Below are 55803 nucleotides of genomic sequence, written 5' to 3' on the forward strand. Positions count from 1 at the left end.
AGATCGATGCGGTGACCGGATTGACCGCAACGGAGACGGCAACCAGTGTCGGCGCCGCGCGTCCAAGCGCAAATCCCCACAGGAAGAAAATCAAGGCGCCGCAGATTATGGCCAGATAACCGGCCGCGATCCACTGTGGGGTGCCAAGCGTGGCAAGCCGTGCGAACCCTCCGCTCGACGCCACCAGGGCCGACAGGCAGACCGCACCCACGCCCATGCCAAACGCCACGAACGGGATCGGCGCTGTGCGAGAAAGAAAGGGTCGCGACCAGACATTGTAGAGCGCCATGCAGCATGCGGCGGCGACCATGAGCAGGTCTCCACGCCATGCACCCGGGGGAGCGGTCGCCAGGCTGGTGCCGAGTGAGATGGTCACCCCGGCCATGGCGATCAGGTGGTCGATCACCTCGCACAGCGCCTGCGGCTATCGGCCCTGGGTTCATAGGGATTCGCCAGCCTTCAAGGTCGCCGAGAGCGCTCAGGCCGAGCTTCGCAGCATGAGTTCGGCGTTGAGCAGGATGCGCCCGCTGGCTGGTTTGGCCGAGGATTCTTCATCCAGCCTCTCCAGCAGAAGTTCGATGGCCAGGCGGCCGATCTCATTGTAGTTTTGCGCAACGGTCGTGATCGGCGGGCAGGCGTAGCGCGACAGCGGATGGTCGTCGTGTCCCGCGACCCGCAAATCGCAGTCCGGGCCGTGGCCCACCTTCAGGCCCAGATGATAGGCGGCCGCGATGACGCCGAAGGCGACACGGTCATTGGCGCAAAGCACTGTCTTGGTGGCAAAGCCCTCCGCCTTCAGGATGCGAAGCGCTTCGTCGTAGCCGAACTTCTCGAAATCCCATGACCGCGCATCAGTGACGGGCACGATTTCAGGTATCATCTTGAACTGCTGCATGGCCTCGACATAGGCGTCCTGTCTGGCCGAGGCGTTGTTGTTGACCAACGGCATGGCGAAGTAGCAGGGCGGCTCGCCGGACCGGCAGAGATAGTCGACGATCAGCCTGAAACTCTGCCTGTTGTCGGTGCCAACGAACGAGGAGGTCTCGTCAAGCGGCGAGTCGACATAGATCAGCGGGATGCTTGATCCGAGTTCCGCGAGTATCCGGTGATGGGATTGCACGCCGAGCGGCGCGATGATGGCACCGGCAATGTTCATCGACCTGAATGTCTGGATCGCCTGGTCCTCCATCTCGGCGTGCCCGTCGGAGGACAGCACAAATGCCAGGAAACCGGCTTCATTGGCGATCGTTTCGATGCGGCGCGTCAGCGCCATGTAGAACGGATCCGTCGAATTCGGAATGATGACGCCGAGAATGTTGCTGCGGCGGCGGTTGAGATTGACGGCGAACATGCTCGGCCGGAAGCCGGACTTCTTTTGCGCGGCCTCGATCACGGTTCGAGTGTTTTTCCGCACCGAGCCGGGATCGTTGAAATATTTGGAAACGGTGGTGCGAGACAGGCCGACAAAGGCTGAGAAGTCCTCCATCGTCCTTATCGTCTTTACCATCCGTGGGCTCCTTCTTCGAACTGCTGTCGTCACTGTCTACTTGAGTCACCTTTTCGCGGAAAGGAGGAGGGATGTGCTTTCCAAATGAGGAATCTGCCTGTGGCCCCGGGCGCGGCTGCACTCTTTGAAATTACGACTCCGCTGAAAACTGTACTTTCATCGTCGCCGGGTCGCCGCTGCTTTTGCCGAAGAACGGCAGCAGTTCGGAAAGCGGCAGCTGGTGGCTGACAAGCCGTGCCATCGTGCCGTCGTCGCGTTTGAGGATGTCGAGCGCCTGGGGGATGTTGCGGTTCAGCGAATGCGACCCCGCCAGTCTGATCTGCCGGCGGAAAATCTCGAACGGGGCGACCGAGATCCTGGCATCGGGCGCGCAGACGCCGAAGACCAGTGCCGTGCCGCCATCGGCGGTGAAGCCGATCATGCCTTCGACCACCTTGGCGACACCGGTGGCATCGGCGACGAAATCGAAGCCGCGTGCCCTTGCGGCGAGTCCCCGCGATCCGGACACCAGCGGTTCCAGCCCGAGAGCCTCGGCGAAGACAAGCCGCTGTTCGCTGATGTCGGCGACCGCCACGCTTCCCACCCCTTTGGCCTTGAGTGACAGCGCCATAAGCAGGCCGATCGGCCCGGCGCCGAAGACCAGCGCATTGCCAGGTACGGTCATGCCGGCCTCGACGCCTGCGGCACCCAGGCCGTTCAGCACGCAGGCGAGCGGTTCGGCAAGTGCCGCCGTATCGAAGGCGAGGTCGCCGATGCCGTGCAGATGATCGACGGCCACGAGGCTGAACTCGGCGAAGCCGCCATTCTCGGTCACGCCATAGGCTTTCAGGGAGGCGCAAAGATTGGTCAGGCCCTTCCGGCAGGCGGGGCAATGGCCGCAGGGTATGTTGGGATCGATGGCGACCCGGTCGCCGGGCTTGACCGTCGCGACATCGTCGGCGACCGCCTCGACGGTGCCGGCATATTCATGACCGGGAACCAGCGGAAACGCGCCCACGCCGTAGCGGCCATGCAGCACCTCGATGTCGGTGTGGCAAAGCCCGGCCGCGCGGACCCGCACCAAGGCGTGGCCGGCTTTGATGCTGGGCATTTCAAGGTCCGCCATGCCGGCGACGCCGGCCGCGGCAAATCGTATGGCCTTCATGTCAGTCTCCTTGACCTTACGCAACGAGCTTCAGCTCATCCAGTTGCCGCCGTCGACATTATAGGTCTGCGCCAGGATGTAGTCGCTGTCGGACGAGGCGAGGAACACGGCGAGCCCTGCAATATCCTCAGGGGTCGCGAAACGGCCGATCGGGACGGACTTTGCCACCGCCGCCTTCTTCTCGCCCGGCTTCAGGCCTTCCCAGCGGGCAAAGTGGGCGTCGACGACATCCCAGTGCTCGCCGTCGACGACGCCGGGCGCGATGGCGTTGACGTTGATGCCGTGCTTGACGAGCGCCAGCGCCGCAGACTGCGTCGCCGAGATGATCGCTGCCTTGGAGGCGCAGTATAGCAGCACCAGCGCCTCGCCGCGGCGGCCGGCCTGGCTGGCCATATTGATGATCTTGCCGCCGCGCCGCGTTTGATCATCAGATTGGCCACCGCCTTCATCATGAACAGCGGTCCCTTGAGATTGATGTCGAAGACCCTGTCGTAGCTTGCTTCGGTGATATCGGTGATCGGCGCCATGTCGAAGATGGCCGCATTGTTGACGAGGATGTCGATTCCGCCGGACGCTTGGTCGACCTCCGCCGCCACCCTTTCGATCGCATCGAGGTCGGTGATATCGAGCTTGACGGCGCTGGCCGCCGGACCGATCGCGGTGGCCGCCCGCGTGGCGCGCTCGATGTCGATATCGGCGATCACAACCTTGGCGCCTTCGCGCGCATAGGCTTGCGCGAAGCCGAGGCCAATGCCGCGCGCGCCACCGGTGATCAGGGCCGTCTTGCTCTTCAGTTTCATATCCAGTTCCAGCCTTTCCTGACTGTTCGAAAACGGTGTCGTTGCGGCCAGCCGGCGTCCGGCGCATGGCTGGCGCTTTTCGCAATTCCGGGCGCAAGCCGTCAGGCTCTTTTGCCCTGATTGCCGCGAGGAACGCACGGACCTGCCGATTGCTCACGCAATTCCTATGGGAAAACCGCCAGGCGCTTTTCCGGGAATTGCTTCAGCGGATCCGTGCATCCTCCCGGCCCGCTGCAACGGGAGGTATGACAGGCCGGGATCGCCAGGGGCGGCGCACGTTCCGCCCCTGGTTGTTTGGGTTCGAGCCCGCTTATTTGATGTAGCCCGCCTCCGTCATCGTCCGCTCCACCTCGGTCTGGGCACCGTTGAGCACGTCGTCGACCGACTTCTGGCCGGTCACCGCGGCGGCAATCGCCTGACCGACCTCGGTGCCGATGCCCTGGAATTCAGGGATGGCGACGAACTGGATGCCGGTATAGGGAACCGGATCCTTGGTCTGCTTGGTCGGATCGGCGGATTCGATCGCGGCAAGCACCGTCGTGGCGAAGGGCGCGGCCTTCTGGTAGTCCGGGCTGGCATAGGTGGACTTGCGGGTTCCCGGAGGTGCCGCGACCCAGCCTTCGGTCTCACCGACGCGCTGGACATAGGCCTTCGACGTTGCCCACTTGACGAAGGATTTTGCTGCATCCGCCTTCTTCGTCGAGGCCGGGATGGCGAGGCTCCATGCCCAGCCCCAGGCCGAACCGTTCGGCGTGACCGCCACCGGCGCCTTGGCGAAGGCGACCTTGTCGGCGACCTTGCTCTGCTTCGGATCATAGACGCGACCCGCCGCGGACGTGGCATCGATCCACATGGCACAGTGGCCGGAGGAGAACAATGTCTGGTTCTCGTTGAAGCCGTTGGAGCTTATTCCCGGAGGACCATCCTTCTTCATCGTATCGACATACCAGCCGATCGCCTTCTTCCACGCGTCGGAATTGATTTGCGGCTTCCAGTCCATGTCGAACCAGCGGCCGCCGAACGTGTTCACCAGCGTGCCGACAAAGGCCATGTTCTCGCCCCAGCCCGGCTTGCCGCGCAGGCACAGGCCGTATTGTTCCTTCGACTTGTCTGTGAGCTTGTCGGCGAATTCCGTGATCTGGTCATAGGTGGGCTGCTCCGGCATCTTCAGGCCGGCGGCGTCGAACAGATCCTTGCGGTAGAGCGTGAAGGAGCTTTCGGCGTAGAAGGGGACGGCATAGAGCTTGCCGTCGACGGTCAGGCCGCTGCGCACCGGAGCGATCAGGTCGTCATAGTCGTAATCGTCGCCGAGATCGTTGAGCGATGTCAGCCAGCCGCTCTTGCCCCAGATCGGGGTCTCATAGCCACCGATGGTCAGTACGTCGAACTGGCCGCCCTTGGTGGCAATGTCGGTGGTGACCCGCTCGCGCAGGACGTTTTCCTCCAGCACTACCCAGTTGACCTTGTTGCCGGTCGCCTTCTCCCATTCCGGTGACAGCTTCTGCATGATGATCATGTCGCCATTGTTGACCGTCGCAACCGTGATCTCCTCGGACAGGGCGGCGCTGGCCGCCAGTGCCGAAGCGGCGGCCGACAGGCCAAGAATTCCGATACGCTTACCTCTCAGCATTTCGTCTCCTCCTTTACGAATGCGCATGTGTAAGTGAACATGCGTATACATTTTATTGCGCTACAGGAAAGCCAAGTCAAGCGTACCGTCGCCTGATTCTGGCGTCATGCCTTCGCCCTACGCTTGATGGTTCGCCATCCGGGACAACGAAGAAAGCCGCATGCGCAGTAAAATAAGTGGACGTACGTGCAGTTTCTGTTGACTTCAACCTTGCCGCAATTTACGTCGGCTGCGGACAGGCGCTATCGTGCAGTCGGCGCGCCGTGACCGGCGCGCGGCTGGGGGAGAAGGAATTGCAGGGAATGAACCGCCGAAGGGAGATCGCCTCCGAATCCACGGGGCCGACGATAGTCGCCGGCGAAATCCTGGTCGAGATCATGGCGACGGAGCGGGGTCTGGGCTTCCTCGAGCCGCTGACGCTGATGGGCCCCTATCCGAGCGGGGCACCGGCCATCTTCATCGATCAGGTCGCAAGGCTCGGCGGCGGCGCCGGCCTCATCGGCTGCGTCGGCCGCGACGATTTTGGAACCATCAACCTGGAAAGGCTCCGGCGCGACGGCGTCGACGTCTCGGCCGTGGTCGTCAGCGACCGCTACCCAACGGGAAGCGCGTTCGTGCGCTACAGGCCGGACGGCGGCCGGGACTTCGTCTACAACATCGCCGAATCCGCCGCCGGGCAGATCCGGCTTACCGCCGAGGCGCGCCAACTGGCGGACAAGGCAGGCCATCTGCATGTCATGGGGTCGACCCTGTCCGTATCCGGGCTGAAGGAGATCGTCGCCTATACCGCGAAGGCCGTGCGTGCCCGCGGCGGCTCGACCTCCTTCGATCCGAATGTGCGCAAGGAACTGATCGACGGCGCCGACGGCGCGCAATTCTCCGAGCTGGTCGACGATGCGGATCTGCTGCTGCCTTCCGGCGACGAGCTGCTTGCCGCCGCCGGCGTCGATGACGAACGCCAGGCGGTGACGGCGCTGATCGCCCGGGGCGTCGGCGAGATTGTGCTGAAACGCGGCGCTGCCGGTTCTACCCGTTTCGGCGCCGATGGCAGCAGGATCGACTGTGCCGGCTTCCTGGTGGAAGAAGTCGACCCTACCGGGGCCGGCGACTGTTTCGGCGCGACCTACCTGACCTGCCGGCGCAAGGGGATGGAGCCTGCCAAGGCGCTGTTTTATGCCAATGCCGCCGGCGCCCGCAACGTCACGCGGCGTGGGCCCATGGAGGGCCTTGCCGGCTTCGACGTGCTTGACGATTTCATTGCCGGGACCCAGAGGGCGACATGATGGCCAATCCGCTCGCAGCTCTCGCCACCGCGCACAGAAACGGATCGCCCTACGGCATCACCTCGATCTGCTCGGCCCATCCGCTGGTGATCCAGACGGCGATCAGGCGTGCCGTCGCCGACAAGGAAGCCTCGCTGCTGATCGAGGCAACCTGCAACCAGGTCAACCAGTTCGGTGGCTACACCGGGATGACCCCGGACCTGTTCGTCGCCTTCGTGCTGGAGATCGCCAACAGGGAAGGTCTCAACCCCCAGCGCATCATCTTTGGCGGCGACCATCTCGGACCGAACCCGTGGCGCACGGAGCTGGCCGCACAAGCGATGAACAAGGCCGAGGCCATGGTCACCGCTTATGTCTGGGCCGGTTTCAGCAAGATCCATCTCGACGCGTCGATGGGCTGCGCCGGCGAGCCGGCAGCCCTGGATGACGAGACCATCGCGACCCGGGCGGCGCGACTGGCCAAGGCGGCAGAAAAGGCGGCGCGCGCGGCCGGTGGCGCATTGCCGGTCTACATTATCGGCACCGAGGTTCCCGCCCCGGGCGGCGTCGATCACGCGATCAGCGAGCTCAAGCCCACCGAGGCGGCGGCGGCGCGCCGTACCATCGAGGTTCATCGCGAGATCTTTGCCCGCGAGGGTCTGGCGGAAGCGTTTGGTCGCGTAATTGCCGTTGTCGTGCAGCCCGGCGTCGAGTTCGGCAGCCAGAACGTCGTCGCCTACAGGCCCGAGGCATCGAAGCCGCTGACCGGTTTGCTCGACGAGGAACCGTCGCTCGTCTACGAGGCGCATTCCACCGACTACCAGAGCCGCGCGGCGCTGACTGCGCTTGTCGGCAACGGCTTTCCGATCCTTAAAGTGGGTCCAGGCCTGACATTCGCCTTGCGCGAGGCGCTTTACGGGCTTGATCTGATCGCCAGCGAAATGATCGCGGACTATGGCGACAGGTCGCTTGCCCGCACGATGGAACGCGTGATGCTGGCAGCGCCCGGCCATTGGCACAGCCACTATCATGGCAATGAAACCAACCTCCATCTGCAGCGGCATTACAGCTACAGCGACCGCATTCGCTACTACTGGAACAACCCCGCTGCCGGCGTTGCCGTCGGCCGCCTGCAAGAGGCGCTCAACGGCGTCAGCATTCCCGAAACGCTGATGCGGCAGTTCCTGCCGATGGTACCGGCCGCGCTCGGGCCGGCGGGAGATCCAAACGCCATTCTTCACGACGCGATCGGCCAGGTGCTGGCCGATTACGACGCGGCTTGCCGCGGGCGCACCGCCTGAGCCCTTTTGCCCCTTTCTCCCGTCATTTGACGAGCGAGGCGCATTCACCCTTCTGCTACCCGCGCCAGTATCTTGTCTGCCGGCGCGGCGGGTTTGTCGGCGGCCGGCCGCCGGCCAAGCGATCCTGCGGTCAGCAGGCTGAGGATGATGAACGGTATGCCGATGCCAAAGGCCGAGCGGATGCCCCAATGGTCGGAGACGAAGCCAAGCAGCGGCGGGCCGAGCAGGAAGGCGACGAAGGAGATCTGCGACAGCGCCGCGACATTGATCGCCGCCGGCCGGTCCGTCCGCTGGGCGGCGGCCGAGATCGCCAGCGGGAAGAGGGCGCTGGTGCCGATCCCCAGAAGAGCAAAGCCCAGCATGGAGAAGAACGGCGCGGGCGAGAAAAAGACAATCAGCACGCCGCCCGCCATCATCACCAGCAGCACCCGCGCCACGCCGCTCGGCGAATGGCGGTCGACGAAACTGTCGGCGAAGAAGCGCGTGGTTGCCTGAGAGAAGGCGAACAGCGCCACGGTGAAGCCGGCGACGAAAGGACCTGAGTCGAACACCGTGCGCATATAGATCGCCGACCAGTCGATGCTGGCGCCTTCCATCAGCATCGCCGAGAGCGTCACCGCGACGAGGACGAGGATCGGCAATGTCGGCCGCGCCAGCACGGGTGCCTTCTCGCCGGTGCCCGCAAAACGGCTTGGTGCCGGCTGGTAGCCGCCGAGGAACAGCGCCATCGAGATCGCGACGATCGGCACGATCAGCGCCAGATGCAGTTGTGGCGATATGCCGAGATGCGCGAGTGCGGCGCCGAACAGGCCGGCGCCGAAAAAGCCCATGCTCCAGAACGAATGCGCGCGGTTCATGATGCGGCGCTTGACCAGGAATTCGGTCCGGTCGGCCTCGACATTGAGCATGATCTCGACGCTGCCGATCATCAGGCCGACCGGGAAGAGCATCAGGAACAGCGCCAGCGGACCCGGCGCATGCACCGCGATGGCATAGGCAAGCGCCACCAGTGGGACCAGGGCAAGCAGCGCGCGGCGGAAGCCGACGCGCTCGAGCAGCGGCGTCGCCAGCGTCAGCGCCGTCAAGGTGCCGATCGGCGTTCCGATCAGACTGAGGCCGAGCGTGCCGTCCTCGATGCCCATGGCCTGCTTGATGTCGGGAAGCCGCGGAAAAATGTTGCCCATGGCGAAGGAATAGATCGCGAACCCGGCATAGACGCGGTGTTGTGGGGCAAGGTTGAGGCCAAAGCGCATCGCGGTGCTTTCAAGGAGGAGAGGCGAGCTTGTCCAGCAGCCCGATTGGTCACTCCTTGCACAAACGTGCAGAACATGCAAGAACGTGCAAATAGAAATAGGAACAGGCAATGCTGACCGATCAACGGCACCAGCTTATCCGCGACCGCCTCGCGGCGGAGGGGAGAGTGCTCGCCGGCGAACTGGCGAGCCGCTTCGGCGTTTCGGAAGACACGGTGCGCCGCGACCTCAGGGAACTGGCGAAAGCCGGGCACTGCCGCCGGGTCTATGGTGGCGCGGTTGCGGCGGCGCCCTTTGCCGCGCCCCCATCGGTCTGCGCGGCGGCCATGCGGTCGAGGAGAAGGCGCGGCTGGCAGGCACAGCCGTGGCGTTGCTCTCCAGGGGGCAGACCCTGTTCATCGACGGCGGCAGCACCAACGTTGCCATCGCCAAGGCCATTCCGCGCGACCTTGAACTGACCATTGCCACCAATTCGCTCGGTGTTGCCTCGGCGCTGTCCGACCATCCCCTGGTCGAGCTGACGATGCTCGGCGGCAGGTTCGTCCGCGACCTCGGAACCTGCGTCGGCGCCGACACGCTGGCCGCCATTGCGCAGCTTGGCGCCGATCTGTTTTTCCTCGGCTCCTGCGGACTGGATGCCTCACGTGGTGTGACGGCATTCGATTCGGCCGAGGCCGAAGTGAAGCGGGCTATGGCCAAGAACAGCGCCGGCATCGTCATCGCCGTCACCAACGACAAGCTCGCCACCGCAGCACCCTATCGCGTCGCCGGGGCCGATGCGATCCGCCATCTGGTGGTCGAAAAGACCGCGCCGGCCGCGATCCTCGCCGATTTCGAACGCCAGGGCGCTGAAATCCACTTCGCTTGAACACTTGGCGGCATGCCGGGCATCGGGATCGCCCGCTTGCCTTGACAAAGCCGGTCTCTCATGCGCTTTTCGCGCAAATTTTGGGCCGGGCTTGATGCTTTGGCCTGTCACCCAGCATCCCGGACTTTACCAATGACAATGCACCGTTACCGCAGCCATACCTGTGCCCAGTTGAGAAAGAGCGATGTCGGCTCTTCCGTTCGCCTGTCGGGCTGGGTGCACCGCGTGCGCGACCATGGCGGCCTGCTCTTCATCGATCTGCGCGACCATTACGGCCTGACCCAGATCGTCGCCGATCCCGATTCGCCTGCCTTCAAGGTCGCCGAGACCGTGCGCGGCGAATGGGTCATCCGCGTCGACGGCGAGGTCAAGGCGCGCTTGCCCGAGACCACGAACGCCAACTTGCCGACCGGCGAGATCGAGATTTTCGCCCGCGAGATCGAGGTGCTGTCGGCGGCCAAGGAACTGCCGCTGCCGGTATTCGGCGAGCCGGATTATCCCGAGGATATCAGGCTGAAGTACCGCTTCCTCGACCTGCGCCGCGACACGCTGCACAAAAACATTGTGGCGCGCACCAAGATCATCGCCGAGATGCGCAGGCGCATGACCGATGTCGGCTTCACCGAATTCTCGACGCCGATCCTGACGGCTTCGTCGCCGGAAGGCGCACGCGACTTCCTGGTCCCGTCGCGCATCCATCCCGGCACTTTCTACGCGCTGCCGCAGGCGCCGCAGCAGTACAAGCAGCTGATCATGGTTTCGGGCTTCGACCGCTATTTCCAGATCGCGCCCTGCTTCCGCGACGAGGATCCGCGCGCCGACCGTCTGCCCGGCGAATTCTACCAGCTCGACCTCGAAATGAGCTTCGTCGAGCAGGACGACGTGCTCAACACGATGGAGCCTGTCATCCGCGGGGTCTTCGAGGCCTTCGCCAACGGCAAGCCGGTGACGCAGAAATTCCAGCGCATTCCGTATGATGTCGCCATGCGCAAATACGGCTCCGACAAGCCGGACCTGCGCAACCCGATCGAGATGCAGGCCGTCTCCGACCATTTTCGCGATTCCGGCTTCAAGGTGTTCGCCAACATCCTGGCCAACGACCCGAAGGCCGAAGTGTGGGGCATTCCGGCCAAGACCGGCGGCAGCCGTGCCTTCTGCGACCGCATGAATTCCTGGGCGCAAGGCGAGGGCCAGCCGGGGTTGGGCTACATCTTCTGGCGCAAGGAAGGCGAAAAACTCGAAGGCGCCGGCCCGCTCGCCAAGAACATCGGCGAGGAGCGCACCGAGGCGATCCGCCAGCAGCTCGGCCTTGCCGATGGCGACGCCGCCTTCTTCGTCGCCGGCGACCCGAAGAAATTCGTCTCCTTCGCAGGTGCGGCGCGCACCCGCGCCGGCGAGGAATTGAACCTCGTCGACCGCGAACGTTTCGAATTGTGCTGGATCGTCGACTTCCCGTTCTTCGAATGGAACGAGGAAGAGAAGAAGATCGACTTCGCCCACAACCCGTTCTCGATGCCGCAGGGCGGCATTGATGCGCTGAACGGCGAGGATCTGCTTGGCATCAAGGCGTTCCAGTACGACATGGTCTGCAACGGTTTCGAGATCGCCTCAGGCGGCATCCGCAACCACCTGCCCGAAACCATGGTCAAGGCGTTCGAGACGGTCGGGCTGGACCGCGCGACGGTGGAAGAGCGTTTCGGCGGCCTCTATCGCGCCTTCCAGTATGGCGCGCCGCCGCATGGGGGCATGGCGGCCGGCGTCGACCGCGTCGTCATGCTCTTGGTTGGCGCCAAGAACCTGCGCGAGATCACCATGTTCCCGATGAACCAGCAGGCCTATGACTTGCTGATGAACGCGCCGTCGGAAGCGAGCCCGCAGCAGCTTCGCGAACTGGCGCTGCGCGTTGCGCCGACTAAGAAGGACGGCTGATCGCGTGTTTCGGCGGTACTTTAAAAAACCGGCAGAACCGGTTCTTTCGACTCGATAATCCCACAAAAAAGCCCGGCATCGCTGCCGGGCTTTTTCTTGGTCTTGAGGCCGCTTCGATCAGTCCTCGTTCGCCTTGACGCTGACGCCGAGCGTCTTCGGCAAGTCGAGCGGGTTGGACATGGCGCCCGCCATGATCAACGCGAACGGTACCGCTGCCGGCGGCTCGGCCGAGATTTCGAGGCTCTTCGGATCGTCGAGATATTTGCTGACCGCCGCCGTCACCTGCGCCGTCAGCTCCGGATTGTTGAGCTGCGCCATGCCGAACGGCACGATCGCCTTGGCCTGGTTGGCGATGTCCTTGGCCGACATGCCTTGCTGCTTGCCGACATAGTCCAGCACCTTGCCGGTCAGCGAATCGTCGTCGAAGCGGATCGAGGCGCTGTTGAAGGAAAGCTGCTGCAGCAGGCCGAGCATGGCCATGCCTTGCGCCGAATTGTCCGCGCCTTCCGGCTGCGCGGCCATCTTCTTCTGCATTTCCTGCAGCGACTTGACGAAGTCCATTGTGTAGCCGCCGAGGTCGAAGGTCATGCCGAGCGTGCCGGCATTCTCGACCGAGATGTCGTATTTCGACAGCTCCATCTTGCCGTCCGAAGGCTGCCAGTTGCCGGCTATCTCGAAATTGCCCGCGATGTTCTGGTAGCCGAGCGCGTCGATGACTTCCTTCGACTTGGGATCGTCGACCAGCGTCAGGTCGGCATTGAACTTTTCGGTGGTGCCGGTGAATTCCATCGCCTTGCCGTCCGCGGGCGGTGTGATCTTGATGGCAAGCCCGTCCATCGAGAATGCGGTCTTGTCGGCAACCTTGACCGTCATGTTCGAGAGTTCGGCGGACTTGTAGATCATCAGCGCACCGAGTGGGCCGGTAGCGCCGTCGGCCGGAACAGTCATGTCGTGGATGACGAAGGGGCTGAGATTGAGGGTGACGCCGTCCTTGCTGTGTTCGAAGGCCGACGTCGACACGGTGCCGATGTCAAAGCCGCCATTGGCGGCGGTCACACCCTCGAGCTTGACGTCGCCGATGGTGAGGGCTTCCTTTTCCGCCGCCGGCTTGATGGCAACGCCCTGCAGCACCATGCTGGTGTTGTCGCCGGTGACGCCGGTCCAGGAGATGTCGACGCCCTGGGCGGCCAGCGCCGCCTTAAGCCGGTCGGCGACCGCGGCGTCCTGGGCAAGGGCCGCATTCAGCGGCAGTGTGAACAAGAAGGTCGAAAGAGCGAATTTCCGGAGAGTTGAGCGTTTGATTGTCATCGCAAGGTCCCTGAGAGTGTCCTGAAATTGTTTTTCAATTCTTCGCGCCATCACCATTCCGTGACGAACTGGACGGGAAAAAGGCGTGTCCCGGCACAATGGTCAAAAATCGCGGCGAAAGGCAAACCCGATCCGAATGCTATTGCAGAATGCAGTGAATTTGGCATGAAGGTCGGGCCGTAGAGCGTTACCGTGCTTCGCAATAGATGTGGCATGTAACAGACTGATGTTGGCCGGCAAGCTCGACCTTGCTGTTTCCTGTTGCAGAACAGCGCACAAGTCGTCCGGTCCGGCGTGCGCCTCTTGCCGCGAATCACCCGCTCGGCTAGTCCCAGCCCATGGGAAAAGGCTTTTGCCGCCTCAAGATGGCGGTGGCGATCACATTGAACCGGTCGATCTGAAGAAGGCGCTGGAAGAGCGCTATCTCGCATATGCGCTGTCGACCATCATGCACCGGGCGCTGCCCGACGTTCGCGACGGGCTGAAGCCGGTCCACCGCCGCATCATGCACGCCATGCGCCTGCTGCGCCTCAACCCTGATCAGGGTTTCGCCAAATGCGCCCGCATCGTCGGCGAGGTGATGGGCAAGTTCCATCCGCATGGCGACCAGTCGATCTATGACGCGCTGGTACGGTTGGCGCAGGATTTTTCGATGCGCTATCCCCTGGTCGACGGGCAGGGCAATTTCGGCAACATCGACGGCGATAACGCCGCCGCCATGCGCTACACAGAAGCGCGCATGACCGACGTGGCGACCGAACTGCTCGCCGGCATCACCGAGGACGCCGTCGACTACCGGCCGACCTACAATGAAGAGGACGAGGAGCCGGTCGTGCTCCCCGGCGCCTTCCCAAACCTGCTGGCCAACGGCTCGTCCGGCATCGCGGTCGGCATGGCGACGTCGATCCCGCCGCACAATGCGGCTGAACTCTGCGACGCCGCATTGCACCTGATCGAACACCGGGATGCGCCGGTGGCCAAGCTGATGGATTTCGTCCAGGGCCCGGATTTCCCGACCGGCGGCATCATCGTAGACAGCCGTGCCTCCATCCTCGAAGCCTATGAGACCGGGCGCGGTGGTTTCCGCGTGCGCTCGAAGTGGAGCCAGGAAGACCAGGGCAGGGGCACCTGGAGCATCGTCGTCACCGAAATCCCCTATGGCGTGCAGAAGGCGCGGCTGATCGAGAAGATCGCCGAGCTGTTGATGGCGCGTAAGCTGCCGCTGCTCGAGGACATCAGGGACGAAAGCGCCGAGGACATCCGCGTCGTGCTGGTGCCGAAAAGCCGTTCCGTCGATCCGGGCATCCTGATGGAATCGCTGTTCAAGCTCACCGAGCTTGAAAGCCGCTTTCCACTCAACATGAACGTGCTGTCGCGCGGCAAGGTGCCCAACGTGCTGTCGCTGAAGGGCGTGCTGCAGGAATGGCTCGACCACCGCCGCGACGTTCTGATCCGCCGCTCGAAACATCGCCTGGGCGAGATCGAAAGACGGCTGGAGATCCTTGCCGGCTATCTGATCGCCTATCTCAACATCGACGAGGTGATCAAGATCATCCGCGAGGAGGATGAGCCCAAGCAGGTGATGATGGCCCGCTGGTCGCTCACCGACACCCAGGCCGAAGCCATTCTCAACATGCGCCTGCGCGCTTTGCGCAAGCTGGAAGAATTCGAGATCCGCAAGGAATTCGACGGCCTCACCACCGAGAAGAAGCAGATCGAGGCGCTGCTGGCGTCGGATGCCAAGCAATGGTCGACGATCAAGTGGGAAGTCACCAGCATCCGCGACAAATTCGGACCGGAGACCGAGCTCGGCAAGCGCCGCACCCAGTTCGCCGATGCGCCCGAACACGATTTGACCGACATCGCCCACGCCATGATTGAGCGCGAGCCGGTCACCGTGGTGGTTTCGGAAAAAGGCTGGCTGCGGGCGATGAAGGGCCATCTGGCCGATCTCTCGACGCTGACCTTCAAGGAAGGCGACAGCCTGAAACTCGCCTTCCATGCCCAGACCACCGACAAGGTGCTGGTCTTCACCACCGGCGGCAAGTTCTACACCATCGGCGCCGACCGGCTGCCCGGCGGGCGCGGCCATGGCGAGCCGATCCGCATCATCGTCGACATGGACAACGACCAGGACATCGTCACCGCTTTCGTCCACGATCCGAAGCGCAAGCTGCTGCTGGCCTCATATGACGCCAACGGCTTCATCGTGCCGGAGGAGGAAGTGGTCGCCAACACCCGCAAGGGCAAGCAGGTGATGAACGTCAAGGCGCCGGACGAGGCCAAGCGCTGCGTACCGGTCACCGGCGATCACCTCGCCATCGTCGGCGAGAACCGCAAGATGCTGGTGTTCGCGCTCTCCGAAATTCCGGAGATGGGCCGTGGCAAGGGCGTGCGGCTGCAGAAATACAAGGATGGCGGCCTGCTCGATCTCAAGCCGTTCACCTTGGAAACCGGCCTGTCCTGGCAGGATTCGGCCGACCGCACCTTTACGAGATCGCGCGAGGAACTCGCCGAATGGATCGGCGCCCGGGCCTCGGCAGGGCGTATGGTGCCAAAGGGCTTCCCCAGGACGGGCAAGTTTGGTTAGCTGGTGCCTCTTTCTTCTCCCCTTGTGGGAGAAGGTGGCCGAGCGAAGCTCGGTCGGATGAGGGGTGTTCCAGGGAACGCCAACGCCTCACTCCGCTGGAACACCCCTCAACCGTCTCGGCGCCATCGCGCCGATCCACCTTCTCCCACAAGGGGCCTGTTGCGTAATTCGCTGGTTGTGATTCTCTGAGAGGGAGTTCGGAGGAATCGCGATGGCGGTGAAGCAGACTGGACAGTTGAGCTTGGCGGAGGCCTTTCTGGGCCACAAGCTGACGGGGGGTTCTTCGCCACTCGACCGTCTGTCGGGTCTGGTGAAGTGGTACCGGTTCGAGAAGCTGCTTAATGCGCTGCGCGATGGTGGACCGGGTCGAGCTGCCTGGCCGCCGCTGGTGTTGTTCAAGGCACTGTTGCTGCAATCGCTCTACGGACTGTCGGATCGCGAGTTAGAGGAAGCGCTGGGCGATCGGCTGTCGTTCCGGCGCTTTGCTGGGCTGGGGCTGGACGATACAATCCCCGACCACACGGTGCTGTCGCGTTTTCGCAATCTGCTTGTCAGCGAAGGGCTGATGGAGAAGCTGTTTGGCGAACTGGACCGGCAGTTGGAGAAGGCCGGCGTGATCCTGAAGCGCGGTACGATGCTGGATGCCACGCTGATTGATGCGGTCTCGACGCCGCCGACACCCGAGCGGCCGTCGCAGGATACGGACGCCCGCGTCACAGCACGCAAGGGCAAGAGCGGCCTTACCTTCGGCTACAAGGCTCATGTCGGGGTGGATGAAGGCTCTGGCCTGATCCGCACGGTGATCACGACACCGGCCAACGTCAACGACACGGTCGTGGCTGATCACTTGATCTGCGGTGATGAGAAGACGGTATGGGCAGACGCAGCCTATGACACCCATGCCCGCCGTGCTCGGCTCAGGGCGGCCGGCAAGAAGGTGCGCATTGCACGGCGCCCCAACAAGCATCATGCGCTGCCGCCGCGGCTCAAGCACTACAATCGCCTGATCGCCAGACGGCGAGCAGCGGTGGAGACCACCTTCGCCACGCTCAAGAACCGCATGAAGCTGACCACGATCCGCTACATCGGGTTGGCCAAGGCTGCTGGTCAGGTGACAATGGCGGCCATCGCTTTCAACATGCGCCGATGGGCCGCCATCACGGGATAGGTGCGTCCACAATCCGGCCAGCCAAGGCCGAACCGCCACCTCAAACATCGAAACCAGACCTCAACCCCTAAGAACCAGCAATAGCCCGCTGATCCTGTTCCCCCGCCGTTCCTCCCAGTAACTGCGCAACAGGCCCACAAGGGGAGAAGGAAGAGATGCTGCCCAACTCATTTGGACTATCGTCACGATTGCTGCACTATATCAGTGCATACATGGGACGGGTGTTTGAGAGAGACGGGCGTTTGAAGGAATCCAGGATCCAGAAACCGGAACGGCAGCAGCGCCTGTTCGGCCTGTCGACGCCACTGAGTTCGGCCGTCATTCCGCCGCTGTCGGCGGCGCGCTGGCTGCTGGTGCTGATCGTCGCCGCCGGTGTCTATTTCTTCCACGGCTTCCTGTTCCCGGTGCTGGCCGCACTCGTCATCGCTTTCGCCAGCTGGCCGCTTTACCAGCGGCTGCTGTCCGGCGTCGGCGGCAACCGCACCATCGCCGCCACTCTGGCCATCCTGTTCATCCTCGCCTTCCTGGTGATACCGATCGCGCTTGCCGGCACCTACGCCATCAACGAGGTGCGCGAGTGGGTCGGCTGGGCGATCGAGACCAATCGGCACGGGGCTGTGACGCCGCACTGGATCGCGACCATGCCTGTCGTAGGCGACTGGCTGAACGAACAATGGACGACCAATTTTGGTCATCCCGGCGGCATTGGTGAACTGATCCAGCTGGTCAGCGGCGCCAATATCGGTAGCATATATCGCGGCGCGCTCGCCGCCGGCGGCAGTGCGTTTGGGCTGCTCCTGACGCTGCTGTTCATGATGATCGCCCTGTTCTTCGCCTATCGTGACGGCGAGCATTTCGCCGGCCAGGTCGACCGCCTCGGCGAGCGTATCCTGCCGACGCGGTGGGAGCGGATTTCGCGCGTCGTGCCGGCGACGATTTCCTCGACGGTGACCGGCATGACGGTCATCGCCATCGGCGAGGGGCTGGTGCTGGGCATTGCCTACTGGCTGGCCGGCGTGCCGTCGCCGGTGACGCTCGGTGCCCTGACCGGCGTCATGGCGCTCATCCCCGGCGGAGCACCTTTGTCCTTCACTCTTGTCTCGATCTACCTCGCGGCCAGCGGCTCGCCCATGGCCGGTCTGGTGCTGTTCCTGTGGGGCGCGGTCGAGCTGTTCATCGTCGACAAGACGCTGCGCCCGAAACTCGTCGGCGGACCGATAAAACTGCCCTTCCTACCGACCTTTTTCGGCCTGATCGGCGGCGTCAAGACGATGGGGTTCCTCGGCCTGTTCATCGGCCCGGTGCTGATGGCTCTGCTGGTCGCCATCTGGCGCGAGTGGCTACGCGAGGTGGAACTGGTCGACGAGATCGCCGCCGACTCGGCGGCCGAAATCGAGGCTCGTCCGCAGATCGAGATCCTGCCGGAATCTGGCGTGGCGAAGAAGGCCAGCGCCTGATCCCGGAACGCAACTTGCGCAGATATCGATACGCCTTAGACGGGATGATGCACCGCGAGATCGGGTCGGCGCTTGCGGCCATCATGCAACTGCCAGAGCGAATGGGCGACCAGCGTGACGATCAGGATCCCGCCGCCGATCAGGCTGTTGCGGGTTGGTGCCTCGGCAAAGATCATCCACACCCAGACCGGCGCCAGCACGGTTTCGAGCAGGTAGAACATCGCCACTTCCGGCCCTGGAATGTATTTCGGCCCGGCGGCCAGGCAGAAGAACGAGATCGGCATGATGACGGCGCCGTTGAAGATGATCCACCACGGTGCGTTCACATGAAAGCCTTCGCCTGACACCATGAAGGCGGCGAGCGCCATCGGCAGAAGGACGCCGACGAGCGAGGTGAAGCCCATATCCTTGCCGCTGGCGCGCGAGATGGTGATGGCCACGGCGACGAAGAAGGCCGAGCACAGCGCCATGAAATCGCCGAACAGCTTGCCGGTGCCGACCGACCCGCCGACGATGACCAGCACGCCGATGATCATGATCGACATGGCGATGATCGTCACCAACTGCGGCCTCTCCTTCAGGAATAGCCAGGACAGCAGGCCCGCGAACACGGTGTTGAAGGCCAGGATGAACACCAGATCGGCGGTCGAGGTGTGATAGACGGCGGTGACGAAGGTGATCCCGGTCAGCCCATAGCAGATCGCCACGATCAGGCCGGACCAGCCGGGGATGAGTGGCGGGGCGTTGCGGCTCAGCGCCCGCCAGATCGACCAGATGACCATTGCGGCGACGAATGTGGTGCTGGTGCGCAGCAGCATGATGGTCCACGCGCCACCGTCGGCGAGGCGGATTAAAGGTATGTCGACTGTCAGCGTCAGTCCGCCGATGGCGGTTATCAAAAGACCCTTCTGATGATCATGGTGAGAGGACATGCAGGAACTTTCGCAATGAAATGCAGGCCGACGGCTGACCGGTGCAATGGCGCACACTCTCCAGCCTACCGGCTGAAAGACCAGCATCTCCTGCCTTGAAACTGTTTAAGCGCGGATCGTGGAAAAACTCAGCGTGAAACCGCTTCGTTGGTGTAGCGCTCCCAGCCCTTGGGGCCGAGATGCTCCTGCGGCATGAAGCGCATCTTATAATTCATCTTGCGCGAGCCGTTGACCCAGTAGCCGAGGTAGACATGGGGCAGGCCCATCGCTCTGGCGCGGGCGATATGATCGAGGATCATGAACGTGCCGAGCGAACGCTCCTCGAATTCGGGATTGAAATAGGAATAGACCATCGACAGGCCGTCGGCCATTTTGTCGGTGAGCGCCACCGCGATGAGTTCGCCCTGGCCCTTGCCGGTGATGAAAGTGTCAGGCCCGCGCCGCCTGTATTCGATCACCTTGGTGTCGACATGGGTATCCTCGACCATCATGGCATAGTCGAGCACCGTCATGTCAGACATGCCGCCACGGCGGTGGCGGGCATCGAGATAGCTGCGGAACAGCGAGTATTGTTCGGTCGAGGGCTCGGCATTGTGCATGGCGCCGACGAGGTCGGAATTGTGCTGCAGCACGCGCTTCATGTTGCGGCTGGCGGTGAATTCCTGGGCGAGGATGCGCACGGAGACGCAGGCGCGGCAGGTCTCGCAGGCCGGCCTGTAGGCGATGTTCTGCGAGCGCCGGAAGCCACCTTGCGTCAAGAGATCGTTCATCTCCGACGCCTTGTCGCCGACCAGATGCGTAAACACCTTGCGCTCGAACTGACCGTCGAGATAGGGGCACGGCGACGGCGCGGTCAGGAAGAACTGCGGCGACTGGGTCGGATGCTGCGTCATCTAAGTCTTGGAAACACTCCTTTCGAGTCGCTCTACCTTTGGCGCGGAAAGCGAAAAATTCAACAGGATTGTGAAGGTACGCGCAATCGGATGCCTTCACATTTGCGCCGACGAGGCGGAAGCGCTCCCGAAAACTGCCTTTAACGGCCGCTGCGGCTGACTACCGTGCCGAGCAGAAGGTCGTGCAGCGTGCGCTTGCGGTCGGAGAACAAGGTCACCAGCAGGACCAGCGGCGACAGGATGACGTTGCCGGCCCAGAACAGCACGGAATGGACGACCGCGGTCAGGCCGTCGATCGGCCGGCCGTCGAGACGGTCGAGGCGGATGCCCATCACCTTCATGCCCGTGGTCGCCTGGTCGGCGCTGCCCAGCGTGTTCCAGATGTAGAGGATGGCGACGGCCGGCACCAGGATGCCGAACAGCATCCAGCCGAGACCGAGCGTCAAAAGCCCGAGGAAAAACACCAATATGGCGAACGGAATGGTGAGCAGCGCGACGATGATGTAGTCGAGCACGAAGGCCAGGATGCGCCTTGTGCGCACGCCTTCGTAGGCCCTGACATCGTCGAGCCTTGTGTTGATGATTTCGCCGTCGAGAACGCGCGCGTTCATGTCATTTCCTCGTAACAGGGCCCGACATAGGGTGCGGGCCGCTCGATGATGAAATGGTGAAGGCCTGTGTCGGAATCAAGGTCGGCGCTTTCCGGAGCGCAGGGATCGAGCGACGCAAGACACGATCCGAATCGGTTGAATTTGCCGCGCGGATGGCATTAGCTTGTTGCGGCGCAACAAAAGCACTCTGAAGCAGAGGCGAGGGGACGGGGAAATATGGACTACGACATGCTGGTCATCGGCAGCGGCCCCTCGGGCCGCCGCGCCGCGGTGCAGTCGGCCAAGCTCGGCAAATCGGTGCTGGTGGTCGACCGCGGCCGGCGTCTCGGCGGCGTCTCCGTGCACACCGGCACCATCCCCTCGAAGACGCTGCGCGAGACGGTGCTCAACCTTTCCGGCTGGCGCGAGCGCGGTTTTTATGGACGCGGCTACAGGGTCAAGCAGGATATTTCCGTCGGCGACCTGATCGAGCGCCTGCACAAGACGCTCGATCATGAGGTCGAGGTGCTGCAGCACCAGTTCATGCGCAACACCGTCAAGAGCGCCCGCGCGGCGGTAAAATTTCTCGGCCCCAACAAGGTCAGCCTGACATCGGACAATGGCGACTACAGCGAGGTCGGCTTCGCCAATGCACTGATTGCGGTCGGCACCAGGCCACACCGGCCGCGCGACGTGCCTTTCGACAAGACCCGCGTCTTCGACAGTGACGAGATGCTGGAGCTCGACCGCCTGCCGCGCACGCTGACGGTGATTGGCGGCGGCGTCATCGGCGTCGAATACGCGACGATCTTTTCCGCGCTCGACGTGCCGGTGACGCTGGTCGAGCCGCGCAACTCCATCCTTGATTTCGTCGACCGCGAGATCGTCGACGATTTCATCCACCAGATGCGTGATCGCGGCATGACGATAAGACTGGGCAGCGCGGTGAAGGAAATCCGCTCCAAACCCGAAGCCGCCGAGGTGGAGCTGGCCGACGGCCGCACCATTCGCTCGGAGGTCGTGCTCTACGCCGCCGGCCGCACCGGCAATGTCGGCAGCCTGGGTCTCGACGTGGTCGGCATCGAGGCGGACTCCCGAGGCCGCATCAAGGTCGATCCGCAGACGTTTCAGACCAGCGTGCCCAACATCTACGCCGCCGGCGACGTCATCGGCTTTCCGAGCCTGGCTTCAACCTCGATGGAGCAGGGCAGGGTGGCCGCCTGCCATGCTTTCGGCGTGACCCTGCCGCCACCGCCGGAAACATTCCCCTATGGCATCTATGCGGTGCCGGAAATCTCGACCGTCGGCCAGTCCGAGGAGCAGGTGCGCCAGAGTGGCGGCGCCTACGAGGTCGGTGTCGCGCGCTTCCGCGAGACCTCGCGCGGCCACATCATGGGCGTCGACACCGGCTTCCTGAAACTGTTGTTTTCGATCGAAACGCGGCGACTGCTCGGTGCGCACATCGTCGGCGAGGGCGCCACCGAGCTCATTCATATCGGTCAGGCCGTCATCAACCTTGGCGGCACGGTCGACTTCTTCGTCAACAACACCTTCAACTATCCGACGCTGGCGGAAGCCTACAAGATCGCCGGGCTCGATGCATGGAACCGGATGGGGCGAGGGTAAGCCTTAGCTGTCCATCTGGGCGAGCAGCGCCAGCATAACGTCGGCTGATGGCATCGGCAGCACCGCCTCGATTTCCGCCGGTCTCACCCCGGCTATGGCGTCGGCATCACCCGCAACGGTGCCGAGCGGTCCGCGGAACCCGTGCTTGGACCAGGCAAGCTCTTGTAGCTTCGGGCTGGTCAGCGCCTCCAGCAGCCGGTCGACCGCGGGATCGACGACGATCAGAGGATGCGCCGAGTAGACAGTCGGCCGGGGGTAGAGGATTTCGGGCTTGGCGCCCATGCCCGCCTGCACCCTTTGCCAGCGCGCCGGGTCGGCGAGCGCCCATTCGACCAGCTGGTTTTCATAGCCGACCACCATCGGCTCGGCGCCAAGGCCGCCAGCGATGTACTGATCGAACAGTTTTCCCGACGACGACGATTTCAGGCCCATGCTGCGGAAGATCGCCTTGGCCTGGTCGCCGTGCTGCGCCAGCAGCTCCTGCGTTGCCACGTCGCCGCTCATTAGGCTGAGCACCAGGCCGGCGAACATGAAGCCGGAGTTGGAACGGTTGGGATCGGTGGAGACGATGCGGGCCCGGCCATAAAGCTCGCCGATGCCGAGATCCGACCAGTTCTTGCCGGCCAGAATGGCGTCAAGCAAGGCCTTGAGGTCGAGCTGATTGTAGCCGCCCTTGGCGGCGACCGTGACCAGTCCGCTCTTCTTCAGCCCTTCGACCACCGGCCCCCAAGTGTAGACGACGATCGGCGAGTTGAGCACCACCTGGTCGTTGCGGATCGCCACGCCGCTCTTGCGGGCGAGATCGACCATGATCGAAGAGGATGGCCACAGAAATTGCGGTTTCTGCGACAGAAGTGCTGCTTCCCGCACCATCTCGACGGAACCTGCAACACGCGCGTCGAGCTCCAGCCCGTAGCCGCCCAGCGCATGGACGACATCCGGATCGGCCAGGAACGCCTGCTTCTCGCCGCCGATGAAGCCGAACAGATGCGCCTTGTTGCCGAGATAGCCGCGGAATTCGGGGCGATCCTTGAGTGTCAGATAGCCGCCGGTGCCGGCGGCGGCCGCACCCAGCAGACCCAGTCCAAAAGCGCGGCGCGAAATGGCCATCAGCGACCAATATCCTCTTTCAGCGACTCCTGAATGAGTCGCAGGTCTACGTCGAGCGTGCCGAGTTCGGAGTCGGCGAGGCTGTCTGCATAATGCCTGAAAGCATCCTGAAGCTTGGTGATGACCGCGCCGATATTGGCGAGCCGCGCCTGGCTTGGCGCGCGCCGGCTGGCCAGCGCCGCATAGCCTTCCGAGACCTCGGCCGCCTGCGGCACATAATAGGTCAGGAACCGCCGCACGGCGGGCGCGCTTTCAGGCTTGGCCTCGACCCTGGTGATCACGTCGGCGGCGATGTCGGACAGGTTCTTCACTTTTGCCGCCATGTCCTTGTCGGAAATGGTCCGGGCGGTTGCGGCCAGGCGGTCCGCCGCCGGCTGGGCTTGCGCCAGCAGTTCGCGCGCAAACGCAACCCGGCTGCCACTGAGCGAATTGAGGTCGAGGCCTTCGAACAGCTGGCGTGGCGCCAGCACGAACACCAGCCCGGCAAAGACAAGTGCTGCGATGATCGCAGATACCAGGAACGGAAAATGGGTGAGCAGGCTCAGCCCGACCAGCAACGCCGCCGAGACAAGGCCCGCCGCGATCCAGTTCCAGTCGTTGCCGAACAAGCCACGCATCCTAGCCGCGCATCTCAGTTGTAGCCGCGAGCGGCGCGGAAGGCGCCCGCCAGATCGCCGCTGCCATCGAATACGCGCGCCGAAGTCGCCTTGGCAAGGCTGTCGAGCTGGCTCTTGTCGGCATCGCCGAAGGTGATGCCGAACACCGGCACGCGCACCGGCGCGTTGCGCCATTGCTGGAGGAAGAAGTCGGCACTGCCATCCGTCCGTCCATCGGTCATGATGATGATCGCCGGCAGGTATTTCGACAGATCCGGCGTCGCGGTGATCTGCTGCAGCGCCTGCTGGGCGCAGGCATACATGTCTGTGCCGCCGCCGGCGTGCTGGTCGGCTACGGCAGCCAGCAACTGGGCTTGCCCTGCCGCGTCGCCGGTTGCCGCGAAACTGGCACGCACGACGCCGTCGAACGGCAACACGAAGATGTGGTCGGATGGCGTCCACTGCACCAGCACCTCGCTGGCCTTTTCCGGTGTGAACAGGAACTGCGCGGCGGCCTGCAACTGCTTCTCGCCCTTGTCTTCCATCGAGCCGGAGAAGTCGAAGCATAGCGCCGTCAGCGAAGGCTTGCGCAGCGCCTCCTGATAGAGGTCGAGCGCTTTGCGGATCACCGCCGGCTCCGGCATGCGGATCGATGTCACCAGTTTGCCCGGGTCGAAATTCCAGTCGGGTTCGGCCGCGGCCTGGATTGCCGAGCCGCCAAGCGGCAGCCGCCGACCGGTGTCGGCGATGCGCTTGCGCACCGCATCCGACTGCAGATAGGCGAGCAGGTCGGTGAAGAATTTTTCGACCTCCGGGCCGCGCCCATGGTCGATGAAGCCGAGCGGCGAATCGCCGACCGCGACGCCGTCGGCCGGGTAGATGGCATAAAGCGGTTCCTTGCCTATCTGCTTTAGCTTGTCGTTGGTCTCCTTCAGCGTCGCCTCGTAGTTCCACATCGCGTCGTAGACGGTGCCCTTGCTTGCGCTGTCGACATAGAGATCGGCGAGCCAGCCCGACGAACCGGATGAACGCTCGACCCCTTGCAGCAGGGCGCTCACCGTTTCACGCACATTCGGATTGTCGAGATCGCCGGGCTCGATCACCTCCTTGCCGCCAAGCGCGCTGGACAGCATGGCGAGATAGGCACTGGCGCCGGAATTGGACTGCGTCGCCGAGGTCATCAGGAATTTGAGCTTGCCGTCCTTCACAGCGGCCAGGATGTCCTTCATGAAGACCGGCTTGCCGATCCAGCCGAGCTCCGCGGCCTTGGATTTGCGCACGCCCAGAATGACCGGCATCTGCGCGATCGAGGTCAGGTTGCGCACCTTGCGGCCGGAATCGAACAGATCCACCCAAACGCTCGAGGCCGGCCAGACAGCATCCTGGTCAAGTCCGGCGGGCCGTTGCAAGCCAAGGCCGATGTCGAGCGAGCCTTCATAGGCGAAGGTGCAGGTGGCGCCTTGTTTGGCACAGAATTCCTGCACGATCGGCTCCAGCACCGTGTTTTCGGATCCGGAGACGATCGAGAACTTGACGTTGCTCGAATTGCAGGCGGCTAAAAGCACCGCGAAGGCCAGCAGCAGAACGGACGTCAGCGTCTTCGGCATGGCGGTTCCGATCAGCCTTGAGTCAACGCTTTCTTCAGATCGAGCGTCATCTGGTCCATCTGTTTCTCAGCGTCGGCCCGCTTCTGGCGGCCTTCCTGCTGGACCTTCAGCACGCCTTGCACCGTGTCGATGAGGTCGCGGTTGGCCTGCGCCAGCGTCTCGACATCGACGATGCCGCGCTGCGCCTGCTCCTCGATCGAGATCGCCTGGTCCTTCATCATCTTGGAGGTCTGGCGGATCATCTCGTTGGTGGCGTCCGTCACGGTCTTTTGCAGTTCGAGCGCCGATTTCTGGTTGGTCAGGCCAAGCAGGATGACCATTTTCTGTTTCCAGGCCGGCACGGTCAGCGCCGAGGTGGCCTGGAGGTTTTCGATCAGGGTCTCGTCGCCGGACTGGACGATGCGGATCTGCGGCAATTGCTGGATGCCGAGCTGGCGCGCCTGCACCAGATAGAAGACACGCTTTTCCAGCCTGTCGAGCGCCTGCACCGCGTCCTGATAGGTTTGCGCTTCCAGCGTACCACCAACATCGCCGCCTCCGGCATCGGCGGCAGCCTTCAATTTCGGCAATTCGTTGGCGCGGTAGTCGTCGACGAATTTCTTGCCCGCCTGCACATAGGCATCGAGCTTGAGGATGGAGTCTTTCGTCTGCTCGTGCAGGTCGTCGAGCACCGCGATGTCGCGCCGCAGCGTGTCCTTGTGCCGGTCGAGCTCGAGGCCGATGCGGTCGATCTGGCCGGCCACGTCCTCGTATTTCTCCTTGAAGCGTTCGAGCCGCGCCTTGAACGAGGAAAACAGATTGCTCAAAAACCCCTGATCCTTCAGCGAAGCCGGGTCGAGGTTCTTGGCCTTCATGATGATGTCGGTCAGCAGGTCGCCGGTGTCGCCAAGGTCACGGTTGCGCAACTGGGACAGGATCTTGTCGGCATAGTCGCTGACAGCCTGCTGGGCGCGGTCGCCAAACACCGAAATCGCGGCGCGGTCGCGCACGTCGATGTTGTTTTCAATCGTGGCGATCTCGGCCGGATTGGCCGCAATGACAGGCAATTGTGAAGTGTCGTCGAGCAAAGTGACGCTGTTCTTGTCGGCCATGCAGACCTCCCCTCAGTAGACAGCATCTCGATAGACCGGATGTAACAGACATATGTCGCCGCTGTGGACAATGGAAGCCACAGCCCATTTCCTTGGTGAATAGTTGCTTTTGTCACACTTATTCTGCTGCTTCCTGCCGCGAAACAGCCTGCCCGACGCTCACAAGCGGCTCTGCCTATGCCATGGCAGCCGATCCCGCCAGCCATTGCCTGACGATGGCGGCGTCCGGATTGCCGATTTCGTGACCCGAGGGAATGATCCGGGCGTCGATCTCGGCGCCGTGCTGGTTGAGCAGCGTCACCAGCGCCGGCGCGAAGGGTCCGTAGGTCTCGTCGGCGGCTCCGGCGATGATCAGCGTCCGGGTTCCCGCAAGGTCTGTCGCCGGTACCTGGTCGAGCACCGGCATTGGCCTCAGCAGCGCCGCCCTGCGGACGATGCCCGGATGAAGCAGCATCAGGCTGGAAACCAGATTGGCGCCGTTCGAATAGCCAAGGAATGTCGCGCGATCGAGATCGAGCCCATGGCGTTTGGCGGCCTCGCTTGCGAACGAGGCGAAAGCCGCCGTTTCGGCGAGGATGCTCTCCTGTTCGAAGCGCGTCGGGGTAATCCGCTCGAACCAGCGGAAACCGTCCTCCTGGGGAATGCGGCCACGCGCCGCGACCATCATGGCATCAGGCGCGATCCGTCTGGCCAGCGGGACCAGAGTGGTCTCGTCGACACCAGATCCATGCAGCAGGAACAGGCATTCACGGCTGTTGCCGCCTGCGTCGTGGATGCGATAGGGAAAGGCCAGATCCATGAGCAGTGGGCCGTTTTCAACGCTGTCGCCAGTCATCCCGCATCCTCTTGATTATATGAGGTTCCGCTCAATTTGCCGGCTTCAAAACGCAATATTTTCATGCTCCGCGAAAGTTGATCGAACCATGCGCATTCCAGCCCGTTTCTGCGCCGATACACTCCGCGTGGGAGGAATCGAAGCGGTGCGTCGGGGGTCGCATTGCTGGACATGAACAACCAGCTTTGAGGCCTTTTGTCGATGACTACCCCTGCTTTGTCGGATCGCAACTTGCGTATCCCGGATCGCAATTTGCGTATCCCCGAACGCGACACGCGTATCTCAGATCGCGATACGCGTATCTCGGATCGCGACACGCGTATCGATGTGCTGCGCGCGCTAGCGCTGCTCACCATTTTCGTCGACCATGTGCCGGGCACGGCTTTTGAGGCCTTCACCTACAAGAATTTCGGCTTCTCGGATGCGGCCGAGGCATTCGTGCTGATTTCCGGCATCTCGGTTGCACTCGCTTATGGAACGAAGTTCCGGCCGGGTGGCCGGCTTCTGGCGACATTGAAGATGTGGCGGCGGGCAGGCATGCTCTACATCGCCCATATCGTCACGACGATGGCGGTGATCGCCCTGTTCTGCGCCGTGGCGGTGTTCACCAGGCGGCCGGAACTGCTGAAACTGATCAACATCGAGCCGTTGATGAAGAACACGCCGGAAGTGCTGGTCGGCATCGTCACGCTCGGCCATCAGCTTGGCTACAACAACATCCTGCCGGTCTATGCCGCGCTGCTTTTGATGGCGCCGGTCTTCGTCCTGTTCATCAGCTACCGGCCCGTCGCGGCGCTGGTCGCGTCCGCTGCGCTGTGGCTTGTCGCCGGCATCTGGCAGATAGCCCCGCCCAACTATCCCGAGCCCGGCTTCTGGTTCCTGAACCCTCTGTCCTGGCAGTTCCTGTTCAACATCGGCTTGGCCGCCATGCTGCATGTCAGGCGCGGCGGCGCCATTCCGGTCAATCGCTGGCTGGTCGGCGCCGCCGCGGCCTATGTGGCGACGGCGCTGGTCTGGGTGCACAGCCCGCTGTGGGGACAGATAACCTGGTTCAAGCTGCCGGTGGTGATCGGCGGCTTCGACAAGACCTTCCTGTCCCTGCCGCGGCTGCTGCATATCCTGGCGGTGAGCTACCTCATCGTCGCCTTGCCGGCGCTGTCGAACCTCTTCCGCACCAGCCCTGACCATCCGTTGGCGATACTCGGTAAGCGCTCACTGCCGGTCTTCATCGCCGGCACGGTGATCGCCATGGTCGCGCAGGTGATGAAACTGATCAATCCGGGCGGGCTTGCCTACGACACCTTGCTGCTATCAGCCGGCATCGCCATGCAGTTCGCGCTGGCCTTCTATCTTGAGTGGCTGTCGACCATCGGCGGCTCGGGCAAGGTCCGCACGGCGCAAAAGGATGTCGCGCCGGTCCGTGCGTCTTTCGGCATCTCCGCCATGGCAAGGGTCAATCGCTGAGAGGCGTGGTTTCAGCCGCGCGGCGAAGCCGACGAGGCGCGCACGATCAATTCGACTGGCAGTTGCTGGCGATTTGTCGCGCCGTCGTTTTCCAGGATCGCCTTGACGGCGAGACGGCCCATCTTGGCAATCGGCTGGGCGATAGTGGTCAAAGGTGGCTCGGATACCGCGGCTTCCGGAACGCCATCGAACCCGACGACAGAGACATCGTTGGGGACGTTCAGCTTGCGCGCGCTCAGCCATTCGAGCGCCGCCAGCGCCATTCTGTCCGACATCGCCAGGATCGCCGTCGGGGGGTGGGCAGAGCCGAAGATGATCTCGAGTCCCGCCTTTGTGCTGGCCGCATCATTGGCGGTTGCGTAGACGGGCACACTGGATGTGTTGATGCCGACCCGCGAAAGCTCCTTGAAATAGCCGGTGAGGCGGTCGCGTGTTCCCGCATACACGGCGGTCTGAACCTGCTCGGGCGAAACAAGGCCGGTTCTCCCGTCGACAAAGGGCAACGCCAGCACGGCAAAGCGGCGGTGTCCAAGATCGGTGAGATGGCGCGCCGCCATGGCGGCACCGGCGACATTGTCGATGCCGATCGCCGCGACCGCCCCATCCTCGGAGTCCAGGTCGAGCGCCACAAAGGGCAATTTGCGCTCACGTGCCAGTTCCACCAGACGCGACCCGCCTTCGATGCAGAAAACGATAAAGCCGTCGACCAGGGCGCTCTGGATGTTCCAGGCGAGCTGTTCGTTGTTGGCGGCCGAAACCAGTGAGATGCCGGCTCCCGTTGCATCGCAGGCCTGCGAGATGCTCGCCATCATGACGCGCGCGAAGGGATCGTCGAAGAAGTAGGAGAGGGGCTCGGCCGTGGCGACGCCAATGGCGTTGACCTTGCCGGCCCGCAACAGGCGACCCTTGGGATCCGGCCCGCCATAGCCCATCGCCTCGGCCGCGGCCTTCACCCGTTCGCGGACTTCCTCGCGCACGATCTCCGGGCGGCTGAAGACATTGGACGCGGTGCCGTGCGAAACTCCTGCCGCCTTGGCGATGTCGGCCAGCCGGACGGGTCTTCGATTGCCTGCGGTGAGTGACGCCATTGTGCGTGCCTCCTGACATGCATTTAGCACGTTCCGGATTTGCATCTAGCACTTTCGTTGGATCGATTCAAATTTTGCTTGACCGGAAATGCTTGGAGGTCTACGTTTGAATCGATCCAAAGCGGCAGACTTGTTCTGCGAAACGGCCCTGGGGAGGTGCGCCATGCATCCCGTCGATTATCTGTTCGAAGACATCTATCGCAACGACTGGAGCATCGGGTCGGGTACCGACAGGTCCAGGCGCCGGGGCAGGACCGGCCCATGGATTCGCGACCTTCGCTTCCTTGTGAAGCGTAAGCGGAGCTGATCGGCGCGTTTCTTTTGCGCCTGCCGATTGGATCGATTCAATGGAGAAAACCATGCATCCCATCAAACATTTGTTCGAGGACATCTATCGCAACTACTGGGGCATCGCGCCGGCCGCCGAGCGGCCGAAGATGCGGCGCCTGACGAAGCCGGCCGCGCGCAATCGCGATCTCTGGGTCCGCACCGAACGTCCCCGGGATTGATCCTACTTGGCCTCAGGAGCGCGGGCGTAGCAGGGCAGAAATGGCTATCCCCAGCCAGCCGGCGATGAGCAGTGTGCCTCCGATCGGCGCCGACATCGGAAACAGTCTCGATCCGAGGAAATCGCGAGCGAGAAGATCGCCCGCGAAAAGCAGGAGCCCGATAAGCAGGACGACGCTCGCGATCCGCAGGCAGCGATTCGCGCCGATGAGGCCGACGGCGAGGAAGACCGGCGCATGCATCAGGAGGAACGACGCGGCCGTGCCGGTGAAGGCACCGCCGCGATGCGCGGCGGCAGCCGACAGCGCCACGCCCGCCGCACCGACAAGACCGCCGGCAAATACAAGGATACGGCTGGGGTCGGCGGAATTCATGTCGGCTGGTTCCCTCTTGCAACGATCTGGAGCCGCTCAGGACTCACTGGCTTCCAGCGCCATATGCCGTGTGCGTCGCGACTGGACAATCCAGTTGTAGACGGCGCCGCCGGCCATCAGGGCCGATGTGCCGAGAAACACCGCCCGCATGCCGAAGTGGCCGCCGACGAAGCCGCCGGTCAATGGTCCCGCAACCTGCCCGACATATTGCGCCGAGATTGCCAGGCCAAGCACATTGCCGCCGACGCCGTCCGGGATGTTGTGGCGGATGACACTGGTGATGCAGGGCAGCAGGCCGCCGAGCGCCAGGCCCATCAGGAAGCGCAACCCGATCAGTTGCCAGCCATTGGTGACGAAGGCTTGCGGAATGAGCAGCAGGGCAGAGACGGCCAACGCCCCGACGACGACGTTCCAGTGACCGACGCGGTCAGCAAGCTTGCCGAGCCATGACGCCGACAGGATGGTGCCCAGCGCCGCTGCCGACATCACCACGCCGGCGACCATCGTCACCCGGCTCGGATCCTCGATGAGCTGCTGCACATAGACTGTGATGATCGGCTCGATCGACATGGTAGCGAAGGCGAGCAGCATGCCGGTTGCCAGCATGGCCACGACCGGGCGCTTGTCGGGGATCTGCGACCAGCCGCTTTTCGGCTTTGCCGTCGACGCGGCTTTGGCCGGCTTCAGGCGCGTGGTCTCCTTGATCAGGAAGGTCGTTGCCAGGAAAGCCAGGAAGATGACGCCGCCGGACAACAGGAAGGTGGCGCGAATGCCGATCACCGGCGGCAGCGCGCCGCCGAGCAGGGGCCCGACCAGCGAACCGGCCGTGATCCCCGCCGACAGGACGCCCAGCGCCCAGCCAGAGCGGTCCTTCGGCGTCTGCATGGCCACCAGTATGGTCGATCCCGAGGAATAGCCGCCGGCAAAGCCGATCAGCAGGCGCAGCAGCACCAGTTGCCAGACCGTCTCGACCATGCCCGTCAGCGACATGCAGATCGCCATGCCGAAGCTGGCGCGCACCAGCATCACCTTGCGGCCGTAGCGGTCACCCAGCCGCCCCCATAACGGCGCGACCAGGGCCGCCGCGAAGAAGGTGGCGCCATAGGCGATGCCGGACCATTGTACGATCGCCGCATGGCCCTGAGCGCCGAGCTGTTCGACATAGAGCGGCAGGAAAGGCAACAGCAGGGTCATGGCGATGAGCGTGCTGAACGAGCCGGCGAAACAGACGGCGAGATTGCGCCGCCAGTGGATGTTGTAGCCGCTTTGTTGCGTGTCTTCCTGTGCCATGTCCTGCCTGCCCGATATCCGCGCTTGTTGCGGATACCATTTTGGGATACCAAACTGGTATCCGTCATCAACTCCAACCCGGCTGCTGTCAATGCGGCTTCGGAACAAGGAAGCGCGATGTCGCAGATGCAGAATGTCGAACGGCAGTTGCGCGAGATGATTCTTGGGCTGGAGATCGGTCCAGGCGAGAAACTGACCGAGCGCTGGATCGAAGGCCGCTTCGGCGCCTCGCGCACACCGGTCAGGGCAGCTCTGCTGCGGCTGGAGACCGAGGGGCTGGTGGGCAGGGACGGCCGCGGCTGGACGGTGTCGCCCATCAACCTCGCCGAGCTCGAGCAGATCGCGGTCTATCGCGAAGCGGTCGAGGTCGCGGCGCTGCGGCTGACATGCACGCACGCCGACGGCAATGCCATCGATGTCATCGAGGCGATGCTCGATTCCTGCGACGAAAGCACTGCGCGGGAGGAATGGCATCGTGTCGGCATGGATTTTCACATCGAACTGGCGCGCCTGTCGGGCAATGAATTCCTGTTCAGGGCTGTGCGCGATGCCATGACGCGCCTGTCGCGCGCCCGCTGGCTGGAGGTGCGTGACGAGGCGGCCCTTGGCCGCGCCTGGGCCGAACATCGCGCCATTCTGGCGGCCACGCGCCTTGGCGATGCCGATGAAGCGGCGCGCCGGCTTTCAGCCCACATCGTCGGCAGCCGCGATCGGCTGGTGACGTCGCTCGCCAACGACCGACGCGGTCTTCGCGCCAGGGGCTTTGCCGTCGTGGCCGCTTAACGCAGGTGCAAGGGCAGGGCGCTCGGCGGGCAAAAGAGGCGGCGTCTGACGCGAAGCACACTTTCGGCCTCGCTTCGCGGATGCCGATGGCGTAAGAGCGGCGATGGAAAACAACCGATTTGAAACACCCGTGACCGTCAAGTCCGTCACGGCAGGAAGCACCCAGCTCCTGCGCACGGCCCGTGAGGCTTCCGATTACCTGCTCAACAGCTGGCCCGGCAAGCGCAGCCCCAAGCATCGCGCAGCGCTGCAGGCCTGCCACGACGCGCTGGCCGGCGACAAGCCGGCGATGAACGCCCGCCGCGCCTTCATCGCCGCGGCGCGTGAAGTGGACGTTTTTGTCAGCGACAAGGCGCCCGCCTGACGCAGGGCGACAACCTGGATTGAGGCAAGGCCCGCATATGCGGGCCTTTTGCCGTCATTCCGCGGTTTCGGTCTCGACCTCGCCCTCGGGCTTTGAACGTTCGCGCTGGGCAACCTTGGCCGCCAGCTTCTCGGCCTTCTTCGCCGCCTTCTGCCGGTCGCGTTCCTTGCGTTCCTGATCGTAGTTTGGTGCTCGCGCCATATCGGCTCCTTTTGTCCTGCCTTGCGGCTCTGACCCTGCCTAGGAGCATTAGCCGTCAAACACAACAGCTGAAGCGACAGTGCGGGCGCTGCCTCAGAAATCCGAAGGGGCTTGCCAGATCGGCGCCACAATGATGTAGGAAACGCCGGGCGCCAGCGTGTTGAGAGCTGCCTGTTTGTTTTGATCAAGTGAATCATGGCCTCAATCGCGCGAACGTCGGCAAAGGTTTTCTACTATGCGCGAAACGCCGCGCGCGACATCTTTCCACAAGCCCTGTTCCGCCGCAGGCTGGCCGTTCGCCTGGAAAAGGCGAGGCTTTGCGATGAGGCTGCGCGCCGACGGTTGAACTACTACAACAAGCTGCAGGATGGTTTCGCGCCCAGCGCCAATGCCATGCGCATCAGCAAGCTGCCCTTCACGCCGACCATGTACTATTACGACCTGAAGGAATTCGCCCGCTACTTCGACCCCGGATTGCTCATCGACATCGAATTCGGCGACGTCAGGAATGTGCCGAAAGTGCCGACGATCGTAAAGGACCGGCCGATCCGTGATGATGACAAGAACGCGGTCATCATGAAGCTCGACAAGTTTCGTCACTTCCAGATGCCGGCCGACGCTATCTCGTTCGGTGACAAGCTGCCGGCCGTGGTCTGGCGCGGCGATCTCAACAATCCGATCAGGACACGGTTTCTGCAAGCGGTGCGCGATCTGCCGTTCTGCGATGCCGGCTCGCACAAGCCCAACGCGCCGGCCGAATACGCCAAGCCCTTTCTCAGCATCGGCCAGCACCAGCGCTACCGCTACATCGTCTCGCTCGAAGGCAATGACGTGGCGACCAACCTCAAATGGATCTTGAACTCGAAGTCGCTCTGCCTGATGCCGCCACCGACATACGAGACATGGTTCGCGGAGCGGCAGCTCGAGGCCAATGTCCATTATGTGCCGCTTGATCTGAATTTCGCTGATCTCGGCGAGAAGGTGCGCTATTTCGAACGGCATCCGGCGCAGGCCGAGCGCATCGTCGCCGCGGCCAACGCCTATTGCCGGAAATTTTCCAATGAGCGAGACGAGCAGGCGATCTCCCTGCTCGTGCTCTACAAATATTTCGTGCTCAGCGGCCAGATCGAACCCGATCCCGAACTCTGGCGCTTCATCGAGGGCTAGCGCGCCTCCGCCTGATGGTCAGATGACGCTGCGGTCGAGAACCATGTCGGCGGGGCCGAAGCGATCCTTTGCCGTCAATTGCTGGTGCCAATAGGGGTAGAGCACGGGCGGGCGGCTGACCGCGTCGAGGCGCTGGCGTTCTTCCGGGCTGAGCTCCAGACTTGCGGCCGCGAGATTGTCCTTGAGCTGGGCGTCGTTGCGGGCGCCGATCACCAGCGAGGAGACGGCGGGGCGGCCAAGCAGCCAGGCAAGCGCCACCTGTGCTGCCGACACGCCGCGGGCCTTGCCGATCTCGACCAGCACATCGACGATCCGCCAGAGCCGGTCCTCGTCGCGGATCGGCGGTTCCGACCAGCCAGCGAGCTGCCGCGCGGTCGGGCTGTCGCGGTGGTATTTGCCGGACAGCAAGCCGCCGGCGAGCGGGCTCCAGACCAGCACGCCCAACCCCTGGTCGACCGAGATCGGCAGCAGTTCATATTCGGCCTCGCGGGCCTCCAGCGTGTAGTGGATCTGCTGGGTGACGAAGCGCTGCTGGTGGCGGCTGTCGCTGATGGCGAGCCCCTTCATCACCTGCCAGCCGGACCAGTTGGAGCAGCCGATATGGCGCACCTTGCCCTGGCTGACCAAAGTGTCGAGCGCGGCGATGGTTTCCTCGACCGGGGTAAGGCCGTCCCACTGGTGGACGAAATAGATGTCGATGACGTCGGTCTTCAGCCGCTTCAGGCTCTTCTCGCACTCACGGATCAGATGGTGGCGCGACAGGCCTTCGTCGTTAGGCCCGCTGCCGATCCGCATGCGTGCCTTGGACGCGATCAGCACGTCGTTCTTGCGCTTGCCGCCGAGCGCCTCGCCGATGATCTCCTCCGACAAGCCGTTCGAATAGACATTGGCGGTGTCGATGAGGTTGATGCCGGCGTCGATGCACATGTCGATCATGCGCTTGGCTTCGGCAAGATCGCTGTTGCCGACCGCGGCGAACGGGCCTGCGCCGCCGAAGGTCATGGTGCCCAAAGTCAGTGTCGAAACCTTCAGGCCGGAACGGCCAAGGGTGCGGTATTCCATGTTAGTCCTCGCGATTGTGTTGAATGGGGGCGCCGCCGAAGGGCCGCCCGGAATGCGACCCGGGATTTGTAGGACAATTTGGCCGCCTTGTCGCCATGCCAGGACGGCGGATCAATCATACCTCGCGGGATTTGTGGCGACGGCGATCGCGCTTGGGCTGCAATAAAACCGTCACTGCCGGCCTATATTGAATTCGGCTAAGGTGTTTCCATTCCAGGCCGCAGGCCAGCAGTTTGGGGTGCCGGACATGAACCGACAGGCTTGCAAGCGGAGCGACCGATATGACCGAGCTAAGACAGAATTCTCCCGCCAAGGACTGGCTCGAAGCCGAGCTCGCCGACACGCTCGACGAAGATTATGAGCTTGAACTGTCGGAGCCGGCGCTGTCGATGGAGATCGCCAAGATCTACAAGAACGCGCATCCGCCTTCGATCGACCGCATGCAATATTTTCGCGACCTGATCACCTTGCAATCCGAGCTGATCAAGCTGCAGTCCTGGGTCGCCTACCACAAGAAGAAGCTGGTGGTGATTTTTGAGGGCCGCGACTCTGCCGGCAAAGGTGGCGTCATCAAGCGCATCACCCAGCGGCTCAATCCGCGCATCGCCCGTGTCGTGGCGCTGCCGGCGCCGACCGAGCGCGAGAAGTCGCAATGGTATTTCCAGCGCTATGTGCCGCATCTGCCGGCAGGTGGCGAGATCGTGCTGTTCGACCGCTCTTGGTACAACCGCTCCGGCGTCGAGCGGGTGATGGGATTTGCCGATGGCGGGCAGGTCGAGGAATTTTTCCGCGACGTGCCCGAGTTCGAGCGCATGCTGGTGCGCTCGGGCATCACCGTGGTCAAATACTGGTTCTCGATCACCGATGAGGAACAGCAGATGCGCTTCCTGATGCGCATCCACGATCCGATGAAGCAGTGGAAGCTGTCGCCGATGGATTTGCAGTCGCGCGTGCGCTGGGAGCAGTACACCAAGGCCAAGGAAGAGACCTTCGCCCGCACCAACATTCCCGAGGCGCCCTGGTTCATCGTTGAAGGCAACGACAAGAAGCGCGCGCGGCTGAACTGCATCGATCATCTGCTCAAGCAGATGCCGTATGAAGAGGTGCCGCACGAGGAGATCACGCTGCCGGAACGCGTCTTCAACCCCGAATACGAGCGCCAGACGCTGCCACGCGAGCTTTACGTGCCGGAGAAGTATTGAGCATTTTTTTCGTTCTCCCCGTTCACGGGGAGGTGAGGAGTGGTCTGCGCTGCAGACGAAAAGCCAACTGCTTGGCTTTTCGAACGACGAACGCCGAAGGGCGGATGAGGAGCAGCGCCAGCGTCGAAAGTTGAGCTTGGCCATTCTTCAACAGTATGCGATCGCTGGCGTCGTCGGCAGCGCAAACCTTCCAAACGTCAGCGCCGCCCCTCATTGCCCTGCCGGGCATTTCTCCCCGTATAGTGACGGGGAGAAAGAGCTCTCGCTACGCCCGCTTGATCAGCACATGCGTGGCAAGCGCCGTCGCCACCTGCTCGGTGCATTGATAGCCAAGCTTCAGCATATCCAGGCCGGCAAACAGGTGCTCGCCCTTGCCAAGCAACACCGGCGAGATTGCCAGATGCATCTCGTCGATCAACCTCTCTTGCAGATACTGCCGGATGGTGGCGACGCCGCCGCCAACCCGCACATCCTTGCCATCAGCCGCCGCCTTCGCCTGCTTGAGCGCCGAATGGATGCCGTTGGTCACAAAATAAAACTTCGTGCCGCCTTCCATCGTGATCGGTGCCCGCTCGTGCTGCGTCAGCACGAAGACCGGCACATGGTACGGCGGGTTGTCGCCCCACCAGCCTTTCCAGCTGTCGTCAGGCCAGTCGCCGCGGATCGGCCCGAACATGTTGCGGCCAAGGATCCAGGCGCCGACATTTTCGAAGCTGCGCGCCGCGAACGCCTCGTTGATATCGGTGGTGCCGCCATCTTGTCCGAGCACCATCTCACGGAAGGTGCGGGTGCCGACAAACCACTTGTGCAAGGATTGCCCACCAACGCCGAGCGGATTTTGCAGATCCTGATCGGGACCGGCGCCATAGCCGTCGAGCGACAGGGTGAAAGCGTTGACGCGAAGTTTGGACATGGAGCCTCCTAACCAATTATGTCTGCAGCCGGTTTCTTGTAGCAAACCGATTGCAATTCGCAAGCGGTATTCCTCACAATGCAGACACGTCCTGACAACGTCGCCAAGTGACGTCCGAACTGTTCCGTGTTGATGCGCTGGGGTGGCCGCCGAAGCAGACGCAATATGAGGCTATTCGCCGGTGCGTTCCATGAAGCGGATGTGGTTGCTGAACGGGTCGATGACCTCGACCGTCAGCCGTCCATCCTCCTGTTCCAGACCAGGCTTCATGTAGCGGTAGTCCTTGGCCGCAAGCTGTTTGTGAAAGTCGCGGATACCTTTCATGTACACAACCATGTTGCCGCCCGGCGTCGCGTCGCCGGCATGTTCGGACAGGTGCAGCACAAGGTTGCCGCGCGACACCTGCGTGTAAAGCGGGAAGTTCTCGCCGTAGCGGTGCTCCCAGTCCACGGCGAAGCCGAGGTAGCCGAGATAGAATTCGTGCGCCTTGGCGACGTCGAAGATGCGTACGATCGGCGCCGTCCGCTCGAAAATGATCGTTTCCTGCCGGGCCGGCAGCGCTTCGATTTTCGCCGACAGGATGTTCCAGGTCGCCAGTCCGAACTGGCGCGCGACGATCTCCAGGGCCTCGCTGTGGCTGATCGTCAGGTCGCGGGCGGCAAGCGCCTCCCGCATGGCTTTCGCCATGGTCTTGGCATTACGATAGGCAAGCATGTCCGCTTCCTCGGGTCACGGCGAAGTCTTCGTCAGTGCCCGCATTGCCGACGCCTTCGCCCGACGGTGAAACGGGTCAGGAAGCACCCTCTGGAGGCGTTCGCCATACCTCTTGGCGAGGTGCGGGCTGCCGGTCGCCTCCGACCGTGCCGCCATCATAGCCGGGTCACGCTGATCTTGTCAGCGCAAAAAATCGGTTGGATTTGCGGAATGTGGCACGCTCTCGGTCGCAGGGCCACGTGCCAAGGGGCGAAAAACTATTCCATCGACAGGATGAGATTGCGCACAACCGGATAGATTTCGCGCTCCCAGCGTTTGCCGTTGAAGACGCCATAATGGCCCACATTGGCTTGCAGGTGATGGCGTTTGAGATGCGGACGCAGTGACCGGCACAATTCATGCGCGGCCGAAGTCTGTCCGAGTGCGCAGATATCGTCGCGCCCGCCTTCGACGGTGAGCAGCGCGGTGTTGCGGATCGCGCCCGGATCGACCAGGCTGCCACGGAAAGTGTAGGTCCCGGTGGCGATCTCCGCCTTCTGGAACACGCGGTCTATGGTCTCGATATAGAATTCCTCGGTGAGGTCGAGCACCGCCAGATACTCGTCATAGAAAGTCTTGATCTTCTCGGCCTCGGCGGTCTCGCCGGCGGCCAGATGGTCGTGCAGTTTACGGTGCGCTTTCGTGTGCCGGTCCACGTTCATACCCATGAACGCGGCAAGCTGGAGAAAGCCTGGATAGACCCGGCGCCCACCGCCGGCATGGCGCCAGGGCACACGCGAGATGACGGAATTCTGGAACCAGGACAGCGACTTGCTGACGGCGAATTCGTTGACCTTGGTAGGACTTTCGCGCGGATCGATCGGACCCGCCATCAGCGTCATCGAGCGCGGCGTCGCCGGATGCCCGTCCTCGGACATGATGGCAACGGCGGCAAGCGCCTGGACGCAGGGCTGGCAAACCGCCAGGATGTGTGCGCCCGGGCCGATCGCCTGCAGGAAGCGAATGATGTAGTCGACATAGTCGTCCACACCGAAGCGGCCGGCGACAAGCGGCACGTCGCGGGCATTGGCCCAGTCTGTGATATAGACTTCGTGGTCGGCCAGAAGTGTCGTCACCGTGCCGCGCAGCAGCGTCGAGAAATGGCCCGACAACGGCGCAATCACCATCACCCGCGGCTGGCGCGTATCCATATCCTTGGCGAAGCGCAAAAGCTTGCCGAATGGCAGGTCGAGCGCCGTTTCGACGCTGACAGGCACATCGCGATTGCCGACCCTGACGGATTTGATGTCGAAATCCGGCCGTGCATGGGTGAGCTTAAGCCGGGCGATCATCTCCAGCCCGGCGGCCAGGCGTTGTTTCAAGCCGTCGCCCGAGACCATGCCGCCCATCTTCGAGCGCATCAGATCGGCGAAAAAGCGCGTCGGGGCGATAATGTCGTCCTGAAGCTGGTAGGCCTGGTACAGCATCGAATACGTCCCATTCCCAGCGGCCATGTGGCAGTGCAAAAAAATCTAGTGCAAAATTTTGTGCATTGCGAGAGGATTGTTGCCGGCAAAGGGCTCGGAGGGTCGACGGCATGACAAAGGTGGCCAGGATTAAGGCGCCCGTGGCTAAGGCGGCCAAGGCCATGTTGACGATCTCGTCGAAGAACTATTCGTCCTGGTCGCTGCGCGGCTGGCTGCTCTGCCGCATGGCCGGGCTGGAGTTCGAGGAAAAGCGCGTCGACATCGATGATGCCGGGCAGCGGCAGGAGTTGCTGCTGCTGTCGCCATCGGTTCTGGTACCGCGTCTGACCCATGACGGGGTGACGGTGTGGGACACGCTGGCAATCGCTGAATACCTGGCCGAGACCATGCCGGGAGCGGGGCTCCTGCCGGCCGACCGCGTCGCGCGCGCCCATTGCCGCGCCGTGTCTGGCGAGATGCATTCGGGTTTTCACAATTTGCGCTCGGCGCTACCGATGAGCCTGAAGGCCAGGCACAAGAGCTTCAAGATATTTTCGGGCGCGCGCCCGGATGTGGAGCGGATCAAGACGATCTGGTCCGAATGCCTCCAGGCCTATGGCGGTCCCTGGCTGTTCGGCGCGTCGCCGACCGTGGCCGACGCGATGTATGCGCCGGTCTGCACCCGTTTTCGCACCTACGCGGTTGAGCTCGAACCACCGCTCGCCGGCTATTGCGATGCGATCCTCGCCTGGCCGCTGATGCAGGAGTGGACGCAAGACGCACTGGCCGAGCCCGAGGATATCATCGAACTCGACGTGGAGTTTTGAAACGATAGGAGTAGAAGGGCGCTGCTACCCCTTCAGCATCCGCGCCACTTCCGGCGCGAAATAGGTCAGAATGCCGTCGCAGCCGGCGCGCTTGAAGGCGAGCAGCGATTCCAGCATCGCCTTTTCGCCATCGATCCAGCCATTGGCGCCCGCCGCCTTGATCATCGAATATTCGCCCGACACCTGGTAGGCGAAGGTCGGCATCTGGAATTCGTCCTTGAGCCGACGGATAATATCGAGATAGGGCAGGCCGGGCTTCACCATCAGCATGTCGGCGCCTTCGGCGATGTCCTGCTCGGCCTCGCGCACCGCCTCGTCCGAATTGGCGTGGTCGAGGTAATAGGTCTTCTTGTCGCCCTTGAGCAGGCCGGCGGTGCCGACCGCCTCGCGATAAGGGCCGTAGAAGGCCGAGGCGAACTTCGTTGCATAGGACATGATCGCCACGTCCTGAAAGCCGTTGGCGTCGAGCGCGTCGCGGATGGCGCCGATGCGGCCGTCCATCATGTCGGATGGCGCGATGATGTCGGCGCCCGCCGCTGCCTGAATGACGGCCGCCGCCGCGACCTGTTCGACCGTTTCGTCGTTGACGATGATGCCGTCGCGCAGGATGCCGTCATGGCTGTGGCTGGTGAACGGGTCGAGCGCCGCGTCGGTGATGATGCCGATCCCGGGCACCGCGTCCTTGATCGCGCGGGTGGCGCGGTTGATGATGTTTTCCGGGTCGAGGATGTGCGAGCCGGTCTGGTCGCGCAAGCCGAGGTCGACATTGGGGAAGGTGGCCAGTGCCGGAATGCCGAGCTTTGCCGCGCGTTCGGCCTCCTTGACGGCAAGGTCGACCGACAGGCGGAAGACGCCGGGCATGGCGGCGATCGGCTCGCGCACTTGCCTGCCCTCGACGACGAAGATCGGCCAGATCAAATCGTCGACCGTAAGCCGGTTCTCCTGCACCAGGCGGCGCGACCAGTCGGCCTTGCGCATGCGGCGCAGGCGGCGGCTGCCGGTAATGTCGTCGACGCTGCGCGCGCCGGCTGGCTTTGTCGGGGTGAATTTGTTCATTGCCAAAACTCTCGTTTGGCGGCTTTTACCACGAGCCCTTGCCGCTGACCAATGCGACACGATTGTGCCAGAGGCAAAGCCGCCACCTTTCAGGGCGGCCCATTCCCCGAAAGAATCTGTGCCGCGCCGCCGATTGCCACGCGAAATGCCTCGTCGAAGCTGACGCCACGTACCTGCCAGCGATAGGTCTCACCATTATTGGCCAGTCGCCAATCGGCGATCCAGCCGAGTTCCTTGTCGCTCCATACGATGCTGCCGACGAGCGCTTGCGCGCCGCCGGCCTGTTTGGCCAGCCGGTCCAGCCTTGCCATGTCTTCAGAGCGCAGCACTTTATCGCCCAGGTCGGCTATCTGCGCAGCCTTCGGAAACGCGATATGCATCAACAGCGGATCGGCGGCATTGGCGAAGGACTCGCGCATCGTCTCGCCACGGTCCTCCTCGGCGCTTAGCAAAAAATGCCGAGCGCCCTGTTCGGTGCTGAGAAAGACGGCAAGCGTCGGTCGCTCGCCAAGCCAGGGCTTGCTGCCGAGCTGTGCCAGCAGCTTGTCGACCGTGGCGGGCTTGTAGAGACAGGTCAGATCATGCGGCCGGTCATGCGTGCCTTGCTCGTCATGGATCGGAATGCCCTCCAGCCGGTCGTGGTAGCGGAAGGCGTCGACGAAACTGCCGGCCTTGTCGCGCAGTGCCAGCATTTCCGGCTTTTTCGGCAGGCGCTGATCGCCCGAAACCCTGACCAGCACTCGGTCCAGGCAATCCCTGAAGCCGATCTGGCGGTTCGCCTCGCCCTGGCCGGTGACGATGGTCTGAGACTGGTACAGTTCGTTCAGCGTGACGGCGACTGCCGGGCGCGGTGCAAGGCCAACAATTATAAGCCCGATCGTCAAGAGCGCGGCACGAAGAAATCCGGGCATGGCCAACTGTCCCTCGAAGCCGTCCGCGCCGCAATATCGGCGTGTCGCTTGCTACAGCGGTGATCTTCATAGCATCGGCCACCGCCGGCCGCCAAGACCGCGGGAACAGGCTGCTGCCATTGACGCACCCATGCGCCGCCTTTAGCACTTCAGTCCCGCAGGCGCGGGGGAGGGATTCTCTGGCGATGGATTTTGGCGGCGGCGACGAGATCCGCTTCGAGCGGCTAGGCAGAGCCGGTGTCGTCACGCTGACGCGGCCGCAGGCGCTCAATGCCGTCACCCATGGTATGGTCAAGGCGCTGGGCCAAGCCTTGGGTGCGTGGGAGCGCGATGACGGCGTGGATGTCGTCCTCGTCAAGGCCGAGGGCAGGGCGTTCTCAGCGGGAGGCGACATCCTGCACATTTACGAGGCCGGTCGGGCTGGAAAGCCGCCGGTGGAGTTCTTTGCCGATGAGTACCGGCTGAACGCCCGCATCAACAGCTTCAAGAAACCCTATGTGGCACTCATCGACGGCATCGTCATGGGCGGCGGCGTCGGCATTTCCTTTCACGGCTCGCACCGGGTGATGACAGAAAATGCCCAGTTCGCCATGCCTGAGGTCGGCATCGGCTTTTTCCCGGATGTCGGCGCCAGCCATCTGCTGCCCGACCTTGGCGGCTCTTTCGGCATGTATCTGGCGCTGACCGGCAACCGCATCCGCTATGGCGATGCGCTGTGGTCGGGGCTGGCCACCCACACCATCAAGGCCGAAGACCAGGCAAGCTTCCTCGATCAGCTGGTGCTGACCGGCGATCCGGAATCGGTGCTGCGTGGTTTCTTCGTCCAGGCAAAGCGGGAGACCGACAGGCCGACGCTGGAAGCGATATCGCGCCATTTCAACCAGCCGTCACTGCAGGATGTCGTCCACAGTCTGGATCGGGCGGCAAGCACCGACGAGTTCGCGGCCAAGACGCTGGCGACGATCCGCATGCGTTCGCCGACCAGCCTTCGCGTTGCCTGGCGGCAGATCAGCGCCGGGCAGACGCTGTCGATGGACGACTGCATGAAGATGGAGTTTCGTATCCTCAACCGCATGCTTGCCGGCCACGATTTCTACGAAGGCATCCGCGCGGCCATCATCGACAAGGGATCGAAGCCGCAATGGCGGCCGGCAAGCCTCGATGCGGTCGGCGAGGCGGATGTCGAGGCCTATTTCGCCCCGCTCGGTGAACGGGAACTGCCGCTATGAGCGAGGTGACGTCGAGACGCATCGTGCTGCAGCCCTCGACGGTCGAGGTGATCTTCGCCTGGTTCCAGCGCGTCATCGCCGGCTACTGCCTGCTGTTCGGCATCCTCTACTGGATCAAGCTGATCGGCTTCTACCCAGGCCCGCTCTGGCGCTTCGACCTGATGCCCGTGCATTGGCAAGTGGCGGCGGTGATGCTCGCCGTGTTTTTCCCCTTTGCCGCGGCGGGCTTGTGGATGCTGGCCTCCTGGGGGCCGGTGATCTGGTTCATCTGCGCGGTCACCGAGACCGTCATGTATGCCGGATTTCCCGAGCTTTTCGGCCATCGCCCGCTGATCGTCGTCTCGCACGCGGCGGTGGCGCTGCTCTACATCGTCTTTCGCGTCGTCATCTGGCTGCAGAAACGCCCCGTACGGCACTAAGCCGTTGAGGGCATTGACGACTTGGCAAACGCCGGATTTGAGCCCCGCGAAAGGTGCCTAAGCCTTTAGGTTAATTATCCTTGCTCGGGTGACCGTTCGTTAAGCCTCTTTCGAAACCTCTTACCGGTAAGCTCTTGTTAGCCCTAGCGTTTAAGTCGAATTTTATGAGTATTCGATAGTGTCGCGATCAAGGTGAAAAACAAAAAATCACCAGGGCGACAAACGAGAGGCAAAGACAATGATCAATTCGCGTCCGGCGGCGAAGACCGCCAACGTATCCGACGATCGCCGCGAGGCTATCCGTACCCTGTACATGGAATCGCTGCAGCTCGTCGAGCGGCTGCACCGCCGTCTGCTTGACGTGATCAAGGACGAGTTCGACCGTAACGGCCGTTCCGACATCAATGCCATCCAGGCGCTGCTGCTCTTCAACATCGGCAATTCCGAGCTGACCGCCGGCGAACTGCGCTCGCGTGGCTACTATCTCGGCTCGAACGTCTCCTACAATCTGAAGAAGCTGGTCGATCTCGGCTTCATCAACCACCAGCGCTCGCGCATCGACCGTCGTTCGGTCCGTGTTTCGCTGACCCCGAAGGGCAACGAGGTGGCCGACGTCGTCGCTGGTCTCTATGAGCGTCATGTCGGCTCGATCGAACAGGTCGGCGGCATCAACACCGACGAGTTCAAGCAGATGAACCGCGCCTTGCAGCGGCTCGACCGCTTCTGGAACGACACCATCGCCTACCGGATGTAAGGCGCCGCAACGATTTGGCCCGCGCCATAGAAGCGCGGCCGACTTAGCGACCTTCAGTCAGGGGCTGGTGCCGAAAGCACCGGCCCTTTTTCTGATGATGCCGCACGCTTTGCTTTCGCCTTCGCAATGCCTAATGTCGCCACAGAAGGAGGCATGATGGGTCGAAGGAGCTGCTTCAAAATCTGTTCGGTCGCCGCGGCGCTCCTGCTGGCACCGGGAACGGCCGTTGCGCAGGAGTGGTGGAAAGACTCCTTCGCCATGGAAGGCAGCAGCCCCTGCGACAACAATGACTCCAGAGTGACCTTCACCGACAAGTCGGTGGACATGTGGGAAGTTGGGTGCACTCTCGACAGAGTCCAGAATCTCAGAGGCCTGGACGCCGTCGTCCTGGACATGACCTCCTCGGACGATGAGCAGAGCGTGGAAAAGCGACGCGCGCTTCTGCTCAAACTTCCGGACAACAAAATATTGCGATATCCCGAGTATCAGGTGCTGCAACGGTGTTCGGAGCTGGAGGCCAAAACCAGTTCACAGCCTTAGCTGGGACGAAGCTGTTCCTCCGCGAGGCGTCCCAGCGCTGGCAACGTGGGTCGGTACCGAAAAACCACGCCCCTTTCATTTCGCCACGCCGGGCGCCCCAAATTGGGCGCAAGGCCACGTTGCCGCCATATTCCAATGGAACCGAGAGTGGCAGTGATGCTGTGGTGAAGACCATGCGTCCACCCGCAACCGTATCGCGCTGCGTGCGTTTCCTGCCAACGTGATACGGGCCATGGTTGGCTAATTGTTAAGATTGCCAATTTTAGAGTGCGGGCGAGATCGCCCGATGATCGACGCAGCAATTGATCGAACCGCTACCTATGTCTGGAACGTCCATGAGAACCAGCCGCCGCTTTTTCCTTTCCGGAGCCTCGTTGCTCGCCGCCGCCATGGTGGCCGGCCGTGCGAGCGCGCAAGATGTGATCGGGGATATCCTGAAATCCTCGGCCCGCGGCAATTGGGACGACCAGTTCGACGCCCGCGCCAGCGAAGGCGGCAAGGTGGCCTCGACGCTGCCGATCTTCAGCCCGCAGACCGTTGCGTTCACCGAGCAGGCGGTCGCGCAATATCAGAACATTGTCGGGCAGGGCGGCTGGGTAGAGGTTCCCGCGACCAAGAAACTGGAACTCGGCGTCGATGATCCGGACGTGGTGCCGCTGCGCAAGCGCCTGATGGTTGCGGGCGATCTGTCGCAGAGCGCCGGCATTTCGACGGCCTTCGATTCCTATGTCGACTCGGCCGTCAAGCGGTTCCAGTTGCGCCATGGCCTGCCGGCTGACGGCTCCATGGGCAAATACACCTATGCGGCGATGAATGTTTCGGCGCAGGTCCGGCTCGGCCAGTTGCAGACCAATCTGCAGCGGCTGAAGGAGAAGGCCGGCACGCTCGGCAACCGCTACGTGCTGGTCGACATTCCCGCCGCGCAGATCGAAGCGGTCGAGAACGACCGCGTCGTGCTCCGCCACACCGCTATCGTCGGCAAGATCGATCGCCAGACGCCGATCGTCAATTCCAAGATCAACGAGATCATCGTCAACCCGTATTGGAACGCGCCGGTCTCGATCGTGCGCAAGGACATCATTCCGCTGATGCGGAAGGATCCCAACTATTTGAAGAACAGCCACATCCGCCTCTTCGCGCCGGATGGCAGCGAAGTCGATCCGATGAATGTCGACTGGTCGACGGATGATGCCGCCAAGTACCGGTTCCGCCAGGATCCTGGTTCGGAAAACGCCATGGCGTCGGTCAAGATCAACTTCCCGAGCCCGGACGGCGTGTACATGCACGACACGCCGCAGCAGAGCCTGTTCGGCAAGATGATGCGCTTCGATTCCTCGGGCTGCGTGCGCGTCCAGAACGTGCGCGATCTTGTCACCTGGATCCTGCGCGACACGCCCGGCTGGGACCGCCAGCATTTCGAGGCGGCGATCAAGACCGGCCAGAACACGCCGATCCAGGTCACCAATCCGGTGCCGGTGCACTTCCTCTATCTCTCGGCCTGGTCGACCGGACCGGGCGTCGTCCAGTTCCGCGACGACGTCTACGCACTCGACGGCGCCAGCGAGCTCCAGATCACATCTTCGCTCTAAGCGACTGATAATTCTAGCGAAAGGCCGCCGAAGGGCGGTCTTTTTGTTTGCGGAAACGTTAGATCATCGGCTTGATGCTGGCCACACGGTCTGCTGCCGTCTCGGCCATCGCCGCGCCGCAGCCTGTCTGGACGCGAGGCCGACGATTGCGCATGGTCCGGCAACAGCCGGAATCGCGCCATGCAAACCGCCATCTTCATTCTCGTCGTGCTCGTCTTCGTCGCCGTTTCCGGCGCGTTGGTGCGGCTGGTGCGCGTGCCGCTGCCCGTCCTGCAGATCGCCATAGGCGCCGCGCTCGCATGGCCGGTGGGCGGCATCCATGTCGAGATCGATCCGGAACTGTTCCTGCTGGTGTTCATTCCGCCGCTGCTGTTCAGCGACGCTTTTGGCGCGCCCAAGCGCGAGCTGATCGCCTTGCGCGGGCCGATCCTCGACCTTGCCATCGGCCTCGTCTTCTTCACCATCGTCGGCTTCGGCTATGCCTTGCACTGGCTGGTGCCGAGCATTCCGCTGGTGGTTGCCTTCGCGCTTGCCGCCGTGCTGTCGCCGACCGATGCGGTTGCCGTCTCCTCGATCGTCGACAGGAACGTCGTTCCGGCGCGCCTGATGCACATTCTGGAAGGCGAATCGCTACTCAACGATGCATCGGGCCTGGTCATGTTCCGCTTTGCCGTCGCGGCGGCATTGACCGGCAGTTTTTCCTTCGCCGCCGCCTCGCTGAGTTTTGTCTACGCCGTGGCGGTCGGCATCCTGGCCGGCGTGGCGGCCTTGTTCGTCGCCGCCAAGGCGCTGCAGCTGTTGAACCGCATCGGCGGCGTGCCGGCCGAGGCGCAGGTGCTGATCACCATCCTGCTTCCCTTCGTCGCCTATCTCGGCGCCGAGCATTTCGGCGCCTCGGGCATCCTGGCGGCGGTGACCGCCGGTCTCTTGACCGGCAGCACCGGCATATTCCGCTTCCTCGGCGTCTCGGCGCGCATGCAGACGATCTCGCTGTGGACGACGTTTTCCTTCGTCTTCAACGGCGCGCTGTTTATCGTGCTCGGTCTGCAGCTTCCTGAAATCATCCGCAAGGTGCCGCCCGAGCTATCCAGCCGCCATTGGCTTCTGGAGCCGGTCCTGACGGTTCTGCTGCTGACGCTGTGCCTGATAGGCCTGCGCTTCCTCTGGATCTGGATTGGCGACATCGCGGCGGGGTTTGCGGCGCGGCTGGGCAAGCGTAAGGCCGAACCCTTCGGCCTGCGCGTGCGGCTCGCCGGATCGGTGGCCGGCGTGCGCGGTGCCATCACGCTCGCCGGCATATTGTCGCTGCCGTTGGCTCTGCAGGATGGGTCACCATTCCCGGCGCGCGACCTTGTCATCTTCCTCGCCGCCGGCGTCATCATCTGCTCCCTGGTGATCGCCAGCCTGGCCCTGCCGGTGATTGCGCGCGGCCTGGTCGAGCCGGGCGAAGACGCCGGCGCTGCCGAGGAGCGCATGGCGCGCGTCGGTGCGGCGAAGGCGGCAATCGCCCACCTCGAGAGCATCACGCAGACCGATGAAGAGGAGGGCGATGTACCCGGCGTCCGGCTCGCCGCCGCCAACGGCATTGTCGCTGCCTACCGGCGACGCATCGCGGCGTCCGACGAGGCCGATGAGGCGCGCGCCGAGGTGCGTGAGGCAGGCAGGCTGGAAATCGATCTGAGGCTTGCCGGCATTGCCGCCGAGCGTGACGCCTTGCGCGCCATGCTTCGCCGCGGCGAGATCAACGACCACACGGCGCGGGCGCTGTTTACCGAGATTACGCTAACGGAAGCCCTTTTGAACGGCAGGCAGGCGCGAAGCTAGGGCTCCTGCCGCACCGGATTTGCCGTCTCTGCCGCAAACCGGCCAGCAAATTTCGCGCCGCAAACGTGGCGGGTCGAAAACAACTGTGTTAATGGCGCGGCAATGCGTGTCGCCCAAAAGTGTGCAGCGGTTTTGGGGCAACGATAAGCATAGACAAATTGCCCCGAACCGGAGGATTTTCAGGCCATGGCAACAGCAGCGGCAGCGTCGAACAAATTCGAGTCCTTCTTCGAAACCACGCTGGAAGACGCCGATCCGGAGATTTTCGGCGCCATCCGCAATGAACTTGGTCGCCAGCGCCACGAGATCGAGCTGATCGCTTCGGAAAACATCGTTTCCCGCGCGGTGCTCGAGGCGCAGGGGTCGATCATGACCAACAAATACGCCGAGGGCTATCCGGGCAAGCGCTACTATGGCGGCTGCCAGTTCGTCGACGTGGCCGAGGAATTGGCCATCGAACGGGCGAAGAAGCTGTTCGGCTGCAATTTCGCCAACGTCCAGCCGAACTCCGGCAGCCAGATGAACCAGGCGGTGTTCCTGGCGCTGCTGCAGCCGGGCGACACGTTCATGGGCCTCGACCTCAATTCCGGTGGCCATCTCACCCATGGCTCGCCTGTCAACATGAGCGGCAAATGGTTCAAGGTCGTCTCCTATGGCGTGCGCAAGGAAGACCATCTGCTCGACATGGACGCGATCGAGAAGACCGCGCATGAGACCAAGCCGAAGCTGATCCTGGCCGGCGGCACCGCCTATTCGCGCATCTGGGACTGGAAGCGCTTTCGCGAGATCGCCGATGCGGTCGGCGCCTATCTGATGGTCGACATGGCGCACATTGCGGGCCTCGTCGCAGGCGGCGTGCATCCCTCGCCATTGCCGCACGCCCATGTGGTGACGACCACCACGCACAAGTCGCTGCGCGGCCCGCGCGGCGGCATGATCCTGTGCAACGACGAAGACATCGCCAAGAAGATGAACTCGGCGGTGTTCCCCGGTCTGCAGGGCGGCCCGCTGATGCATGTCATCGCCGCCAAGGCGGTGGCCTTCGGCGAAGCGCTGAAGCCGAGCTTCAAACTCTATGCCGAGAGTGTCGCCGCCAACGCCAAGGCGCTGGCTTCGAGCCTCAAGGAGACGGGCCTCGACATCGTCTCCGGCGGCACCGACAACCATCTGATGCTGGTCGATTTGCGCCCCAAGAACGCCACCGGCAAGCGCGCCGAGGCAGCCCTTGGTCGCGCCAACATCACCTGCAACAAGAACGGCATTCCCTTCGACCCGGAAAAGCCTTTCGTCACCTCGGGTGTGCGCCTCGGCACCCCGGCCGGCACCACGCGCGGCTTCGGCCAGGCCGAATTCCGCGAGATCGGCAAGCTGATCGCCGAAGTGCTGGATGGTCTCAAGGTCGCCAATTCGGACGAGGGCAATGCCGCGGTCGAAGCGGCGGTCAAGGCCAAGGTCGTGGCGCTGACCGATCGTTTTCCGCTCTACCCGTATCTCGGTTGACCATCCTCGATTGACCGGGCGCGAAGCGTCATCTCTTATTCGCCGGCACTGCGTCACCCCTAATCGGGTGACGCATGGAACTGGAGACTTGATGATGCGCAATTTTTGTCTCGCCTCACTCGGCGTTGTCGGTTGGCTGGCCGTTTGCGGGTCCGCCTTGGCGCAGACGCCGCCCGCTCCGGAGACGCCCGCCACCAGCACCTTCGGCAAATGGACAACCATCGTCGATGTGCTCGACAGCGGCCAGGATACAAGCAAGACCTGTGCGGCTTCGACGGCGTTCTTCGATGCGAACGGCAATTCGGGCACACTGACCTTGTCGATCTCGACAGGCGATGCGCTGCCGCCTGATGCCTATCCGGCCATCATGCTCACTGTCGACAACAAGGAGCTGCCGACCGGCGAGAAGATCGCGGCGACGTTCGGCGATCCCGGCGTCAAGGTTTCGGCGACGGTCTATTCCAACAATGCCATCATCGGCCGTCCGAGCTGGACGGTCGACAATCAGGCCAAGACCAGTCTCGCGCTGCTGCGTGCCATGCGCCAGGTCATCTCGCTCGATGTGACCTTCGGCAAGCAGGCTGTCGCCAGCATCCCGATGGACGGCTTCACCAAGGCCTACCGCAATCTCGGAACGTCCTGCGGCTTTCCGACCAAGGACGTCGCGCCGTGATGCCGACGAACTGGTCGGAATAGGGGCGCGGATGGACATTGTCTGGAAGGGCGTGGTCGGTGGGCTGGTGACGGCGCTGATCGTCTGGCTGTCCAAGCGAGGCAATGTCCTGCCCGGGATCCTGCCGCTGGCGCCAACCTTTGCCGTGATTGCGTTGCTCGCCGTCGGCGCCAAGGGTGATCCGGGCGGGTTCCGCGATGCCTGCCTTGCCGGGATGAAGACAATTCCCGCCTATCTTGCCTTCCTTGGCGCCTGTTGGCTGTTCATCGACAAGGTCGACTATCGCCTGGCTGTCGTCGGTGGCATCGCCGTCTGGCTGGTTGTCGCGCTGGCAATCTTCCTCGCGCCTCGCTATCTCTGAAGAAACGGAACGGCTTCAATCCCGACCGGAAAGGCTCTAAGCCTTTCGCCTCACCAGATTCGCGAACCCAAGGCTTTTCATGCGCTGTCCCTATTGCCAGTCCGAAGATACGCAGGTGAAGGATTCGCGCCCCGCCGAGGATGGCGCGGCGATCCGCAGGCGGCGTGTCTGCCCTGATTGCGGTGGCCGTTTCACCACCTTCGAGCGCGTTCAGTTGCGCGATCTGGTCGTGGTCAAGAAGTCGGGCCGGAAAGTGCCGTTCGACCGCGACAAGCTGTTGCGCTCGGTCGAGATCGCGGTCCGCAAGCGCAATGTCGATCCCGAACGCATCGACCGCGCGGTGACCGGCATCGTGCGGCAGCTCGAAAGCTCCGGCGAGACGGAAGTGGCTTCCGGCGAGGTCGGCCGGCTGGTCATGGAGGCGTTGAAGTCGCTCGATGATGTCGCCTATGTGCGCTTTGCCTCGGTCTACCGCAATTTCCGCGAGGCCAAGGATTTCCATGAGCTGCTGGGCGAGTTGAAGGGCGACGAAGACAAGAGCGAAGAGGAAGCCGGCTGAGCATGGCAGCATCGCAACTGAGCGGGGCCGAGCAAGCGGCCCTTGATCGTCGTTTCATGGCCGCGCCCTGCGGCTGTCGCGCAGGAACGCCGGCCGGACCTCGACCAATCCTTCCGTCGGCACGATCATCGTGCGTGATGATGGCGCTGGGCCGATGATCGTCGGCACCGGCGTCACCGCCGTCGGCGGCCGGCCGCATGCCGAGACCGAGGCGCTGGCCGAGGCCGGCGAACTGGCGCGGGGTGCCACGGCCTATGTCACGCTCGAGCCCTGCGCCCATCACGGCCGCACGCCGCCTTGCGCCAACGCGCTGGTCAATGCCGGCATTGCGCGTGTCGTGGGTGCTGCCAGCGATCCGGATCCGCGCGTCTCCGGCAAGGGCTATGCCATCCTGCGCGCTGCCAGCATCGAGGTGGTGGAGAAGGTGCTGGCCGCGGAAGCCGCCGAGCAGATGGCGGGCTATTTGATTCGATCTCTGCGAAAACGCCCGGAAGTGACGCTGAAGCTTGCGCTTTCGAGCGACGGCAAGATCGGCAGGAAAGGCGCCGGCCAGGTTGCGATCACCGGCGAGATCGCGCGCCGCGACGTCTATCTGATGCGCGCGGAGTCGGATGCCATCCTGATCGGCATCGGCACGGCGCTGGAAGACGACCCAGCGCTGACCGTGCGCCTGCCAGGGCTGGAAAACCGTTCGCCGGCGCGCATCATCCTCGATCGCCAGATCCGACTGCCGGAAGCCTCGAAGCTGGTTTCCGGTGTCGACCGCGTGCCGCTCTATGTCGCTGCCTGTCTTGAAGCCGATCCACACCGTCGCGCCGCACTCGAACGCGCCGGCGTGCGCTTCATCGGTACCGAAACCCATGACGGCGTCGTCGCCTTGCCGGAACTTCTCGAGGACCTGGCGGCGCTCGGCATGGCAAGCGTGCTGGTCGAGGGCGGCGCCCAGGTCGCCAAGGCATTCCTGGACGAGGAGCTGGTCGACCGCATTGTCTTGTTCCAGGGGCCGGAGGCGATTGGCGAGGATGGCATTGCATCGCCGGTTGATGCTGACCATATCCCGGCAGGCTTCCGCAAACTGCGCGAGATGCGCTTCGGCGAAGACAGCTACGCCGAGTGGGTAAGAGACCTCTAGAGCCGGATGATTTCAGGTCGAGTCGACCTGAAATCTGAATCCGGCTCTAAATCAAAGAGATAGAGCATGATGTCGTCCGAAAACCGCTTCACACTTTTCGGCATCATGCTCTAGGGATCAGCATCGATGTTCACCGGAATTGTCACTGATATCGGCACCGTCGCGGCCGTCAAGCCGCTGAGCGAAGGCGTCGGCCTGCGCATCGATACCGCCTATGACCCCGAAACCATCGCCATTGGCGCGTCGATCTCCTGCGGCGGCGTCTGCCTGACGGTCACGGCTTTGCCCGACAGCGGCTCGAATGCCCGCTGGTTCGAGGTCGAGGCCTGGGAAGAGGCCTTGCGGCTGACCACGGCCTCGGGTTGGAAATCTGGCAGCAAGGTCAATCTCGAGCGGGCGCTGAAGATCGGCGACGAACTCGGCGGCCACATCGTGTCGGGCCATGTCGACGGCACCGCCGAGATCGTCGAGCGCAAGGACGAGGGCGACGCGGTGCGCTTCACGCTGGAAGCGCCGCGCCATCTGGCGAAATTCATCGCGCCAAAGGGCTCCGTCGCGCTCGACGGCACCTCGCTCACCGTCAACAAGGTGGAGGGCACCCGCTTCGACGTGCTGTTGATCCACCATTCGCTGACCGTCACCACCTGGGGCGAGCGCAAGGCCGGCGACCGCGTCAATCTCGAGATCGACACCATGGCCCGCTACGCCGCGCGGCTGGCGGAGGCGGCGAAAGAGGGGCTTTGATGGTTCAGCCGAGCACGGACGAGGTAGCCGACCGTCGAAAGATGACTCTCGAGGCATTGGCGGATGTCGATGCTGGCCGGGTGATTGATCACAACGAAGTTGACGCTTGGGCAAAAAGCCTGGCCGATCGCACAAAGCGTGCAACGACCCAAGCCGAATAGGTCACCCAACGTCGCATCGTAACATCTTCCGCTTGCGATCAATCCGGCTTCGGCCTAAGTCACCGGCAACCCCCGGAGATTTTTATGGCAGGCACATCCCAACACGGCAAAGCCTTCATTCGTCCGAAGGCGAAGGCGCATCTGCTGATTGTCGAAGCGCGCTTTCACGACGATCTTGCCGACGCGCTGCTCGACGGCGCGACAAGCGCGCTCGACGAAGCGGGCGCGACCTACGACGTCGTCACCGTTCCAGGTTCGCTCGAAATTCCCGCGGTGATCACCTTCGCGCTGGACGGCGCCGCCGAAGGCGGCACAAATTATGACGGCTTCGTCGCGCTCGGCACCATCGTCCGCGGCGACACCTACCATTTCGACATCGTCGCCAATGAATCCAGCCGCGCGCTGATGGACCTGTCCGTGCAGGACTCGGTCTGCATCGGCAACGGCATCCTGACCACCGAGAACGACGCCCAGGCATGGACGCGGGCCAAGCGCTCTGAGGGCGACAAGGGAGGCTTTGCTGCGCGTGCGGCGCTGACCATGATCGCGCTCAAGGAACAATTGGGAGCGCGATCGTGAGCGAACCCGCTTCGCCCGGACAGCCCGCGGTGCGCCATGCCAACAAGCGCGGCGCCGCCCGTCTGGCCGCCGTGCAGGCGCTCTATCAGATGGATGTCGCCGGCAGCGGTGTCTTCGAGATCACCGCCGAATATGAGGCGTTTCGCCTTGGCAAGGAAGTCGACGGCGCGCTCTATCGCGAGGCGGATGCCCAATGGTTCCGCGCCATCCTGACCGGCGTCGTCGAGAACCAGAAGACCATCGATCCGGTCATCCGCCAGGCGCTGACCGATGACTGGCCGCTGTCCCGGCTCGATTCGACGCTGCGCGCCATTATGCGCGCCGGCGTCTATGAATTGATGAAGCGCGAGGATGTGCCCGTGGCCGTCATCGTCTCCGAATATGTCGACATCGCCAAGGCCTTCTATGAGGAAGACGAGCCGAAGCTGGTCAATGCCGTGCTCGACCGCGTGTCACGCCGGGTGCGCGGCGAGGGGCGCGGCAAGGACGCATCGTGACGGCCATCGCTGTCGAGGCGGGCAGGGATGCGCGGCGCACCGCGCTGATCCTCGCCGCCTCGCAGGCGATTATCGGCTCGGCGGCACCCATCGCCATCTCCATGGGCGCACTGGCCGGGCAATATCTGCTCGGTGCCGACAAATCGCTGGCGACGGCGCCGATCACTGGCTTCAACATCGGCGTGGCGCTCGGCGCGCTGCCGGCCGCGGCCATCATCCGCAGGCTGGGCCAGCGCGGCGGCTTCATGACCGGAACCGTCGTCACCGCGCTTGGCGGCCTGATTGCCACACTGGCGCTTTTCCACGGCAGTTTCTGGCTGTTCGCCTTCGCACTGCTGGTGATCGGCATCGGTGGCGCCTTCGTCCAGCAGTTCCGT

54 protein-coding genes and 2 pseudogenes (2 of these 56 running past the window's edge) are annotated in these 55803 nt (G+C 63.2%); 31 read left to right on the forward strand and 25 right to left on the reverse strand.

Going from position 1 to position 55803, the window contains the following annotated elements:
* The 5 genes and pseudogenes from HB778_RS26805 to HB778_RS26825 all read right to left on the reverse strand — a co-directional run.
* On the reverse strand, positions 1–406 hold the 5' portion of the coding sequence (locus HB778_RS26805; RefSeq protein WP_244661635.1) for a DMT family transporter. 137 nt of this gene lie to the left of the window's left edge; the window shows 406 of its 543 coding nt (coding positions 1–406); the start codon lies at positions 404–406; its stop codon lies beyond the left edge, outside the window.
* A 72-nt stretch (positions 407–478) separates the two neighbouring features.
* A complete protein-coding gene (locus HB778_RS26810) occupies positions 479–1486 on the reverse strand; it encodes a LacI family DNA-binding transcriptional regulator (protein WP_244662007.1) in 1008 nt (335 codons plus the stop codon).
* A gap of 151 nt (positions 1487–1637) precedes the next feature.
* A complete protein-coding gene (locus HB778_RS26815; protein WP_183458323.1) occupies positions 1638–2651 on the reverse strand; it encodes a zinc-dependent alcohol dehydrogenase family protein in 1014 nt (337 codons plus the stop codon).
* Positions 2652–2681: 30 nt separating this feature from the next.
* Positions 2682–3451: pseudogene (locus HB778_RS26820) on the reverse strand (L-iditol 2-dehydrogenase).
* Between the two features lie 310 nt (positions 3452–3761).
* Complete coding sequence (locus tag HB778_RS26825; RefSeq protein WP_210308046.1) at positions 3762–5081, reverse strand: ABC transporter substrate-binding protein; 1320 nt, start codon at positions 5079–5081, stop codon at positions 3762–3764.
* 302 nt (positions 5082–5383) lie between these two features.
* Here HB778_RS26825 and HB778_RS26830 point away from each other — a divergent pair, with 302 nt between their 5' ends.
* Both HB778_RS26830 and HB778_RS26835 read left to right on the forward strand, forming a co-directional pair.
* A complete protein-coding gene (locus HB778_RS26830) occupies positions 5384–6364 on the forward strand; it encodes a tagatose kinase (protein WP_183458327.1) in 981 nt (326 codons plus the stop codon).
* Positions 6364–7644, forward strand: coding sequence for a D-tagatose-bisphosphate aldolase, class II, non-catalytic subunit (locus tag HB778_RS26835; protein ID WP_183465237.1), 1281 nt, complete (start codon positions 6364–6366; stop codon positions 7642–7644). Before HB778_RS26830 ends, HB778_RS26835 begins: the two co-directional genes overlap by 1 nt.
* A gap of 44 nt (positions 7645–7688) precedes the next feature.
* Here HB778_RS26835 and HB778_RS26840 read toward each other — a convergent pair whose 3' ends face one another.
* Positions 7689–8897, reverse strand: a complete 1209-nt coding sequence (locus HB778_RS26840; protein WP_183458329.1) for an MFS transporter — start codon at positions 8895–8897, stop codon at positions 7689–7691.
* Positions 8898–9007: 110 nt separating this feature from the next.
* On the opposite strand from HB778_RS26840, the gene HB778_RS41720 reads away from it, so the two are divergent.
* The 3 genes from HB778_RS41720 (at position 9008) to aspS (ending at position 11694) form a co-directional block, all read left to right on the forward strand.
* Positions 9008–9355, forward strand: coding sequence for a DeoR family transcriptional regulator (locus HB778_RS41720; protein WP_244661636.1), 348 nt, complete (start codon positions 9008–9010; stop codon positions 9353–9355).
* Positions 9262–9765, forward strand: coding sequence for a DeoR/GlpR family DNA-binding transcription regulator (locus tag HB778_RS26845; RefSeq protein ID WP_244661637.1), 504 nt, complete (start codon positions 9262–9264; stop codon positions 9763–9765). Before HB778_RS41720 ends, HB778_RS26845 begins: the two co-directional genes overlap by 94 nt.
* A gap of 138 nt (positions 9766–9903) precedes the next feature.
* Positions 9904–11694: an aspartate--tRNA ligase gene (gene aspS / locus HB778_RS26850; protein ID WP_183465238.1), complete on the forward strand. Its 1791-nt coding sequence runs from the start codon at positions 9904–9906 to the stop codon at positions 11692–11694.
* A gap of 117 nt (positions 11695–11811) precedes the next feature.
* On the opposite strand, the gene HB778_RS26855 is transcribed toward aspS, so the two are convergent.
* Positions 11812–13002: a hypothetical protein gene (locus HB778_RS26855; protein WP_183458330.1), complete on the reverse strand. Its 1191-nt coding sequence runs from the start codon at positions 13000–13002 to the stop codon at positions 11812–11814.
* A gap of 352 nt (positions 13003–13354) precedes the next feature.
* Here HB778_RS26855 and parC point away from each other — a divergent pair, with 352 nt between their 5' ends.
* The 3 genes from parC to HB778_RS26870 all read left to right on the forward strand — a co-directional run bounded on the left by parC (position 13355) and on the right by HB778_RS26870 (position 18217).
* Positions 13355–15592, forward strand: coding sequence for a DNA topoisomerase IV subunit A (parC, locus tag HB778_RS26860; protein WP_183458332.1), 2238 nt, complete (start codon positions 13355–13357; stop codon positions 15590–15592).
* 211 nt (positions 15593–15803) lie between these two features.
* Positions 15804–16760 carry an IS5 family transposase gene (locus HB778_RS26865; RefSeq protein ID WP_183458334.1) on the forward strand — a complete coding sequence of 319 codons (957 nt, stop codon included), beginning with the start codon at positions 15804–15806 and terminating at the stop codon, positions 16758–16760.
* 242 nt (positions 16761–17002) lie between these two features.
* A complete protein-coding gene (locus tag HB778_RS26870) occupies positions 17003–18217 on the forward strand; it encodes an AI-2E family transporter (protein ID WP_432421210.1) in 1215 nt (404 codons plus the stop codon).
* Positions 18218–18252: 35 nt separating this feature from the next.
* On the opposite strand, the gene HB778_RS26875 is transcribed toward HB778_RS26870, so the two are convergent.
* From HB778_RS26875 to HB778_RS26885, 3 genes are all read right to left on the reverse strand, one after another.
* Positions 18253–19149, reverse strand: a complete 897-nt coding sequence (locus HB778_RS26875; protein WP_183458336.1) for a DMT family transporter — start codon at positions 19147–19149, stop codon at positions 18253–18255.
* 128 nt (positions 19150–19277) lie between these two features.
* Entirely contained in the window at positions 19278–20042 is a 765-nt protein-coding gene (locus HB778_RS26880; protein ID WP_010915563.1) for an arginyltransferase, read from the reverse strand.
* A gap of 140 nt (positions 20043–20182) precedes the next feature.
* The gene (locus tag HB778_RS26885) at positions 20183–20653 is read right to left on the reverse strand and encodes an RDD family protein (RefSeq protein WP_183458338.1); all 471 of its coding nucleotides are present in this window, start codon (positions 20651–20653) and stop codon (positions 20183–20185) included.
* A 216-nt stretch (positions 20654–20869) separates the two neighbouring features.
* Here HB778_RS26885 and sthA point away from each other — a divergent pair, with 216 nt between their 5' ends.
* A complete protein-coding gene (gene sthA, locus HB778_RS26890; RefSeq protein ID WP_183458340.1) occupies positions 20870–22258 on the forward strand; it encodes a Si-specific NAD(P)(+) transhydrogenase in 1389 nt (462 codons plus the stop codon).
* 3 nt (positions 22259–22261) lie between these two features.
* Here the strand turns inward: sthA and HB778_RS26895 are convergent, their stop codons facing one another.
* The 5 genes from HB778_RS26895 to HB778_RS26915 all read right to left on the reverse strand — a co-directional run bounded on the left by HB778_RS26895 (position 22262) and on the right by HB778_RS26915 (position 27497).
* Positions 22262–23368, reverse strand: coding sequence for a substrate-binding domain-containing protein (locus tag HB778_RS26895; protein ID WP_095201615.1), 1107 nt, complete (start codon positions 23366–23368; stop codon positions 22262–22264).
* Positions 23368–23985, reverse strand: a complete 618-nt coding sequence (locus HB778_RS26900; protein WP_183458342.1) for a 5-bromo-4-chloroindolyl phosphate hydrolysis family protein — start codon at positions 23983–23985, stop codon at positions 23368–23370. The genes HB778_RS26895 and HB778_RS26900 overlap by 1 nt, the downstream gene beginning before the upstream one ends.
* A gap of 14 nt (positions 23986–23999) precedes the next feature.
* Positions 24000–25571, reverse strand: a complete 1572-nt coding sequence (locus tag HB778_RS26905) for a substrate-binding domain-containing protein (RefSeq protein WP_183458344.1) — start codon at positions 25569–25571, stop codon at positions 24000–24002.
* Between the two features lie 11 nt (positions 25572–25582).
* Complete coding sequence (locus HB778_RS26910) at positions 25583–26662, reverse strand: toxic anion resistance protein (RefSeq protein ID WP_183458346.1); 1080 nt, start codon at positions 26660–26662, stop codon at positions 25583–25585.
* Positions 26663–26837: 175 nt separating this feature from the next.
* Positions 26838–27497, reverse strand: a complete 660-nt coding sequence (locus HB778_RS26915; protein ID WP_183458348.1) for an alpha/beta hydrolase — start codon at positions 27495–27497, stop codon at positions 26838–26840.
* Between the two features lie 201 nt (positions 27498–27698).
* On the opposite strand from HB778_RS26915, the gene HB778_RS26920 reads away from it, so the two are divergent.
* A complete protein-coding gene (locus tag HB778_RS26920; RefSeq protein ID WP_183458350.1) occupies positions 27699–28961 on the forward strand; it encodes an OpgC family protein in 1263 nt (420 codons plus the stop codon).
* An 11-nt stretch (positions 28962–28972) separates the two neighbouring features.
* Here HB778_RS26920 and HB778_RS26925 read toward each other — a convergent pair whose 3' ends face one another.
* Complete coding sequence (locus HB778_RS26925) at positions 28973–30049, reverse strand: LacI family DNA-binding transcriptional regulator (RefSeq protein ID WP_183458352.1); 1077 nt, start codon at positions 30047–30049, stop codon at positions 28973–28975.
* 359 nt (positions 30050–30408) lie between these two features.
* On the opposite strand from HB778_RS26925, the gene HB778_RS26930 reads away from it, so the two are divergent.
* Positions 30409–30558, forward strand: a complete 150-nt coding sequence (locus tag HB778_RS26930; protein ID WP_183458354.1) for a hypothetical protein — start codon at positions 30409–30411, stop codon at positions 30556–30558.
* Between the two features lie 12 nt (positions 30559–30570).
* Here HB778_RS26930 and HB778_RS26935 read toward each other — a convergent pair whose 3' ends face one another.
* Positions 30571–30930, reverse strand: a complete 360-nt coding sequence (locus HB778_RS26935) for a DUF423 domain-containing protein (protein ID WP_183458356.1) — start codon at positions 30928–30930, stop codon at positions 30571–30573.
* A gap of 36 nt (positions 30931–30966) precedes the next feature.
* Positions 30967–32220, reverse strand: coding sequence for a multidrug efflux MFS transporter (locus HB778_RS26940; protein WP_183458358.1), 1254 nt, complete (start codon positions 32218–32220; stop codon positions 30967–30969).
* 117 nt (positions 32221–32337) lie between these two features.
* Here HB778_RS26940 and HB778_RS26945 point away from each other — a divergent pair, with 117 nt between their 5' ends.
* Together HB778_RS26945 and HB778_RS26950 are read left to right on the forward strand one after the other, a co-directional pair.
* On the forward strand, positions 32338–33003 hold the full coding sequence (locus HB778_RS26945) for a GntR family transcriptional regulator (RefSeq protein WP_183458360.1): 666 nt from the start codon (positions 32338–32340) through the stop codon (positions 33001–33003).
* 103 nt (positions 33004–33106) lie between these two features.
* Complete coding sequence (locus HB778_RS26950; RefSeq protein ID WP_027028494.1) at positions 33107–33367, forward strand: DUF982 domain-containing protein; 261 nt, start codon at positions 33107–33109, stop codon at positions 33365–33367.
* 54 nt (positions 33368–33421) lie between these two features.
* Here HB778_RS26950 and HB778_RS26955 read toward each other — a convergent pair whose 3' ends face one another.
* Positions 33422–33568, reverse strand: a complete 147-nt coding sequence (locus HB778_RS26955; protein ID WP_183458362.1) for a hypothetical protein — start codon at positions 33566–33568, stop codon at positions 33422–33424.
* A gap of 195 nt (positions 33569–33763) precedes the next feature.
* Here HB778_RS26955 and HB778_RS26960 point away from each other — a divergent pair, with 195 nt between their 5' ends.
* Complete coding sequence (locus HB778_RS26960) at positions 33764–34735, forward strand: glycosyl transferase family 90 (RefSeq protein ID WP_183458364.1); 972 nt, start codon at positions 33764–33766, stop codon at positions 34733–34735.
* 18 nt (positions 34736–34753) lie between these two features.
* On the opposite strand, the gene HB778_RS26965 is transcribed toward HB778_RS26960, so the two are convergent.
* Complete coding sequence (locus HB778_RS26965) at positions 34754–35797, reverse strand: aldo/keto reductase (protein WP_183458366.1); 1044 nt, start codon at positions 35795–35797, stop codon at positions 34754–34756.
* A 281-nt stretch (positions 35798–36078) separates the two neighbouring features.
* Here HB778_RS26965 and ppk2 point away from each other — a divergent pair, with 281 nt between their 5' ends.
* Positions 36079–36999 carry a polyphosphate kinase 2 gene (gene ppk2 / locus HB778_RS26970; RefSeq protein WP_183458368.1) on the forward strand — a complete coding sequence of 307 codons (921 nt, stop codon included), beginning with the start codon at positions 36079–36081 and terminating at the stop codon, positions 36997–36999.
* A gap of 265 nt (positions 37000–37264) precedes the next feature.
* Here the strand turns inward: ppk2 and HB778_RS26975 are convergent, their stop codons facing one another.
* The 3 genes from HB778_RS26975 to HB778_RS26985 form a co-directional block, all read right to left on the reverse strand.
* Positions 37265–37912, reverse strand: coding sequence for a dihydrofolate reductase family protein (locus tag HB778_RS26975; protein ID WP_183458370.1), 648 nt, complete (start codon positions 37910–37912; stop codon positions 37265–37267).
* A gap of 171 nt (positions 37913–38083) precedes the next feature.
* Positions 38084–38626, reverse strand: a complete 543-nt coding sequence (locus tag HB778_RS26980) for a glyoxalase superfamily protein (protein ID WP_183458372.1) — start codon at positions 38624–38626, stop codon at positions 38084–38086.
* A 257-nt stretch (positions 38627–38883) separates the two neighbouring features.
* Entirely contained in the window at positions 38884–40092 is a 1209-nt protein-coding gene (locus HB778_RS26985) for a polyhydroxyalkanoate depolymerase (protein ID WP_183458374.1), read from the reverse strand.
* Positions 40093–40202: 110 nt separating this feature from the next.
* Between HB778_RS26985 and HB778_RS26990 the strand changes: the two genes are divergently transcribed.
* On the forward strand, positions 40203–40898 hold the full coding sequence (locus HB778_RS26990) for a glutathione S-transferase (RefSeq protein WP_183458376.1): 696 nt from the start codon (positions 40203–40205) through the stop codon (positions 40896–40898).
* Positions 40899–40922: 24 nt separating this feature from the next.
* Here HB778_RS26990 and hemB read toward each other — a convergent pair whose 3' ends face one another.
* Both hemB and HB778_RS27000 read right to left on the reverse strand, forming a co-directional pair.
* Positions 40923–41954, reverse strand: coding sequence for a porphobilinogen synthase (gene hemB / locus HB778_RS26995; RefSeq protein WP_183458378.1), 1032 nt, complete (start codon positions 41952–41954; stop codon positions 40923–40925).
* Between the two features lie 89 nt (positions 41955–42043).
* The gene (locus tag HB778_RS27000; protein WP_183458380.1) at positions 42044–42865 is read right to left on the reverse strand and encodes a DUF2066 domain-containing protein; all 822 of its coding nucleotides are present in this window, start codon (positions 42863–42865) and stop codon (positions 42044–42046) included.
* Between the two features lie 185 nt (positions 42866–43050).
* On the opposite strand from HB778_RS27000, the gene HB778_RS27005 reads away from it, so the two are divergent.
* From HB778_RS27005 to HB778_RS27075, 15 genes and pseudogenes are all read left to right on the forward strand, one after another.
* Entirely contained in the window at positions 43051–44094 is a 1044-nt protein-coding gene (locus HB778_RS27005) for an enoyl-CoA hydratase/isomerase family protein (RefSeq protein WP_183458382.1), read from the forward strand.
* On the forward strand, positions 44091–44513 hold the full coding sequence (locus HB778_RS27010; RefSeq protein WP_095201594.1) for a DUF6163 family protein: 423 nt from the start codon (positions 44091–44093) through the stop codon (positions 44511–44513). The genes HB778_RS27005 and HB778_RS27010 overlap by 4 nt, the downstream gene beginning before the upstream one ends.
* 238 nt (positions 44514–44751) lie before the next feature.
* Positions 44752–45267 (forward strand): transcriptional regulator LdtR, encoded by a 516-nt coding sequence (gene ldtR, locus HB778_RS27015; RefSeq protein WP_095201593.1) that lies wholly within the window; start codon positions 44752–44754, stop codon positions 45265–45267.
* Between the two features lie 153 nt (positions 45268–45420).
* The gene (locus HB778_RS27020; RefSeq protein WP_183458384.1) at positions 45421–45807 is read left to right on the forward strand and encodes a hypothetical protein; all 387 of its coding nucleotides are present in this window, start codon (positions 45421–45423) and stop codon (positions 45805–45807) included.
* Between the two features lie 335 nt (positions 45808–46142).
* A complete protein-coding gene (locus HB778_RS27025; RefSeq protein WP_183458386.1) occupies positions 46143–47396 on the forward strand; it encodes a L,D-transpeptidase family protein in 1254 nt (417 codons plus the stop codon).
* A gap of 180 nt (positions 47397–47576) precedes the next feature.
* Positions 47577–49220 carry a Na+/H+ antiporter gene (locus HB778_RS27030; protein ID WP_183458388.1) on the forward strand — a complete coding sequence of 548 codons (1644 nt, stop codon included), beginning with the start codon at positions 47577–47579 and terminating at the stop codon, positions 49218–49220.
* A 186-nt stretch (positions 49221–49406) separates the two neighbouring features.
* Complete coding sequence (glyA, locus tag HB778_RS27035) at positions 49407–50720, forward strand: serine hydroxymethyltransferase (protein ID WP_095201590.1); 1314 nt, start codon at positions 49407–49409, stop codon at positions 50718–50720.
* Positions 50721–50814: 94 nt separating this feature from the next.
* Complete coding sequence (locus HB778_RS27040; protein WP_183465240.1) at positions 50815–51393, forward strand: hypothetical protein; 579 nt, start codon at positions 50815–50817, stop codon at positions 51391–51393.
* A gap of 31 nt (positions 51394–51424) precedes the next feature.
* On the forward strand, positions 51425–51754 hold the full coding sequence (locus HB778_RS27045) for a GlpM family protein (protein WP_183458390.1): 330 nt from the start codon (positions 51425–51427) through the stop codon (positions 51752–51754).
* 79 nt (positions 51755–51833) lie between these two features.
* Positions 51834–52313 (forward strand): transcriptional regulator NrdR, encoded by a 480-nt coding sequence (gene nrdR, locus HB778_RS27050; protein WP_013895995.1) that lies wholly within the window; start codon positions 51834–51836, stop codon positions 52311–52313.
* 2 nt (positions 52314–52315) lie between these two features.
* A pseudogene (ribD, locus tag HB778_RS27055) lies at positions 52316–53445 on the forward strand (bifunctional diaminohydroxyphosphoribosylaminopyrimidine deaminase/5-amino-6-(5-phosphoribosylamino)uracil reductase RibD).
* A 126-nt stretch (positions 53446–53571) separates the two neighbouring features.
* Positions 53572–54189, forward strand: coding sequence for a riboflavin synthase (locus HB778_RS27060; RefSeq protein ID WP_183458392.1), 618 nt, complete (start codon positions 53572–53574; stop codon positions 54187–54189).
* Positions 54190–54434: 245 nt separating this feature from the next.
* Positions 54435–54929 carry a 6,7-dimethyl-8-ribityllumazine synthase gene (ribH, locus tag HB778_RS27065; RefSeq protein ID WP_096456999.1) on the forward strand — a complete coding sequence of 165 codons (495 nt, stop codon included), beginning with the start codon at positions 54435–54437 and terminating at the stop codon, positions 54927–54929.
* On the forward strand, positions 54926–55426 hold the full coding sequence (gene nusB, locus HB778_RS27070) for a transcription antitermination factor NusB (RefSeq protein WP_019857616.1): 501 nt from the start codon (positions 54926–54928) through the stop codon (positions 55424–55426). The genes ribH and nusB overlap by 4 nt, the downstream gene beginning before the upstream one ends.
* Positions 55423–55803 carry the 5' portion of an MFS transporter gene (locus HB778_RS27075; RefSeq protein ID WP_183458394.1) on the forward strand. Its footprint extends 837 nt past the window's final position, so only the first 381 of its 1218 coding nucleotides appear in the window; it begins with the start codon at positions 55423–55425; its stop codon lies beyond the right edge, outside the window. The genes nusB and HB778_RS27075 overlap by 4 nt, the downstream gene beginning before the upstream one ends.

Origin of the sequence: Mesorhizobium huakuii (assembly GCF_014189455.1) — a bacterium.
GTDB classification, from domain to species: domain Bacteria; phylum Pseudomonadota; class Alphaproteobacteria; order Rhizobiales; family Rhizobiaceae; genus Mesorhizobium; species Mesorhizobium huakuii_A.

Excerpts from the sequence above, each read along its gene's own strand:
- HB778_RS41720 (WP_244661636.1), top strand. The coding sequence starts at position 9,008 with ATGCTGACCGATCAACGGCACCAGCTTATCCGCGACCGCCTCGCGGCG.
- HB778_RS26830 (WP_183458327.1), top strand. The coding sequence starts at position 5,384 with ATGAACCGCCGAAGGGAGATCGCCTCCGAATCCACGGGGCCGACGATA.
- HB778_RS26940 (WP_183458358.1), bottom strand. The coding sequence starts at position 32,220 with ATGGCACAGGAAGACACGCAACAAAGCGGCTACAACATCCACTGGCGG.
- nrdR (WP_013895995.1), top strand. The coding sequence starts at position 51,834 with ATGCGCTGTCCCTATTGCCAGTCCGAAGATACGCAGGTGAAGGATTCG.
- HB778_RS26925 (WP_183458352.1), bottom strand. The coding sequence starts at position 30,049 with ATGGCGTCACTCACCGCAGGCAATCGAAGACCCGTCCGGCTGGCCGAC.
- HB778_RS26885 (WP_183458338.1), bottom strand. The coding sequence starts at position 20,653 with ATGAACGCGCGCGTTCTCGACGGCGAAATCATCAACACAAGGCTCGAC.
- HB778_RS26825 (WP_210308046.1), bottom strand. The coding sequence starts at position 5,081 with ATGCTGAGAGGTAAGCGTATCGGAATTCTTGGCCTGTCGGCCGCCGCT.
- HB778_RS27010 (WP_095201594.1), top strand. The coding sequence starts at position 44,091 with ATGAGCGAGGTGACGTCGAGACGCATCGTGCTGCAGCCCTCGACGGTC.
- HB778_RS27000 (WP_183458380.1), bottom strand. The coding sequence starts at position 42,865 with ATGCCCGGATTTCTTCGTGCCGCGCTCTTGACGATCGGGCTTATAATT.
- HB778_RS26855 (WP_183458330.1), bottom strand. The coding sequence starts at position 13,002 with ATGACAATCAAACGCTCAACTCTCCGGAAATTCGCTCTTTCGACCTTC.
- HB778_RS26980 (WP_183458372.1), bottom strand. The coding sequence starts at position 38,626 with ATGCTTGCCTATCGTAATGCCAAGACCATGGCGAAAGCCATGCGGGAG.
- HB778_RS27025 (WP_183458386.1), top strand. The coding sequence starts at position 46,143 with ATGAGAACCAGCCGCCGCTTTTTCCTTTCCGGAGCCTCGTTGCTCGCC.
- HB778_RS26910 (WP_183458346.1), bottom strand. The coding sequence starts at position 26,662 with ATGGCCGACAAGAACAGCGTCACTTTGCTCGACGACACTTCACAATTG.
- hemB (WP_183458378.1), bottom strand. The coding sequence starts at position 41,954 with ATGAACAAATTCACCCCGACAAAGCCAGCCGGCGCGCGCAGCGTCGAC.
- HB778_RS26810 (WP_244662007.1), bottom strand. The coding sequence starts at position 1,486 with ATGGAGGACTTCTCAGCCTTTGTCGGCCTGTCTCGCACCACCGTTTCC.
- HB778_RS26865 (WP_183458334.1), top strand. The coding sequence starts at position 15,804 with ATGGCGGTGAAGCAGACTGGACAGTTGAGCTTGGCGGAGGCCTTTCTG.
- HB778_RS26920 (WP_183458350.1), top strand. The coding sequence starts at position 27,699 with ATGACTACCCCTGCTTTGTCGGATCGCAACTTGCGTATCCCGGATCGC.
- HB778_RS26955 (WP_183458362.1), bottom strand. The coding sequence starts at position 33,568 with ATGGCGCGAGCACCAAACTACGATCAGGAACGCAAGGAACGCGACCGG.
- HB778_RS26815 (WP_183458323.1), bottom strand. The coding sequence starts at position 2,651 with ATGAAGGCCATACGATTTGCCGCGGCCGGCGTCGCCGGCATGGCGGAC.
- ldtR (WP_095201593.1), top strand. The coding sequence starts at position 44,752 with ATGATCAATTCGCGTCCGGCGGCGAAGACCGCCAACGTATCCGACGAT.
- HB778_RS26990 (WP_183458376.1), top strand. The coding sequence starts at position 40,203 with ATGACAAAGGTGGCCAGGATTAAGGCGCCCGTGGCTAAGGCGGCCAAG.
- HB778_RS26965 (WP_183458366.1), bottom strand. The coding sequence starts at position 35,797 with ATGGAATACCGCACCCTTGGCCGTTCCGGCCTGAAGGTTTCGACACTG.
- ribH (WP_096456999.1), top strand. The coding sequence starts at position 54,435 with ATGGCAGGCACATCCCAACACGGCAAAGCCTTCATTCGTCCGAAGGCG.
- HB778_RS26875 (WP_183458336.1), bottom strand. The coding sequence starts at position 19,149 with ATGTCCTCTCACCATGATCATCAGAAGGGTCTTTTGATAACCGCCATC.
- HB778_RS27030 (WP_183458388.1), top strand. The coding sequence starts at position 47,577 with ATGCAAACCGCCATCTTCATTCTCGTCGTGCTCGTCTTCGTCGCCGTT.
- HB778_RS27040 (WP_183465240.1), top strand. The coding sequence starts at position 50,815 with ATGCGCAATTTTTGTCTCGCCTCACTCGGCGTTGTCGGTTGGCTGGCC.
- HB778_RS26835 (WP_183465237.1), top strand. The coding sequence starts at position 6,364 with ATGGCCAATCCGCTCGCAGCTCTCGCCACCGCGCACAGAAACGGATCG.
- HB778_RS26985 (WP_183458374.1), bottom strand. The coding sequence starts at position 40,092 with ATGCTGTACCAGGCCTACCAGCTTCAGGACGACATTATCGCCCCGACG.
- HB778_RS27045 (WP_183458390.1), top strand. The coding sequence starts at position 51,425 with ATGGACATTGTCTGGAAGGGCGTGGTCGGTGGGCTGGTGACGGCGCTG.
- HB778_RS26900 (WP_183458342.1), bottom strand. The coding sequence starts at position 23,985 with ATGCGTGGCTTGTTCGGCAACGACTGGAACTGGATCGCGGCGGGCCTT.
- glyA (WP_095201590.1), top strand. The coding sequence starts at position 49,407 with ATGGCAACAGCAGCGGCAGCGTCGAACAAATTCGAGTCCTTCTTCGAA.
- HB778_RS27060 (WP_183458392.1), top strand. The coding sequence starts at position 53,572 with ATGTTCACCGGAATTGTCACTGATATCGGCACCGTCGCGGCCGTCAAG.
- HB778_RS26880 (WP_010915563.1), bottom strand. The coding sequence starts at position 20,042 with ATGACGCAGCATCCGACCCAGTCGCCGCAGTTCTTCCTGACCGCGCCG.
- HB778_RS26895 (WP_095201615.1), bottom strand. The coding sequence starts at position 23,368 with ATGGCCATTTCGCGCCGCGCTTTTGGACTGGGTCTGCTGGGTGCGGCC.
- sthA (WP_183458340.1), top strand. The coding sequence starts at position 20,870 with ATGGACTACGACATGCTGGTCATCGGCAGCGGCCCCTCGGGCCGCCGC.
- aspS (WP_183465238.1), top strand. The coding sequence starts at position 9,904 with ATGCACCGTTACCGCAGCCATACCTGTGCCCAGTTGAGAAAGAGCGAT.
- HB778_RS26950 (WP_027028494.1), top strand. The coding sequence starts at position 33,107 with ATGGAAAACAACCGATTTGAAACACCCGTGACCGTCAAGTCCGTCACG.
- ppk2 (WP_183458368.1), top strand. The coding sequence starts at position 36,079 with ATGACCGAGCTAAGACAGAATTCTCCCGCCAAGGACTGGCTCGAAGCC.
- HB778_RS26945 (WP_183458360.1), top strand. The coding sequence starts at position 32,338 with ATGTCGCAGATGCAGAATGTCGAACGGCAGTTGCGCGAGATGATTCTT.
- HB778_RS26975 (WP_183458370.1), bottom strand. The coding sequence starts at position 37,912 with ATGTCCAAACTTCGCGTCAACGCTTTCACCCTGTCGCTCGACGGCTAT.
- HB778_RS26930 (WP_183458354.1), top strand. The coding sequence starts at position 30,409 with ATGCATCCCATCAAACATTTGTTCGAGGACATCTATCGCAACTACTGG.
- HB778_RS26960 (WP_183458364.1), top strand. The coding sequence starts at position 33,764 with ATGGCCTCAATCGCGCGAACGTCGGCAAAGGTTTTCTACTATGCGCGA.
- HB778_RS27020 (WP_183458384.1), top strand. The coding sequence starts at position 45,421 with ATGATGGGTCGAAGGAGCTGCTTCAAAATCTGTTCGGTCGCCGCGGCG.
- HB778_RS26915 (WP_183458348.1), bottom strand. The coding sequence starts at position 27,497 with ATGACTGGCGACAGCGTTGAAAACGGCCCACTGCTCATGGATCTGGCC.
- HB778_RS26935 (WP_183458356.1), bottom strand. The coding sequence starts at position 30,930 with ATGAATTCCGCCGACCCCAGCCGTATCCTTGTATTTGCCGGCGGTCTT.
- HB778_RS26905 (WP_183458344.1), bottom strand. The coding sequence starts at position 25,571 with ATGCCGAAGACGCTGACGTCCGTTCTGCTGCTGGCCTTCGCGGTGCTT.
- HB778_RS27005 (WP_183458382.1), top strand. The coding sequence starts at position 43,051 with ATGGATTTTGGCGGCGGCGACGAGATCCGCTTCGAGCGGCTAGGCAGA.
- HB778_RS26840 (WP_183458329.1), bottom strand. The coding sequence starts at position 8,897 with ATGCGCTTTGGCCTCAACCTTGCCCCACAACACCGCGTCTATGCCGGG.